The organism is Magnetovibrio sp. PR-2 (assembly GCF_036689815.1).
Classification (GTDB): Bacteria; Pseudomonadota; Alphaproteobacteria; order Rhodospirillales; family Magnetovibrionaceae; genus Magnetovibrio.
Genome location: NZ_JBAHUR010000001.1, coordinates 1 through 56,026, shown reverse-complemented (window position 1 = coordinate 56,026; position 56,026 = coordinate 1). Strand labels below are relative to the sequence as shown.

The 56,026-nt window shown below is 55.1% G+C and carries 59 protein-coding genes and 2 tRNA genes (1 of these 61 cut by a window edge); 36 read left to right on the top strand and 25 right to left on the bottom strand.

Going from position 1 to position 56,026, the window contains the following annotated elements; genetic code table 11:
* Both V5T82_RS00300 and V5T82_RS00295 read right to left on the bottom strand, forming a co-directional pair.
* On the bottom strand, window positions 1–2,334 hold the 5' portion of the coding sequence (locus V5T82_RS00300; protein ID WP_332893576.1) for an ABC transporter permease. Its footprint begins 216 nt before the window's first position; only the first 2,334 of its 2,550 coding nucleotides appear in the window; its start codon is at window positions 2,332–2,334; the stop codon falls past the left edge of the window.
* Between the two features lie 4 nt (window positions 2,335–2,338).
* A complete protein-coding gene (locus tag V5T82_RS00295; RefSeq protein ID WP_332893575.1) occupies window positions 2,339–3,052 on the bottom strand; it encodes an ABC transporter ATP-binding protein in 714 nt (237 codons plus the stop codon).
* A gap of 110 nt (window positions 3,053–3,162) precedes the next feature.
* Between V5T82_RS00295 and V5T82_RS00290 the strand changes: the two genes are divergently transcribed.
* Genes V5T82_RS00290 through thpR form a run of 3 tightly spaced genes read left to right on the top strand, consistent with a single transcriptional unit; the run spans window position 3,163 to window position 5,426 of the window.
* The gene (locus V5T82_RS00290) at window positions 3,163–3,750 is read left to right on the top strand and encodes an arylesterase (RefSeq protein ID WP_332893574.1); all 588 of its coding nucleotides are present in this window, start codon (window positions 3,163–3,165) and stop codon (window positions 3,748–3,750) included.
* 50 nt (window positions 3,751–3,800) lie between these two features.
* On the top strand, window positions 3,801–4,859 hold the full coding sequence (locus tag V5T82_RS00285; RefSeq protein ID WP_442917023.1) for an NADP(H)-dependent aldo-keto reductase: 1,059 nt from the start codon (window positions 3,801–3,803) through the stop codon (window positions 4,857–4,859).
* Window positions 4,860–4,886: 27 nt separating this feature from the next.
* Window positions 4,887–5,426 (top strand): RNA 2',3'-cyclic phosphodiesterase, encoded by a 540-nt coding sequence (thpR, locus tag V5T82_RS00280; protein WP_332893573.1) that lies wholly within the window; start codon window positions 4,887–4,889, stop codon window positions 5,424–5,426.
* A gap of 197 nt (window positions 5,427–5,623) precedes the next feature.
* Here the strand turns inward: thpR and V5T82_RS00275 are convergent, their stop codons facing one another.
* The 4 genes from V5T82_RS00275 to V5T82_RS00260 form a co-directional block, all read right to left on the bottom strand.
* On the bottom strand, window positions 5,624–6,283 hold the full coding sequence (locus V5T82_RS00275) for an HAD family hydrolase (RefSeq protein WP_332893572.1): 660 nt from the start codon (window positions 6,281–6,283) through the stop codon (window positions 5,624–5,626).
* Window positions 6,283–7,152, bottom strand: coding sequence for a fructosamine kinase family protein (locus V5T82_RS00270; RefSeq protein ID WP_332893571.1), 870 nt, complete (start codon window positions 7,150–7,152; stop codon window positions 6,283–6,285). Before V5T82_RS00270 ends, V5T82_RS00275 begins: the two co-directional genes overlap by 1 nt.
* 23 nt (window positions 7,153–7,175) lie before the next feature.
* Complete coding sequence (locus V5T82_RS00265) at window positions 7,176–7,646, bottom strand: low molecular weight protein-tyrosine-phosphatase (RefSeq protein ID WP_332893570.1); 471 nt, start codon at window positions 7,644–7,646, stop codon at window positions 7,176–7,178.
* Between the two features lie 101 nt (window positions 7,647–7,747).
* Window positions 7,748–8,569, bottom strand: coding sequence for a glucosaminidase domain-containing protein (locus V5T82_RS00260; RefSeq protein WP_332893569.1), 822 nt, complete (start codon window positions 8,567–8,569; stop codon window positions 7,748–7,750).
* Between V5T82_RS00260 and V5T82_RS00255 the strand changes: the two genes are divergently transcribed.
* The 3 genes from V5T82_RS00255 to V5T82_RS00250 all read left to right on the top strand — a co-directional run bounded on the left by V5T82_RS00255 (window position 8,568) and on the right by V5T82_RS00250 (window position 10,762).
* A complete protein-coding gene (locus V5T82_RS00255) occupies window positions 8,568–9,137 on the top strand; it encodes a uracil-DNA glycosylase family protein (protein ID WP_503629695.1) in 570 nt (189 codons plus the stop codon). The two genes, V5T82_RS00260 and V5T82_RS00255, sit on opposite strands and share 2 nt — an antisense overlap.
* A complete protein-coding gene (locus V5T82_RS18180; protein ID WP_442917125.1) occupies window positions 9,092–9,214 on the top strand; it encodes a uracil-DNA glycosylase family protein in 123 nt (40 codons plus the stop codon). The genes V5T82_RS00255 and V5T82_RS18180 overlap by 46 nt, the downstream gene beginning before the upstream one ends.
* Window positions 9,215–9,340: 126 nt before the next feature.
* Entirely contained in the window at window positions 9,341–10,762 is a 1,422-nt protein-coding gene (locus tag V5T82_RS00250) for an ATP-binding protein (protein ID WP_332893567.1), read from the top strand.
* Window positions 10,763–10,895: 133 nt separating this feature from the next.
* On the opposite strand, the gene V5T82_RS00245 is transcribed toward V5T82_RS00250, so the two are convergent.
* From V5T82_RS00245 to V5T82_RS00220, 6 genes are all read right to left on the bottom strand, one after another.
* On the bottom strand, window positions 10,896–12,107 hold the full coding sequence (locus V5T82_RS00245; RefSeq protein ID WP_332893566.1) for an argininosuccinate synthase: 1,212 nt from the start codon (window positions 12,105–12,107) through the stop codon (window positions 10,896–10,898).
* A gap of 86 nt (window positions 12,108–12,193) precedes the next feature.
* A complete protein-coding gene (locus V5T82_RS00240) occupies window positions 12,194–12,883 on the bottom strand; it encodes a DsbA family protein (RefSeq protein WP_332893565.1) in 690 nt (229 codons plus the stop codon).
* 117 nt (window positions 12,884–13,000) lie between these two features.
* Window positions 13,001–13,567: a carboxymuconolactone decarboxylase family protein gene (locus V5T82_RS00235; RefSeq protein ID WP_332893564.1), complete on the bottom strand. Its 567-nt coding sequence runs from the start codon at window positions 13,565–13,567 to the stop codon at window positions 13,001–13,003.
* 176 nt (window positions 13,568–13,743) lie between these two features.
* A complete protein-coding gene (locus tag V5T82_RS00230; RefSeq protein WP_332893563.1) occupies window positions 13,744–14,409 on the bottom strand; it encodes a TetR/AcrR family transcriptional regulator in 666 nt (221 codons plus the stop codon).
* A gap of 78 nt (window positions 14,410–14,487) precedes the next feature.
* Window positions 14,488–15,621: a dual-specificity RNA methyltransferase RlmN gene (gene rlmN / locus V5T82_RS00225; RefSeq protein ID WP_332893562.1), complete on the bottom strand. Its 1,134-nt coding sequence runs from the start codon at window positions 15,619–15,621 to the stop codon at window positions 14,488–14,490.
* Between the two features lie 44 nt (window positions 15,622–15,665).
* A complete protein-coding gene (locus V5T82_RS00220; RefSeq protein ID WP_332893561.1) occupies window positions 15,666–16,175 on the bottom strand; it encodes an invasion associated locus B family protein in 510 nt (169 codons plus the stop codon).
* A gap of 60 nt (window positions 16,176–16,235) precedes the next feature.
* On the opposite strand from V5T82_RS00220, the gene V5T82_RS00215 reads away from it, so the two are divergent.
* Window positions 16,236–17,255, top strand: coding sequence for an asparaginase (locus V5T82_RS00215; protein ID WP_332893560.1), 1,020 nt, complete (start codon window positions 16,236–16,238; stop codon window positions 17,253–17,255).
* Here the strand turns inward: V5T82_RS00215 and V5T82_RS00210 are convergent.
* On the bottom strand, window positions 17,245–17,832 hold the full coding sequence (locus V5T82_RS00210) for an RNA methyltransferase (protein ID WP_332893559.1): 588 nt from the start codon (window positions 17,830–17,832) through the stop codon (window positions 17,245–17,247). The genes V5T82_RS00215 and V5T82_RS00210 overlap by 11 nt on opposite strands.
* Before the next feature lie 135 nt (window positions 17,833–17,967).
* Here V5T82_RS00210 and V5T82_RS00205 point away from each other — a divergent pair, with 135 nt between their 5' ends.
* Complete coding sequence (locus V5T82_RS00205; RefSeq protein WP_332893558.1) at window positions 17,968–18,231, top strand: hypothetical protein; 264 nt, start codon at window positions 17,968–17,970, stop codon at window positions 18,229–18,231.
* A gap of 8 nt (window positions 18,232–18,239) precedes the next feature.
* Window positions 18,240–19,172, top strand: a complete 933-nt coding sequence (locus V5T82_RS00200) for a DMT family transporter (RefSeq protein WP_332893557.1) — start codon at window positions 18,240–18,242, stop codon at window positions 19,170–19,172.
* A gap of 4 nt (window positions 19,173–19,176) precedes the next feature.
* Here the strand turns inward: V5T82_RS00200 and V5T82_RS00195 are convergent, their stop codons facing one another.
* A complete protein-coding gene (locus V5T82_RS00195; RefSeq protein WP_332893556.1) occupies window positions 19,177–19,470 on the bottom strand; it encodes a 4a-hydroxytetrahydrobiopterin dehydratase in 294 nt (97 codons plus the stop codon).
* Between the two features lie 75 nt (window positions 19,471–19,545).
* On the opposite strand from V5T82_RS00195, the gene V5T82_RS00190 reads away from it, so the two are divergent.
* Complete coding sequence (locus V5T82_RS00190; RefSeq protein ID WP_332893555.1) at window positions 19,546–19,944, top strand: metallopeptidase family protein; 399 nt, start codon at window positions 19,546–19,548, stop codon at window positions 19,942–19,944.
* Between the two features lie 12 nt (window positions 19,945–19,956).
* On the opposite strand, the gene V5T82_RS00185 is transcribed toward V5T82_RS00190, so the two are convergent.
* Window positions 19,957–20,148, bottom strand: coding sequence for a hypothetical protein (locus tag V5T82_RS00185; RefSeq protein ID WP_332893554.1), 192 nt, complete (start codon window positions 20,146–20,148; stop codon window positions 19,957–19,959).
* A gap of 259 nt (window positions 20,149–20,407) precedes the next feature.
* Here V5T82_RS00185 and V5T82_RS00180 point away from each other — a divergent pair, with 259 nt between their 5' ends.
* From V5T82_RS00180 to lepA, 11 genes are all read left to right on the top strand, one after another.
* Window positions 20,408–21,649 (top strand): methyl-accepting chemotaxis protein, encoded by a 1,242-nt coding sequence (locus V5T82_RS00180; protein WP_332893553.1) that lies wholly within the window; start codon window positions 20,408–20,410, stop codon window positions 21,647–21,649.
* A 62-nt stretch (window positions 21,650–21,711) separates the two neighbouring features.
* A complete protein-coding gene (locus V5T82_RS00175) occupies window positions 21,712–23,178 on the top strand; it encodes a diguanylate cyclase (protein WP_332893552.1) in 1,467 nt (488 codons plus the stop codon).
* Between the two features lie 146 nt (window positions 23,179–23,324).
* Window positions 23,325–23,627: a YggT family protein gene (locus V5T82_RS00170; protein WP_332893551.1), complete on the top strand. Its 303-nt coding sequence runs from the start codon at window positions 23,325–23,327 to the stop codon at window positions 23,625–23,627.
* A 2-nt stretch (window positions 23,628–23,629) separates the two neighbouring features.
* A complete protein-coding gene (locus V5T82_RS00165; RefSeq protein ID WP_332893550.1) occupies window positions 23,630–23,953 on the top strand; it encodes a DUF167 domain-containing protein in 324 nt (107 codons plus the stop codon).
* 15 nt (window positions 23,954–23,968) lie between these two features.
* Window positions 23,969–24,883 (top strand): bifunctional methylenetetrahydrofolate dehydrogenase/methenyltetrahydrofolate cyclohydrolase FolD, encoded by a 915-nt coding sequence (gene folD, locus V5T82_RS00160; protein ID WP_332893549.1) that lies wholly within the window; start codon window positions 23,969–23,971, stop codon window positions 24,881–24,883.
* Window positions 24,884–25,369 carry a GNAT family N-acetyltransferase gene (locus tag V5T82_RS00155; RefSeq protein WP_332893548.1) on the top strand — a complete coding sequence of 162 codons (486 nt, stop codon included), beginning with the start codon at window positions 24,884–24,886 and terminating at the stop codon, window positions 25,367–25,369.
* A gap of 287 nt (window positions 25,370–25,656) precedes the next feature.
* A complete protein-coding gene (locus V5T82_RS00150; protein WP_332893547.1) occupies window positions 25,657–25,935 on the top strand; it encodes a FeoA domain-containing protein in 279 nt (92 codons plus the stop codon).
* Window positions 25,874–26,017 (top strand): FeoB small GTPase domain-containing protein, encoded by a 144-nt coding sequence (locus V5T82_RS00145; RefSeq protein WP_332893546.1) that lies wholly within the window; start codon window positions 25,874–25,876, stop codon window positions 26,015–26,017. The genes V5T82_RS00150 and V5T82_RS00145 overlap by 62 nt, the downstream gene beginning before the upstream one ends.
* Window positions 26,018–26,032: 15 nt before the next feature.
* Window positions 26,033–27,652 carry a ferrous iron transport protein B gene (gene feoB, locus V5T82_RS00140; RefSeq protein ID WP_332893545.1) on the top strand — a complete coding sequence of 540 codons (1,620 nt, stop codon included), beginning with the start codon at window positions 26,033–26,035 and terminating at the stop codon, window positions 27,650–27,652.
* A gap of 17 nt (window positions 27,653–27,669) precedes the next feature.
* Window positions 27,670–27,885 carry a FeoC-like transcriptional regulator gene (locus V5T82_RS00135; RefSeq protein WP_332893544.1) on the top strand — a complete coding sequence of 72 codons (216 nt, stop codon included), beginning with the start codon at window positions 27,670–27,672 and terminating at the stop codon, window positions 27,883–27,885.
* 46 nt (window positions 27,886–27,931) lie between these two features.
* Window positions 27,932–29,737, top strand: a complete 1,806-nt coding sequence (gene lepA / locus V5T82_RS00130; RefSeq protein WP_332893543.1) for a translation elongation factor 4 — start codon at window positions 27,932–27,934, stop codon at window positions 29,735–29,737.
* A 59-nt stretch (window positions 29,738–29,796) separates the two neighbouring features.
* Here the strand turns inward: lepA and V5T82_RS00125 are convergent, their stop codons facing one another.
* Window positions 29,797–30,219 carry a response regulator gene (locus tag V5T82_RS00125; RefSeq protein WP_332893542.1) on the bottom strand — a complete coding sequence of 141 codons (423 nt, stop codon included), beginning with the start codon at window positions 30,217–30,219 and terminating at the stop codon, window positions 29,797–29,799.
* Between the two features lie 205 nt (window positions 30,220–30,424).
* The gene (locus V5T82_RS00120) at window positions 30,425–30,919 is read right to left on the bottom strand and encodes a hypothetical protein (protein ID WP_332893541.1); all 495 of its coding nucleotides are present in this window, start codon (window positions 30,917–30,919) and stop codon (window positions 30,425–30,427) included.
* Window positions 30,920–31,080: 161 nt separating this feature from the next.
* Between V5T82_RS00120 and V5T82_RS00115 the strand changes: the two genes are divergently transcribed.
* The 3 genes from V5T82_RS00115 (at window position 31,081) to V5T82_RS00105 (ending at window position 33,206) form a co-directional block, all read left to right on the top strand.
* Window positions 31,081–31,170 (top strand) — tRNA-Ser (locus V5T82_RS00115).
* Between the two features lie 173 nt (window positions 31,171–31,343).
* Window positions 31,344–32,753, top strand: a complete 1,410-nt coding sequence (locus V5T82_RS00110) for a leucyl aminopeptidase family protein (protein WP_332893540.1) — start codon at window positions 31,344–31,346, stop codon at window positions 32,751–32,753.
* Window positions 32,754–32,834: 81 nt separating this feature from the next.
* The gene (locus tag V5T82_RS00105) at window positions 32,835–33,206 is read left to right on the top strand and encodes a MarR family transcriptional regulator (protein ID WP_332893539.1); all 372 of its coding nucleotides are present in this window, start codon (window positions 32,835–32,837) and stop codon (window positions 33,204–33,206) included.
* A 14-nt stretch (window positions 33,207–33,220) separates the two neighbouring features.
* Here V5T82_RS00105 and V5T82_RS00100 read toward each other — a convergent pair whose 3' ends face one another.
* A complete protein-coding gene (locus tag V5T82_RS00100; RefSeq protein WP_332893538.1) occupies window positions 33,221–33,436 on the bottom strand; it encodes a GDCCVxC domain-containing (seleno)protein in 216 nt (71 codons plus the stop codon).
* Window positions 33,437–33,443: 7 nt separating this feature from the next.
* Window positions 33,444–34,475 (bottom strand): complex I NDUFA9 subunit family protein, encoded by a 1,032-nt coding sequence (locus tag V5T82_RS00095; protein WP_332893537.1) that lies wholly within the window; start codon window positions 34,473–34,475, stop codon window positions 33,444–33,446.
* A 295-nt stretch (window positions 34,476–34,770) separates the two neighbouring features.
* Here V5T82_RS00095 and V5T82_RS00090 point away from each other — a divergent pair.
* The 9 genes from V5T82_RS00090 to ptsN all read left to right on the top strand — a co-directional run bounded on the left by V5T82_RS00090 (window position 34,771) and on the right by ptsN (window position 42,223).
* Window positions 34,771–34,857, top strand: a tRNA-Leu gene (locus V5T82_RS00090).
* 176 nt (window positions 34,858–35,033) lie between these two features.
* Window positions 35,034–35,672 (top strand): ribonuclease D, encoded by a 639-nt coding sequence (locus tag V5T82_RS00085; RefSeq protein ID WP_332893536.1) that lies wholly within the window; start codon window positions 35,034–35,036, stop codon window positions 35,670–35,672.
* Window positions 35,673–35,729: 57 nt separating this feature from the next.
* The gene (locus tag V5T82_RS00080; protein ID WP_332893535.1) at window positions 35,730–36,710 is read left to right on the top strand and encodes a KpsF/GutQ family sugar-phosphate isomerase; all 981 of its coding nucleotides are present in this window, start codon (window positions 35,730–35,732) and stop codon (window positions 36,708–36,710) included.
* Complete coding sequence (gene lptC, locus V5T82_RS00075; RefSeq protein WP_332893534.1) at window positions 36,710–37,477, top strand: LPS export ABC transporter periplasmic protein LptC; 768 nt, start codon at window positions 36,710–36,712, stop codon at window positions 37,475–37,477. The genes V5T82_RS00080 and lptC overlap by 1 nt, the downstream gene beginning before the upstream one ends.
* On the top strand, window positions 37,474–38,340 hold the full coding sequence (locus tag V5T82_RS00070) for an LptA/OstA family protein (RefSeq protein ID WP_332893533.1): 867 nt from the start codon (window positions 37,474–37,476) through the stop codon (window positions 38,338–38,340). The genes lptC and V5T82_RS00070 overlap by 4 nt, the downstream gene beginning before the upstream one ends.
* Window positions 38,341–38,445: 105 nt before the next feature.
* Window positions 38,446–39,249, top strand: coding sequence for an LPS export ABC transporter ATP-binding protein (gene lptB, locus V5T82_RS00065; RefSeq protein ID WP_332893532.1), 804 nt, complete (start codon window positions 38,446–38,448; stop codon window positions 39,247–39,249).
* Between the two features lie 60 nt (window positions 39,250–39,309).
* Window positions 39,310–40,878, top strand: a complete 1,569-nt coding sequence (gene rpoN / locus V5T82_RS00060; RefSeq protein WP_332893531.1) for an RNA polymerase factor sigma-54 — start codon at window positions 39,310–39,312, stop codon at window positions 40,876–40,878.
* Window positions 40,879–41,147: 269 nt separating this feature from the next.
* Window positions 41,148–41,720 (top strand): ribosome hibernation-promoting factor, HPF/YfiA family, encoded by a 573-nt coding sequence (hpf, locus tag V5T82_RS00055; RefSeq protein WP_332893530.1) that lies wholly within the window; start codon window positions 41,148–41,150, stop codon window positions 41,718–41,720.
* A gap of 38 nt (window positions 41,721–41,758) precedes the next feature.
* Window positions 41,759–42,223: a PTS IIA-like nitrogen regulatory protein PtsN gene (gene ptsN, locus V5T82_RS00050; RefSeq protein ID WP_332893529.1), complete on the top strand. Its 465-nt coding sequence runs from the start codon at window positions 41,759–41,761 to the stop codon at window positions 42,221–42,223.
* Between the two features lie 142 nt (window positions 42,224–42,365).
* Here ptsN and V5T82_RS00045 read toward each other — a convergent pair whose 3' ends face one another.
* On the bottom strand, window positions 42,366–42,617 hold the full coding sequence (locus V5T82_RS00045) for a DUF1150 family protein (protein ID WP_332893528.1): 252 nt from the start codon (window positions 42,615–42,617) through the stop codon (window positions 42,366–42,368).
* Window positions 42,618–42,708: 91 nt separating this feature from the next.
* The gene (locus V5T82_RS00040; RefSeq protein ID WP_332893527.1) at window positions 42,709–43,176 is read right to left on the bottom strand and encodes an Hsp20 family protein; all 468 of its coding nucleotides are present in this window, start codon (window positions 43,174–43,176) and stop codon (window positions 42,709–42,711) included.
* A 303-nt stretch (window positions 43,177–43,479) separates the two neighbouring features.
* Here V5T82_RS00040 and V5T82_RS00035 point away from each other — a divergent pair, with 303 nt between their 5' ends.
* Both V5T82_RS00035 and V5T82_RS00030 read left to right on the top strand, forming a co-directional pair.
* Window positions 43,480–44,268: a substrate-binding periplasmic protein gene (locus tag V5T82_RS00035; protein WP_332893526.1), complete on the top strand. Its 789-nt coding sequence runs from the start codon at window positions 43,480–43,482 to the stop codon at window positions 44,266–44,268.
* A gap of 10 nt (window positions 44,269–44,278) precedes the next feature.
* Complete coding sequence (locus tag V5T82_RS00030) at window positions 44,279–46,690, top strand: PAS domain S-box protein (protein ID WP_332893525.1); 2,412 nt, start codon at window positions 44,279–44,281, stop codon at window positions 46,688–46,690.
* A gap of 98 nt (window positions 46,691–46,788) precedes the next feature.
* Here V5T82_RS00030 and V5T82_RS00025 read toward each other — a convergent pair whose 3' ends face one another.
* Window positions 46,789–47,277, bottom strand: coding sequence for a sulfurtransferase TusA family protein (locus V5T82_RS00025; protein WP_332893524.1), 489 nt, complete (start codon window positions 47,275–47,277; stop codon window positions 46,789–46,791).
* A 240-nt stretch (window positions 47,278–47,517) separates the two neighbouring features.
* Window positions 47,518–48,912: a B12-binding domain-containing radical SAM protein gene (locus tag V5T82_RS00020; protein ID WP_332893523.1), complete on the bottom strand. Its 1,395-nt coding sequence runs from the start codon at window positions 48,910–48,912 to the stop codon at window positions 47,518–47,520.
* A 32-nt stretch (window positions 48,913–48,944) separates the two neighbouring features.
* On the opposite strand from V5T82_RS00020, the gene V5T82_RS00015 reads away from it, so the two are divergent.
* Complete coding sequence (locus V5T82_RS00015) at window positions 48,945–50,114, top strand: glycosyltransferase family 9 protein (RefSeq protein WP_332893522.1); 1,170 nt, start codon at window positions 48,945–48,947, stop codon at window positions 50,112–50,114.
* Between the two features lie 4 nt (window positions 50,115–50,118).
* On the opposite strand, the gene V5T82_RS00010 is transcribed toward V5T82_RS00015, so the two are convergent.
* Window positions 50,119–51,219 carry an acyltransferase family protein gene (locus V5T82_RS00010; RefSeq protein ID WP_332893521.1) on the bottom strand — a complete coding sequence of 367 codons (1,101 nt, stop codon included), beginning with the start codon at window positions 51,217–51,219 and terminating at the stop codon, window positions 50,119–50,121.
* Between the two features lie 456 nt (window positions 51,220–51,675).
* A partial coding sequence (locus tag V5T82_RS00005; protein ID WP_332893520.1) for a beta strand repeat-containing protein occupies window positions 51,676–56,026 on the bottom strand: 4,351 nt, incomplete at its 5' end.

Genomic DNA, 56,026 nt, shown 5'->3' with positions numbered 1-56,026 from the left:
ACCATATTCCAACAAAAAAGCGCCCATGATCTGGCGTCGTGTGGCGCCTAAGACTTTAAAAACGACGCTGTCGTAGATTCTGCGCGTGCGTGCTGCGGCGATGGTGCCGCCTAAAACAATGATGCCGGCCAAGACCGTGACCGATGCCGTGCCGGTAACCGCCGTGCCGATGCCGGCAATCAAACGGTTGGCGGCGGCTAAGGCGTCGCGCACACGAATGGCGGAGATGTTGGCGAAGTTGTCGGCGACGACGCGTTCGATGTCGGGCTCAGCGGCTTCGGTGGCTTTAATCGCAGCAATATGGGTGTGAGGCGCGCCTTCGAGTGTTCCGGGAGCAAAGATAATGGCAAAGTCAAACCGCAGTGTGCGCCAATCGATCTTGCGCAGTGATGTGATCTCGGCCGTGATTTCTCGGCCCAAGACATTGACGCTTAAGGTGTCCCCAACGCCGACACCGAAGCCCTTGGCGACATTTGCGTCCATGGAAATGAGTGGAGGGCCTTGGTAATCTTGTGGCCACCATTCACCGGCCACGAACGCGGTGCCTTCAGTGGGGGTTTGCGCATAAGACAGGGCGCGGTCGCCGCGCACGGCCCAGCGCACATTTTGCGCCACGTCCACTTGATCCACAGGAACGCCGTCGATTTTGACGATGCGCCCCCGCAAAGACGGTTTGCGCAACAAATCGTGGGTGCCGTCAAGGTCCGTTAGCACTTGATCGAAGTCAGCGACTTGGTGAGGTTGAATGTCGATGAAAAAATAGGCGGGGGCCTGATCGGGGATGGAGTCTTGAACTTGTTTGGAGATGTTGCTTTGGATTAACGCCACGCCGACCAGAACTGACAGTCCAACGCCCAAGGCTTGCACCACGGACGGTGTCGACGTGCCTGGGCGATGCAGGTTGGCAAGCACCAGGCGTATGACGGCACTGTTTGAGGCCGGGATTTTGCGCGCGAGTTGCATCACGAACAAGGCCCCTAAGTGCAGCAAAAACACCGTTGCCATGCTGACGGCGACGAACCAGTAGGCAAAGTTTTGTTCTTGGGACCAAAAGACCACCAGCGCGCCAAGTCCCAGTGCGCCTAGGGCAACAGCCAGGGCATAGCGCAACTGTGGGCGTTGGGTCAGCGGTGCGACATTAGTGCGAAACAAATTGGCCGCCGGTGTTTCTTGGGCTTGGGCCAAGGGCCACAGCGTAAAGGTTAGCGACACCAGCAGACCGAACACAGCGGCCTTTAAGAGAGCTTCGGGGTACAGACCAACTTGTGGAGCGACGGGGAGGTGGTCTTTGACCAGCTCAATTCCCGCGATGGGCAGGAGCGCCCCCAGACTCAACCCCAAACCTATGGCGATCAGGGTAATGGCGGAGATCTGAAGAAGATAAGCTTGGAACACCAATGCGCTGGGCGCGCCGAGACATTTGAGCGTGGCGATGGTGGTGGTTTTGGTGTCGAGGTAGCTTTTGACGGCACTTAAAACCCCGATGCCGCCAACCAACAACGCGGTCAGGCCTGCAAAGGTTAAAAACAAGGTCAGCCGATCGATGAACCTCTGTAGCCCGGGTGCCGCGTTGCCCGGGCCATGGATGCGCCAGCTGGCATCTGGATAAGCAGCTTTTAGTTCTGCAGTGAAGCCCTCTGCGGTTTGGCCCGGTTGCACCATAATGCGCTGGCGATAGCGGATTTGACTGCCCGGTTGGATCAGGCCGGTTTCTTCCAGTGAAGCACTGGAGACCATAAACCGAGGGCCAAAATTGACGATAGACGCAACCCGATCGGGCTCGCGGGTGATGGTACCGCGCAGTTCATACGTGGTTTGGCCGACACGGATCGTATCGCCCAATTGGACGTCCAATTTGATCAACAAACCGCGATCGATCACCGCGCCCCAAAGCCCACCCCGTTGTGCCAGCTGGTCTTGTAAGGGGTGGGGGGGCTCTAAGCCGACCTGGTCAACCAAAGGGTACGCGCTGTCAACGCCTTTGAGTTCCACAAGTGCGCGTGTGCCCGACGCCCCGCTTCCGGTTTGCGCCATGGCCTTCATTTCAATGGTCGATGATTGCGCCGAACTGTTCTGTGTGAGGTAGTCCAGTTCATCCGGTGATAGTTTCACATGGCGCTGAGAGATGTCGATATCGCCGCCCAACAAAATCCGGGCGTCTTTATAAAGGCCCGAGGTGACCGCTTGGGAAAGGGAACCGACAGCCGCAATGGCGCCGACGCCCAAGGTGAGGCAGATCAAAAAAACCCGAAAGCCCGTCAATCCCGTTCGCATCTCTCGTTGGGCGATGCGCCAAGCTAGGGCGAAGTTGGATTTTGGTGAATGTGCTCCCATGGATTTAAGACGAGACCCCCGCTTGAGCATCGTTGACGATCTCGCCGTCCAACATGGTGAGGATGCGCGAGCATTGTTCCGCCAAAACCGGGGCATGGGTGATCAATACCAACGTGGTATTTTTGCGTTTGTGCAAATCGAACAACAGCTCCATCACGGTTTCGCCAGTTTTGCCGTCCAGGTTTCCCGTTGGTTCGTCCGCCAACAACAAGGTCGGTTCCGTGACAAAAGCACGGGCCAAAGCGACCCGTTGCTGTTCACCACCCGACAATTGGCCGGGGTAGTGTTCAAGGCGATGGGACAGACCCACAGCGTCCAGCTGATCCCGCGCCGCTTCAAAGGCGTGCTTGCGCCCCGCGAATTCGAGGGGCAGGGCGACGTTTTCCAACGCCGTCATGGTTGGCACCAGATGGAAGTTTTGAAAGACAATACCCGTGTGTTCGCGCCGAAACAGCGCCAATTGGTCTTCGCTGAGATTGGTGATGTCGTTCCCAGCGACTTGGATTTGGCCCGCGCTGGCGCGTTCCAGTCCGGCGATCACCATCAGCAAGGATGTTTTTCCGGACCCGCTAGGCCCGACTAAACCGATGGTTTCACCGCGTGCGATGTCGAGATTTATTCCACGCAAGATATTGACCTCGCCCGCATCACTGTTAAGTCTCAAGTGAACGTCATTTAAATGAATGGCAGATGACGATGTGGTTTGCATATCGGGCATAGGACAGCCTTGTGATGAATTTGAGTACTATTTTGCGCGGTTTCTTTAGCTTTAGGGGATATGGCCCGCTGAGCAAGCTTGTCAATATATGTCTCGTGTGTGCGGCTATTGTGTTAACACCGCACGGTGTACAGGCCGGTGAAGCGGAAAAAGCCAAGGTGGTCTTGGCATTGGGCGACAGTCTCACCGCAGGTTATGGATTAGATCAAAAAGACGCGTTTCCGGTGCAATTGCAAGCGGCTTTGCAGGCTGACGGTCATAATGTCGTGGTGATCAACGGTGGCGTTTCCGGTGACACCTCCGCAGGTGGGCGTTCGCGGCTGGAATGGTTGTTAGCAACACCGGTTGACGGCGTGATTGTGGAACTGGGCGCGAACGATGGACTGAGAGGCCTAGATCCTGCGCAAACGCGGGAAAACCTTGACTGGATCGTCGCCACGCTGAAAACACGTAACATCCCGGTTCTGTTGACGGGTATGGTGGCACCCCCAAACTTAGGGGAAGATTATGGCCGTGAGTTTAATTCCATCTATCCAGATCTGGCGCAAAAGCATGGCGTCGCCCTCGATGCGTTTTTTCTGGAAAATGTTGCCGCTCTGCCCCAATTGAACCAAAAAGACGGGATTCACCCCAATGCGAAGGGTGTGGAAATAATTGTTAAACGCATAAAAAATAAAATCATATCTGTTATCAAGTAACTCTTTGTGCTTGATAATTAGTATTTCTATATTTGAATATATAAGGATTTATGATGAAGTACAGTGCATTGGGAAAAACCGGCCTCGATGTGAGCCGTATTTGTTTGGGAACCATGACGTGGGGGCGTCAAAACACCCAAGATGACGCTTTCGAGCAAATGGATTACGCCCTAGCCCAAGGGGTGAATTTCTTTGATACGGCGGAGCTGTACAGTGTTCCACCCACCGCTGAAACCTATGGGGCGACGGAAACCATCATTGGCAACTGGCTCAAAGCCCGTGGCGGTCGGGACAAGGTGGTTTTGGCGACAAAAATCGCGTGTAAAAATGCGAACGGTCAAAACCCGCCGGTCGATTATATGCGTCCGGGTTCTATGAGACTGGATAAAGCCAATATTTCCAAAGCAATAGACGAAAGCTTGCGCCGTCTACAAACGGATTACATCGATCTTTATCAAATCCACTGGCCGGAACGTCCCGCCAACTTTTTTGGGCGTTTGAACTACGAGCACAGCGATCAGGCCGATTGGACGCCGCTGGAAGAAACGTTGTCAGCGCTCTCCGACGCGCACAAAGCCGGGAAAATTCGCGCCGTCGGCGTGTCGAACGAGACCCCTTGGGGCGTGATGAAATACGTTGAGCTGTCTGAACGCCTCGGGTTGCCCCGGGTGGCTTCGGTACAAAATCCATACAATCTGCTTAACCGGACTTATGAAGTCGGGCTGGCTGAAGTGTCAGTCCGCGAACAATGCGGTCTGTTGGCGTACTCACCTTTGGCGTTTGGCGTGCTCAGCGGTAAATACTTGCGCGGCGCGCGGCCTGAAGGTGCTCGGCTAACCTTATTTCCTTATTTTGACCGTTATTTAAGAGACTTATGTGCATCTGCAGTTGAGTCTTACGCTGCTGTTAGCCAGAAGTTTGATCTTAATTTAGCGACCATGGCATTGGCTTTCATCAACCGTCAGCCGTTCTTGACCTCAAACATCGTTGGCGCGACGACGATGGAGCAGCTGAAAGAAAACATCGCTTCAATCGACGTTGAGTTGAGTGATGAGATCCTGGCGGAAATTGAAGTCGTTCATACGGCCATCCCCAACCCAGCACCGTAAGCGCTTTTGTGAAAGGGAGCGGCGCACATGATACGGCTCTTTGTCGGGATTCAAATACCCGAGAACGCATCTAATCAGTTGATTTTAATACAAAATGGTCTGCCTGAGGCCCGTTGGGTCGCGCCAGATAACATGCACATCACTTTGCGATTTATTGGCGAAGTCGATGAAAATGTGGCTGAAGACCTTGCTAAAGCTCTGGAGGTCGTGCGTGTCCAGCCCTATGCATTGTCCCTTGTGGGCGTTGGGACCTTTGGCCGTCCGCCGCATTCCCTTTGGGCGGGAGTGAAGGATCACCCCCAGGGGACGTTGACAGACCTTCACCGCACCATTGACGGTGTATTGATTCGGGCAGGATTAGAGCCGGAACACCGAAAATATCAGCCACATGTCACCTTGGCGCGGTTTCGCCGCGGTGCTGTATCGCAATTTCGCTTCGCGGACTATCTAGAGGCGCATGCTGATCTAAAGGTAGAAACCTTTGAAGGGCTGGGTTTTACCTTGTTTGAGAGTGTCATTACACATCGTGGACCTATGTATAACCCGTTGATTAAATATCATAATTAAGTTTACTAAATAAGAACAGTGCGGTTTCTAAATAGCTTTAAATGGTTGTGTGATAAGTGTGTTGAAGAGTTCAAAAAGAAGTACCTACTTATAAGTCAATATATGGTTTTTCACTCGAAGTTGAAAATTCCAATAATAAATATTTTATTTGAATTTAATCATAAGCAATTGATATATTTGTAAAATTAAGAGACTTATTAAAAGTAGGTGCGTAATTCGTTCATTGTTGCAAATACGTCCTCAGCTCCGGCGCTGATCAAGGCCTCGCGACTTTCTTGAGTGCAATGACTGCCGCCCGTAAATCCCAAAACAGTCATTCCGGCAGCCACACCACCTTGAACGCCTGGCGCTGCGTCTTCAATAACGACGGATTGCGCGGGCGTCGCCCCCATTTTGGAGGCAGCAAGTTCAAACAAATCAGGAGCGGGCTTGCCATGGGTGACTTGCGTTGCGCTAAAGAGCTTGTCGTCGAAGAGGTCGAGCAATTGCGTGATGGTCAGTGAGTGGCGTATTTTTTCCGGCGTGCCGCTGGAGGCCACACAGATGGGGATCTGCTGGGATTTTAGGGTCTCTATGACGTCGCGGACGCCGGCGATGGGCAGCAGTTCACGGGTGAAGGCGTCGATGTCGCGCAGGCGGAGCTGTTCAACAAAGTCCTCAGGTAAAGTCATGTCCCAATCCCGGCGGACATGTTCGCCGACGGATTTGATCGACATACCGGTAAACGTCGCACGGCACTCGGCCGCCGACGTGTCTCTTCCCAGTTCGGTGAGGTAAGCGGCCAGTTGACGCGATGCGATCATCTCGCTGTCGACCAAGACGCCGTCACAGTCAAAAATCACCAATTGGGGAGGCATCAAAATCCAAACTTTCGCAGAGTACGTTCAACCGAGCCGACATAAGAGCCGCCAAACAAGCGGACATGAACCAATAGCGGATAGAGGTTGTAAATGTCCAAACGTTCTTCGAAAAATCCCGGCTCGATAGCGCGTAGCTTTTGATATTCATCGAAAAAAGGCCGCCCAAACGTAGAAAATAGGGTGGTAAAGGCAAGCTCGATTTCTGCATGCCCGAAATAAATGGCCGGGTCGATAAAACCGGTGATGCGGTGTTGTGCGCTCAACACATTTCCTGACCACATATCGCCGTGGAGCAAGCTGGGGCTCGGCGGCTCAAGAATCCAACGATCCAAGTTTTCACAAAATTGGCTTAAGCGGTTTAGCAGTAGCGTCGGCATACGCCCGACGCGCTCTGCGTCGCGCCCCATAGACATGAGGCGCTGATCGCGGAAAAAATCGACCCATGATGGGGTCCAAGGGTTGGGTTGGTGCAGTCCGCCAATGACCGTGTCAAAATCAAAGCCAAAGCCGTCGTCAGTCGAAATATCGTGGAGCTTGGCGACATGGTGCGCTGCGTCGTCTTGAACGCGCGCGCTAAGCCCGCCCCCGGTGTTGAGATATTCCATCACCAGAGCCCCGTCCGTTCTGGCGAGGACGTCGGGGACCGGCAAGTGAGAATGCGTACGCAAATAAATCAGCATGTCCCCTTCGACATGAATGCCTTGGGCTTCGTCTGTGCCTTCGGGGGCGGATTTGATCACCACAGTGCGCCCGTCTGACAACTCCGCCCGGTTGACATCGCCGACACACCCGCCAGAAAGGGGCTGAAGCTCGTCAATTTCGGCCCCCACCAAATGGGACAATCGGGCGTGTCGGTTGGCGCTCACCGGGGCTCCTCTTTTGCGGAGTGTTAGGAGAGGTGATTGGTCCGAATATCGGCAAGTAAACCCTGTGCGGCTTTCTCAATCATGTCATATACTTTGTTGAAACCACCGTCATAATAAGGATCAGGGACTTCGCGACGATCCACGTTCGGCGCAAAGTCTAAGAACATGGCGAGACGCTCTTCACTGCCCAAAGGACAGATGGACATGAGGTTGTCGTGGTTGGAGCGGTCCATGGCCAAGACATAGTCGAAGGTTTGAAAATCCTGTGGCCGCGCTTGGCGGCCGCGCAGGGCACTGATGTCAATGCCGCGCCGTTGGGCTTCGGCTTGTGCGCGGCGGTCGGGTTGTTCGCCGACGTGATAGGCGTGTGTTCCCGCACTGTCGATGGTGATCTGATCGGCCAAACCTTCGCGTTCAACCAGATCGCGAAAAACGCCTTCGGCGGTGGGGGATCGGCAAATGTTGCCAAGACATACAAAAAGGACGTTGACCACGTTTGTTCTCCTGGGGACGGGCTCTGACGGCAGGAATTATCCGGGTGCGCCAGGGCACTCACAACCCTCGAAGGTGTAGGTGCAGGTTGATTATTTTGAGGTCAATGCGTGGATAACAAAAGCTGATCAAAGGCGTACAGATCATTACCCGAAATTGTGCGTTCGATTAAGAGTATGTAATTGTTACCAATTTCAGAATAATCTTTGAGATATTGGGCCAGATCCGGGCCCAGCACGGGTGCGTTTCCAGCGCGCAGGTGTGCGCGGCGTTGACGCAAGGCTGAATAGGCGCGGTGCGTATTTAGAGTGCGCATATAGGAGCGCACAGACAGCTGAGCCGTGTCGAAACTCTTGACCTTAAATCCACTCGCGCGCTTCGGCGTCAGCCCAGGTGCGTCTGGGTCAAATGTGCGTTCGCCAAAATAGGCATTGCCGTCTTGAGCAAACCGCGACGTGCCCCAAGCCGATTCAATGGCGGCTTGCGCCAAAACCAAAGAAACCGGCAGCGTGTCAACTCTGGAAAGCAAACTATCCTTAGATGTAGTTTTCGGCTTTAGGCCATAGGCGAGCCCCAGCGCATTGAGTTGTGCCGGGGCAATCGTGGTCGTCAAAAGCTGCCGGCGTTGTGTGGATATGCGGTCGTTTTCGGCGACAATGAGCGGCAAAAGCTTGGCCATGAAAAGAGTCTTGCGCTCATCTGTTGTGACTCCATCACCCTTTGGGATTTGAACCGCGTAGGGCAGGGGGTGAATGCGCCCCTGTGCGCGTGCGTGATCCAAAACAGACCGTGCATCTGCGATTTGCATCGCCAATTGCGGCGGAGCGGGCGGGGCTAAGACCGTCCACACAAGACCAGCTATGACCAACAGAGCCGCAACTGCGGCGAGGGCTAAGACATAGGGATTGTGCAGGGCCAAACGCATGATGTGTTCCGGGACGGTGGACGAGTGTTGGAAGAGCGCGCATCATGGCGCAATCATGGATGATCTCAAAGCCCTTCTTGGAGAAATTCGCGCGTGTCGGACCTGTGCCAAGGACCTGCCTTTAGGGGCAAATCCCGTTGTGCGTGCAGGGGTTGGCGCAAAGGTCTTGATCATCGGTCAAGCACCGGGAACCAAAGTGCACAAAACGTCCATACCGTGGAATGATGCCTCCGGTGATCGGTTGCGGGATTGGTTGAATGTCGATCGAGAATCCTTTTACGATTCAAACAAGTTCGCCATTATGCCCATGGGTTTTTGTTATCCCGGCCGCGTACCAAACGGCGGCGATAACCCGCCGCGCCCGGAATGCGCGCCGCTATGGCATGACCGCTTAAAAGCCGTCTTGCCCAATATTGAATTGACCTTGCTGATCGGGATGTATGCGCAAAAAGTATACCTGGGAGATGCGCGGAAAAGAACCATGACGCAAACGGTGCGTGTGGCCAAGAGTACGCCCCATCGATTTTCCCCCTGCCACACCCCAGTTGGCGAAATACGTCTTGGATGAAAAAGAATGTGTGGTTTGAGCGCGAGAGACTACCCAAATTACGTCAAACAATTAAAGAATTAAAAAACAAAAGATAAGACAAAAGAAGGTTTAAATTCAGTAATTTAGTATTGAAAAATAAGATAAAATCATATAGTTTGCCTTATTATTGGGTTGAAAAAGACAGCCGTTTTGCGCTGGCGGTTTTGTCGTTGGGGATTTAAATGCTTGATGTTGATTATAAAAATCGGCTGATCCTGGACAATGCGTGGTGGACAACTGGCGCCATAGACATTGCTGTGAAGCGTGTGGCGCGCCGGGCTTTTGTTCAGCCATTTACCCAACGTGTGCGCGCTGGCGGTGGATTGGCTGCCGTTTTGGCTGGACCGGGCCGGTCTGGTAAATCCGTCTTAATCAAGCAGGTGATCAATCTGCTGATGGATCTTGGGGTTCCCCCCGAACAACTCATATATCTCCGTTTGGACAATCCGGCTTTTGCGAACCATCCTTTGATCGAATTGTTGGACCAGGCTTTCGAAGCCGCGGGCGTCGGCGAAGGCGGTGCAGGCGCCTATGTCTTCTTGGACGACATGCACAATGTGCCCGAATGGGAAAAACGATTAGACGAACTGGCGCGCGCCCGTCCGACTTGCCGCATCACTGCGGTCAGCGCATTGATGCCGGCCGAAGACACGCTCATCCCGACGCCAGAGGGTAAAAAACGCAAAGCGCCCGGACCGTTCAGCCATGCGGTGCTGCCGCCCGTGTTGTTTGTCGAATATCTGCACATCAAACGTATCCGGGACAAACTCTTTGATGCTCAAGGCCGTTTGACGGATCTGGATGCTTTGAACAATCACTTTGTCGATTACGTCAATGCGGGCGGTTTTCCGGAGGTCGCGTTTGCGGTTGGCGATCAGCGCACCAATTCGGTGGATGTGGCGTCGAAGATTTTGCACTGCGACTTGGCCGGGCTCAGCGGCATTGCCGACCAACGCGAGGTGGCAAAACTGATGACCCGCTTGGCGCTGGAATCGGGCATTGAAACCAGCATCGAAAATCTCTCACGCGATATGAGCGTTGCCAAAAACACACTGCGAAAGTATTTAGAGTTTTTGGAAGATTCCTATCTGATCAAACGCATCTGGCGGGTTGATGGGGAATCCAAGCGGTTTCAACGTCAAACGCGGTTCAAGGTGTATCTGACCTCACCGGCGTTACGTGCAGGCTTAGCCGGCCCCGTCGCCATCGGTGATGAGGCCATGGCACGTCTGGCGGAAACGGCGGTGATTTCTCAATTTATGCACTCGCCGACATTCCAGCGTTTGTTCTATGCCTTTTGGAAAAAAGGGCGCAAACACAAACACGTGGCTTTGGTCGAGATGCCGGCGAAGGGTAATACGCCTGTCAAATGTCTAGAGATCGACTGGAGCAACAAAGCGATGTCCAAGCCGAGCAAAGTTTTGGGCGACATGTTGGAATTTTTGGATGAAAACCAACCCACAACACCGTCAAAGGCGCTCACGCGCAACATGTCGGGCAAGCGCGTCATCGGCGACCATGAAATTGGCTTTATGCCTGTGTCCCTGTGGTGTTACGCGGTGGGCCAAGTCTTGCTCACGGGATCGGTCAACCCAAAAAAGTAATTTTATCAAATATATAAAACACTTCAGAACATAGAATAATCTTATTCTAACATTGACGAATTAAGATCAACTGATGTGCGGATATAAAAAAAGGGGCTCTGATGAACCCCTTTTTGATGTTTTCTGGCAAGGTCTAAATGCCCAACTTAGAGCCTAGACGCAAACGCAAGGCATTGAGGCGAATAAAGCCCTCAGCATCACGTTGATCATAAACCGTGTCTTCTTCGAAGGTCACAATATCTTCGTCGTAGAGGGAATAGGGCGATTTGCGACCGGTGATGATGGTGTTGCCTTTATAGAGCTTCATGCGCACCGAGCCGCTCACGCGTTCGTTGGCTTTGTCGATGGCGACTTGCAGCATTTCACGCTCGGCGGCGAACCAGAAGCCGTTATAGATAAGCTCGGCATAACGCGGCATCAGCTCGTCTTTCAAGTGAGCCGCACCGCGGTCCATTGTCAGGCTTTCCATGGCGCGGCGCGCATGCAACAGAACCGTGCCGCCCGGGGTTTCGTAGACACCACGTGATTTCATGCCGACAAAGCGGTTTTCGACAATATCGATGGCGCCGATACCGTTGGCACCACCCAGCTCATTGAGTTTGGTGAGCAAGGTAGCCGGGCTCATTTTTTCGCCGTTGATGGCCACCGGATCGCCTTTTTCAAAATCGATGGTGATTTCGGTGGGCTGATCCGGTGCGTCCATGGGCGTGACCATGCGGGTCAAGATCAGGTCATAGTCTGGTTCTTGCCATGGGTCTTCGAGGATTTTGCCTTCGGACGAAATGTGCAAAAGGTTGGCGTCTTGAGAAAATGGGCTTTCGCCGCGTTTGTCTTTGGGCACCGGAATTTGATGGGCTTCGGCGTAGTTGATCAAATCGGTGCGCGAGGCTAGGTCCCATTCGCGCCAGGGCGCAATGATTTTGATGTCGGGTTTGCACGCGTAATAACCCAACTCAAAGCGGACTTGGTCGTTGCCTTTGCCCGTCGCACCGTGGGACACGGCATCGGCACCAACTTCGTTTGCGATTTCGATTTGGCGTTTGGCGATCAGTGGGCGGGCGATCGATGTGCCCAGCAAATAGGTGCCTTCGTACAAGGCATTGCCGCGGAACATGGGGAAGACATAATCACGCACAAATTCTTCGCGCAGATCTTCGATATAGATCTCTTTGATTCCCATCATTTCGGCTTTTTCGCGCGCGGGTTCCAGTTCTTCGCCTTGACCTAAGTCGGCGGTGAACGTCACGACTTCGCAGTTATAGGTTTCTTGCAGCCAGCGCAGAATGATGGAGGTATCCAAACCGCCGCTGTAAGCCAAAACGACCTTTTTGATATCGCCCGACATGATGGGTGTCCTCTGTATTAAGTTTGGGGAGGGGAACGGTGTGTCCCTTTAGGCGCACTATACGCATATCTAAGCGGTGGGCAAGATCAAGCGTCAAGCCAGGCTTCAAAATCCGATTGCATGGCGCTGTAAGGGCGATAGCCCAATGTCAGGACGGCATACTGACCGTCTTCAGCGCAAACCACGGCAGGGAAGCCTTGGATGCCAAATTCGCGCGTGCGTCGATAGTCGTTGAGCACGGTTTGGCGCATGTCAGGGGTGTCAAAGTCTTGAAGAAAGAGAGATTTGTCCATGCCACAGGCTTCAGCCAGACGCGCAAGCACGGTTGCATCTGTGATGTCTAGGTTGTCGGCATAAAAGGCGCGTTGCAGGGCTTCGTACATGACGAGAGCACAACCGGGCGCGTGTGTGCGCACCGTGACCAAGGCCCGTGCACTCGGTTCTGTGTCGTAGACGAAGGTCTCGTCGTCAAAGCGGGCAAAATCGAACGGTTGGCCTGTGCGCGATTGCACGTCTTGCCAATGCTGTCGGATGTAGGCCCGCATCTGTGCATCCCAGGGCTGGGTCGTGCCGGGCCGCAATCCGCCCATGAAGGTGTGAAGGGTGGCACGGCCTTGAGTTTGTTCGGCGAGCTGGTTCAGTTCTGGAGCAAAGCCCCAACACCACGAACACATGGGGTCGCCAAAAAACAGGACGTGTTTGCCTTGTGCGAAGTCATCACCTTGAGCAGTGTGGGTTTCGGGGGCTTGGGTGTCGATCGAGCAACTGTCCGTCATGTGTCGTCCTTACAAGAGCGCCTCTTCTCAAAACGTCGACGAAGGCCTAGGGCCCCGGGTGGTGCGCAAACGTTTGAGAAGAGGGCCGGGGGGACCGGCGTCTGCTCATGGAAACTTTTACGCTGCCGAACTGACGCGCGGCTCCCACGCATCTTTAGCGAATTGTGGGTCAAGTGGCGTTTCGGCGATGTGGTTCATATAATTGGATATGGTCTTTGTGGCGACGCCAAGCAACACATCTAGAATTTGGGCTTGCGTATAGCCTGCAGCCAGAAAATCATGCACGTCGTCGTGGTTGAGTTGGCCGCGTTTGTTGACCACTTTAACCGCGAAGTCGGAAAGGGCTGCCAGTTTGGGGTCCAATAGGGGTTGGCTGTTACGAACGGCGTTGAGGCTATCTTCGTCCAGTCCCGCCATGCGGCCCGCCATGGTATGGGCCGCAACGCAATACTGACAGCCGTTTTCACGCGAAACAGTTAAAAACAAAAGTTGTTGTTCAGCCAGACTAAACGCCGTTTCACCCAACAGCCCGTAGGTCTGGGCATAACCCTGGGTCGCCGCCGGAGAACTGGACAAAATGCCGATGAGATTGGGGACAAACCCAAATCGTTCGACATAAGCGTCCATAACGGCGTGAGAGCCCTGGGGCGCGGTTTCTCTGGTGTTGAGGGGGAATAGGGACATCAGTGCCGCTCCGTTTTTGAATGTTTGTTCAAATATTAAAAGCATCATGCCGCGCTAAAGTCATGTGGGTCAAGCTATTTTTAAACGCTCGTTCAAAATGAAGGGAGGCAAAAGGGCTTAAGGCTACATTTTAAGGGCAAATTAGGGGGGTTGAAGATTGGTTGTTGACTGAATGTTCAATAAAGGGATGGGGGATCACTGGGAAAAGCCAGCCCATCCGTGTCCGTTTGGGGGTTTGTAGGCTTTTCAATGGCGCTGGGATCGCCCAAGACAGACAGCGCATGGCTGACGACGTCTTGCAGCATAGCCGTATCGCACTGCGCACTGGCCATGACGTTCATGCCATTGGCGGTCGTCACGAAAAAACGCGCTAAGCTTTCGGCGGATGTGGCGGCAGAAATGTGGCCGCTCGCTTGCCCCCGCCGGATAACGGTGGAAAACATGTTTTCTAAGTCTTTTAAGGTCTGATCAACCAAAGATGTCATGGTGGGATCACAGCCATAAAGCCCAGCAGCTGTGTTGGTGAGCAGGCAACCTTTGTGATCTGGATCGGACTTGGCGCGATCGACCAAAGCCATCAAAAAATCTTCAATCCATTGGCGCGGCGGGGCCGTGTCCACCTTCGTCGCCAGCTGTGCGGCGGGGGATTGGTTGCGATAGCGTTTAAGGACTTCGGCAAACAGATCGGCCTTGTCACCGAATGAATTGTAGAGGCTGCCGCGATTGAGACCCGTGGCATCGACCAAGTCTTGCACAGACGTGTTGTCGTAGCCCTTTTGCCAAAACACATCCATGGCTTGGTCCAAAACGTCGTTCGTATTGAATTTTTGTGGTCGGGCCATGGGGCACCTAGTCAGTATGTTCTCTGAAAACAGAATACGCCATTTTAAAACGAACGTACAAAAATAATCTCATAAGCGTTAGGCCGTCGCCGTGGCGCGTTTGGCTTGTAAGTCTTTAAGCTTTTGATTTTCGCTGGCCGATTTGAGCTGACCACAGGCCGCCATGATGTCGCGCCCGCGGGGTTGGCGGATCGGTGCGGAGTAGCCTAAGTCATTCAAAATCCGAGAAAACTTGTGACAGGCATTGTTGGACGACGTTTCGTACTTGCTGCCCGGCCAAGGGTTAAACGGGATCAGGTTAAACTTCGCAGGGATTTTATATGTATTCATCAACTGGGCCAGGAGGCGGGCATCGTCTTCGGAATCGTTGACGTCTTTGAGCATCACATATTCCATGGTGATGCGGCGCGAATTGCGTGCACCGGGATAAGCGGCGCAGGCCTTCAACAGGGTGTCTAGGGGATACTTTTTGTTAATCGGCACCAATGTATTGCGCAGCTCATCGCGGGCCGCATGTAGGCTGATGGCGAGGTCCACATCGATCTCATCACCGCAGCGCTTGATTTCCGGCACAATACCAGACGTCGACAACGTGATGCGGCGGCGTGAAATGGATAGGCCTTCGTTGTCTTTGATAATGTCCAAGGCATCACGCACGTTGTCGAAGTTCATCAACGGCTCACCCATGCCCATCATCACAATGTTGGTGATTTTGCGCCGGTCATTGTCGGACGGCCATTCGTCGTTGCTGTCGCGTGCTACCATCAACTGCCCAACAATTTCAGCCGCGGTGAGATTGCGCACCATGCGCTGCGTGCCTGTATTGCAGAAATCACAATTGAGCGTGCAGCCCACCTGGGAGGAGACACAAAGGGCCCCACGGCCCTCTTCGGGGATAAAGACGGCTTCGACTTCATTGCCATCACTGAGCCGAAAGAGCCATTTTTGTGTGGTGTCTGTGCTGACCAAGTGCTCAACGATTTCGGGGCGGATGAGGCAATACGCCTGTTCAAGCTTGTCGCGCATGGCCTTGGACAGATTGCTCATGGAAGCAAAATCTTTCGCCCCACGGATGTAGAGCCAGTTCCACACCTGTTTGGAGCGAAACGGTTTTTCGCCGATGGCAACCATGGCCTGGGCCAGCTGATCGCGGGTCATGCCGATCAAATTGGGCTTGGTGTCAGATAAGAATGGTGTGTGCGTGTCTGTCATGATGGCCCTCATATAAGGGCTTTTGCGCAAAACCGCAAAGATTCTTAGCGCACGCCGCAGGCTTTGTTGAGCGCGTTATTAACAGCCGTGAAGCCCTTCAGCGAATAGGTGTCTGTGGTTTGCGTGCCACGCGAAGACGTGCCTTTGACCACCAATGAATTTCCGCCGCGCATGGCTTTGATGATGGCCTTGTCCGCCGCACTGTCGTAAGACCAAGCGTATTCACCTTGGCCAAACAGCTTAAACGTGGTTTTGCCGTCGATGATTGCGCTGGCTTGGCTGCCGTCTTTGAGGGGGTAGCCCTGTTGAAAGCCAACTTCACCAATGCGCTTTTCACTGGGGCGGTGGGTGATAATGGCTAAGATGGTGCCGCGTTTTTTGTACTTGCCCTTATCGGTGTGGGGCGAAGCCGACATAACACACACGGGTTTGCCATTTTCCATTTCTTGAATGGCTTGCCAATCCCCACGTTCCAAGAGGACCTCAGCGCTGGCAAGGGCCGGTGCGAGGCACAGGGAACAGAAAACCGTTAGTGGAATGTGTTTGCGAATCATGGTGATAGTGTACGCGCTCAGGCTCGATGGGCAAGTCTTGACGCGAAAAGGAACGGAAAAATGACGACCCCCAATCCCGTATTGATCGAAGCCACGCGCGGCGGTTTTGTCGAATGCCGGTATCGCGGTGCTTGTGCCGTCGTGAATGTTAAAGGCGAAATTTTGCAGTCGTGGGGGGATGTGGGCCAAAATGTCTTTCCGCGGTCTTCATTAAAGCCCTTGCAAGCCATACCGCTGATCGAAACCGGCGCGGCGGATGCCTTTAACGTGAGCGCGCAAGAAATTGCTCTGGCTTGTGCCTCTCATAATTCAGAACACGATCATGTTCGCCATGTGCAGGCGTGGTTGGCGCGGGTGGGGCTTGGTGTGGACGATCTTGAATGTGGACACTGTGAAGCGATTACGCTGGATGTCACCAAGTCCATGGCGCGCGATGGCGAAGATTTCACCCGGGCGCACAACAATTGTTCGGGTAAACATGCAGGGTTCTTGACCACGGCGCTTCATTTGGGTGAAGACACCAAAAATTACATCAAGCCCGATCACCCGGTGCAACAACGCATCACAAGGACGGTTGAAGAAATGACCGGTTCGGACCTGTCCAGGGTTCCGCAGAGCGCGGATGGCTGCGGTATCCCTGTCTTTGCGTTTCCTCTGTCGGCCTTAGCACAGGGTATGGCGTCTATGATCGCCCCATCGGTTGGCGGGGCGGAGCGCATGGCGAGCACGCATCGTGTGTTGTCCGCCATGGCCGCCCATCCGCATTTGGTGGCGGGAACCGGGCGGTTCGATACCCGCGTGATGGAAACGACAAAAGGTGAAATCTTGGTCAAAGGCGGTGCGGACGGTGTGCACATCGCCATGGTGCCTGGTGCAGGGCTCGCCATTGCCTTGAAAATTGACGACGGCACCATTCGGGCTTCTGAGCAAGCGATGGGTTTTGTGCTGGATCAGTTGGGGCTGTTGAGCGGAGAGGCGCGTGACGGCGTGGCCGATCTGATCGAAAAGCCTATTCTCAACACCATTGACGAACGCGTCGGCGAGCTGCGCGGGAGCGAAGCGTTTATGCTTAAGCGCTAAAGCCTTTGGGATCGAAGCCGGGACCGACGGGGGGGTCGGTTTTAAACTTGTCCATTTGTCGCAAAACGGGCCCGCCATGTTGATGGTCCGATTTGGGCTGTACAGGACCGCCTGCGCGCACGGGACGTTCGGCAAATTTGCCCATGGACAGCGAACGGTCGTACATCACCAAAGCGGCGGCAACGGATACGTTAATGCAAAAGCTGGTGGGGATTTTGACGATGAATTCGCACTTTTCCACCATTTCCGGTGACAAAGAGCCGCGTTCGGGGCCCAAAACATAGGCGCATTTGCTGGGGTGGCGAAAGCTGGGCAATTCAACCGAATCTTCGGTCAGCTCCACACCGACTAAGCGGCAGTCTTGGGGCAGCAGCATGTCGTCAAGCTTAGGAAAACCGTAAAACGGCAGATGCTCAAGAGAATTCGAAGTGTCTGCCAAACTGCCTTCGCCGCGTTCATAGTTGGCGTTGACGGTGAACACAAAACTGGCGCCAAAGGCATGGGCGGTACGAAAAATCGCCCCTGCGTTCATGGATTTGGAAATACCTTCAACGCCGACGCCGAAGTAGCCTCTCATGGTGATGCCTCAACTCAATGTTTGATTTGGGCGGCACAATGACAAAATGAGCGGGGTGTGGCAAGTCCAAGGCGTTTGACGCGACGGCACAATGGGCATAGCTTACGCTCAACTTTTGACGTCTCTAGGTATCCCATGCTCAATCGTATTCTCGATTCTCTTCCTCCCGGACCGGTCATGATTTTTGGCGGTCTGTATTTTTTCATGCCGATCTTGCCCGAACCGCACCTGGTGCAGAAGTTCTTGATGGTCAAAAACGGCATTCCTTTGGCCCCCATCGACATGTTTGACGTATTTGTGCATACGCTGGGCGGTGTCGTGGCCGTACTGATGTTTCGCCGCCAACGTCAACTTCAAAATCAAGAGCCGCCCGCTTCAGACCCGTCTTCTGAAGAATAGGCGCAGCTGTGTCTGCGTCATCTCCCATGGCGACTAATGCACAAGGTGCGTTGTGGGCGAGCGTGGCGGCGTGTTTGATCGGCGTTTTGAGTTTGCTGGTGCGCAAAATCGCCGGAGAGCTCCATCCCTTTGAAATTGCGTTCTTTCGCAACCTCGGTCAATTGGTTCTTATGGTGCCGTGGGTTCTGTATGCGGGGATTTCTGTCCTGCACACGAAGCGGCCCTGGGCGCACGTGCGTCGGTCCGTTTTTGGGATTATGGCGATGTTATCGTGGTTTTGGGTGATCACACAAATGCCCTTAGCCGAAGCCACGGCCATCAGTTTTTCGGCCCCGTTGTTTACCACCTTTGGGGCGGCCTTGTTCTTAGGTGAAAAGGTCGGCCTGCGCCGCTGGGTGGCGACGGGAGTTGGCTTTTGTGGTGTCTTGTTGATTATCCGCCCTGGCTTTCAAGATGTGGACACGCCGCACGTGGTGGCGTTGGTGACCGCTGCGCTGATTGCGGGCGCGATGCTGTCCAACAAGTCCTTAACCCGGACGGAACAGCCCAACGCCATGGTTGTGTGGATGGGCGTGTTTATGAGCCTGTTCTCGTTGCCTCCGGCGCTCGGATACTGGCAATGGCCGTCCACGAACGCCTGGCTTTGGTTAGGGATTGCGGCTGTGGTGGCGACGGCGGCGCATCTGGCTTTGAACCGAAGCTATAAGGCGGCCGATGCGTCGTTTGTAGCACCGTTCGGATACGTGCAAATTCCGTTCGTTGCCGTCTTGGGCTTTTGGGCCTATGGGGAAATCCCTGATGTTTGGTCTTGGACCGGTGCCGTGGTCATTGGGGCATCGGGCATATATATCGCGCGCCGCGAAAGCTATTTGGCTAAGGTCAAACACAAGTCGCTTTGCACCGACCCCGAAGATGGCGCCGCGATTGTGGAAAAGCATTGAGCCATTAATCGCCTAAGATCCGTTCGATGGCTTGGGCGAGGGTGATGTCACGCTCGGTCACACCGCCCGCGTCATGGGTGGACAGTTTCACACAAACGGTGTTGTAGACATTTGACCAGTCGGGATGGTGGTCCATGGTTTCTGCCACCATCGCGACGTGGGTCATGAAGGCAAAAGCCGCCTTGAAGTCGGCAAATTGCAGCTCTTTAGACAGGGTCTTTCCATCTGAACTGAGCCGCCAACCCTGAAGTGTCTGTAGCTTGGTGGCAATATCGTCGGGGGATAAAAGCGCGGCCATATAAAGCTCCTTTTCACAATCCCTACAGACGTGGCGATGCTTGGCGCCAAGGTCAAGGCGCGCTAGACTTCAGATATGTCTTCAAAAGCCGATCCACCACCCAGTGCACAGGCGTTGCTCAGCATCGCTCAAGACGCCTACGCCAACCTGCCGGATAATCTGTTGCAAGCGGCGCAGGGCGTGGTGATCTTGGTCAAAGAGTTTCCCGACGAAGAGATCCAGCGCGAGCTGGGTTTGGACAGCCCGTATGATTTGTTGGGGCTTTATGAGGGCGTGTCCATGCTGGACAAAAGCGTGCTGGACACGCCGATCTCACCCGACACGGTCACCTTGTACCGCCAGCCGATCTTGGACTATTGGCAAGAAGGTACAGACAGCCTGGATCATCTGGTTCGCCATGTTTTGATCCATGAAATTGGCCATCACTTTGGGTTGAGCGACGACGACATGGCACGCGTCGAAGAGACGGACTGAAGCCTTCAACACTTAAGTGCCGCTGGAAGTGGACTGGGGCGGCTTCAAACATTTCAGCAAGGCTTCTAAAAACGCGTAGGCTTCAGGGTGGGCGCGCAAAAGCTCGATCAGATTGGCCGCAGCCATGGCGGTTTGGACAAAAGGCGTCCCTTCGTCCGCAGGTGTTGTCGGCGGGACCGTTGCGGCTGTGTCTGTATCGGTCATGGAGTGTTCCTTTGTCGACTTCACACGCTGAGCCAACCGGGAGAAGAGCGACATATGCAGTGCGACCTTTGCAGCACGCATTATAAGCTCCGATTGACATCGACTGCTTTTTTGACGAGCGGGAAAGAAATTTGTGACGCTGAGGGGGATAACTTTCGGCTTTGGGGCACGTTCTTCGATTGATTTTCCCGTACCGAAAGGGGTAAACCTAAGGCACAGAGTGTGGTTATCGTCTGAAAACAGTGGGATGCGCCTGATCATGAGTGGACGTGACGAGTTTGGCCGGTTGGGGTTAATGCTGGTGACCTTGGGCCTTGGCGCGGGGGCGCTGTTTCCCACCTTGCTGATCATTTTGGGCATGGATACTTCCGTGGTGCTCAGCGGCCGCTTTATCGGCTCCGCCATGGCGGTGGGCTTGGTGGCGGGTCTGGTCAACGCCATGATTGTGCGCAAACGCATGACCACGCGTTTGGACGACATACACCACATTGTTGATGACGTGGCCGCCGGGGTTTCACCGAACTCTTCTTTAACGGACAATCAAGACGCTTTTGGCGAATTGGCGCGCGCGATTGTCACGTTGGAGCAACACCTCGCAGCCCTGCAAGCCGAAGCTGTTGAAACGGTTGAAACACCCTCCACAGACGATGATGAACACAACGCCTTGCTGCAGAACTTCGAGCTGGGTGTGCAGGGCACCATGTCTGATGTGCGCAAGGATACACAATCGATCCAAGACGCCGCACGTGCGATGGGGGAAAGTGCCGAGTCCAGCCTGGGCCAAGCGCATTCCGCCATAGCATTGTCCGACGCCGCCGCCCAAGGTGTGGCCGCCGTTGCTCAGTCGGCTGAGACCATGTCCAGCAACGTGCAGCAACTGGTCGAGCGCATGCACAGTTCCAACAACATGTCTCTAGAAGCTGTCGAACGCGTCAATCAAGCCGACACTTTGGTGGGCGAGCTGGGCGAAGCCACGTCTAAAATCGAAAACGTGGCCGAGCTGATCATCGACATTGCCGACCAAACCAATATGCTGGCCTTGAACGCCACCATCGAAGCCGCCCGCGCGGGCGACGCCGGTAAGGGTTTTGCCGTGGTGGCTGGTGAGGTCAAAAGCTTGGCGACGCAAACAGCCAAAGCAACAGATGAAATTTCGGCGCACATCGGTTCCATCCGTAAGGCCGGTGAACGGGCGCGTTCGGCTATGGAAGAGGTCATCAAGGCCATCGGTGCGATCAGCGATATTTCCAATGAAGTGACACAAGCTGCCGACGATCAACGGGATTCGGTTTCGGAAATCTCGGTCAACGCGCGGGAGACGGCGGATGCCACCGGCCAGTCTTTGAGCTATATTCGTGAAGTCGGCGATGCTATCGAAGAAACCGGTTTTGCCGCCCATGAAATGCTGGCAACGGTTGACGATTTGGCGCGCCAGTTGGGCAAACTGTCCGAACAATCCGACACATTCGTCGACCAAATTCGCAAAAACAACACACAATAACTCATACATTCTAATACCTTCGAACGTTTCAGTCCGCAGGCCTGATCTGCTAAAATTAGTGCATGGAACCTCGGTTTGATGTCAGGCGTCGAAACGACGGGTTGGGGCTGGTGCTTAGATGCGCCATAGCCTTTGCCTTTGTTTGCTTTGGATTTCTGTCCCAGGCCTGGGCCTTGGAACTGACGGATGCGGAGCAAAAGCATCTGGCGAACCTTGGCCGCCTCACCATGTGTGTTGATCCCAGCTGGATGCCCTATGAAAAAATTGACGAGCACGGGGCGCATATTGGCATTGCCGCCGATTTTATGGCCTTAGCCTCGGCAAAGCTGGGCGTCCCTATTGAACTCGTGCCAACGACGTCTTGGCAAGAAAGTTTGGATTTCGCTCAATCGCATAAGTGCGACATCTTGTCTTTGCTCAACAAAACGGATGAGCGTGCCGCCTATTTGAATTTCACCGATCCATACATCGATGCTGCCGTTGTTTTGGTTGCGCGCGATGAGGTTCTTTACCTCAACGGCTTTGAGGATTTGGCCAATCACACCTTAGGCGTCATCGAAGGCTACGTCTACGAAAGCTATATTCGCCAAAATTATCCAGAAGTGCGTCTTGTGTATGTCGACAATTTGCAGGATGCGCTTTTGCGTGTGTCCAAAGGTGAAATTTTTGCCGCCGTGGATTCTCTGTTTATTGTCTCTCATCACATGCAGAAGCTTGGGCTCAGCAATTTAAAGATTGCCGGCCAAACCGATTTCACCCATGCCCTTCGGGTCGGGGTGCGCGACGACGACTTGTTGATGTTGACGGCCATGCAAAAGGCCATGGACGACATTGGGCCCGATGAACGCAATGAGATCATGCGCAAGTGGTTCTCCTTCCGCTTTGAACTGGGCACCGATTATTCTCGGGTTTGGCAGGTTGTGATTGTTGCGCTCTTGGGCTTTGCATTTGTCATCTACCGCTATCAAGTGCAAAAACGCTTCAACCGCCAGCTCCAGGAAAAGAACCGGGATCTGGAACGGCTCTCTGAGATAGACCGCCTCACAGGTGTTTTTAACCGCATGAAGCTTGACGACGTTCTGGAAGCGGAATTCGAGCGGTCTCGCCGGTATCAACGCAGTTTGTCGGTGGTGATGTTCGATTTGGACCGGTTTAAGCAAGTCAACGACACGTTTGGTCACCAAGAAGGCGACGCTGTGCTGGTGGCGTGTGCACAGGCGGTGCGGGACAATATCCGCCAACACGATGTTTTTGGCCGCTGGGGCGGTGAAGAGTTTTTGATTCTCTGCCCGGAAACCACCGTCGACGGGGCGGAGCAACTGGCCGAGCACCTGCGCAAAGCGTTCGAAGGCATGTATGTGGGCGAAGTCGGGCGGTTTACGGCCAGCTTTGGCGTGGCTGAGCTTTCCAACACCGACGACATCAGACGATTGGTGCGCCACGTGGACGAAGCCTTGTATGCCGCAAAAGAAGCGGGACGCAACACAGTGCGCGTCCACACCGCTGCGTTGGACCAGCAACCAAGCTAGGGCCAGGCCCTATTCATCTGCTGAATGTCCCCAATTGTCTCGAAATGCTGTTCGACAGCGATCAATAAGTGTCGTTGCCCCTTGCTAGGGGCCTGTTCACGGCTTAGATTTGGCTCAGGTCAATTCTGCTTTTGTGGTGGGTACTTATGGACATACTTCTGGTCAATGTATTGAAGGTCATCAACGCTGCGTTGGGGATCTACTGGTTTGTCATCATCGCCAACGTGGTGATGAGCTGGCTGATCGCTTTTCAGGTGCTCAACACATCCAATCGCTTTGTGTATGCGGTTGTGGACATCACTTACCGGTTAACCGAACCGCTGTACCGTCGTATCCGTCCGATCTTGCCGGATCTGGGGGCGATCGACATCGCCCCGATCTTGGTCTTGCTGGGTATCATGCTGTTGCAGGGCTTGATCGGCGACACGATTATGACGCTCAGGATGTGATCTTGGCGTTTTTTGCCGCGAGCAAACAGGGCCTGAAGTTGCGCGTGCGTCTCACCCCATCGGCGCGGCGTGACGCCATTGACGGCATTATGCAAAATGTGGACGGGGAGGACGTGCTCAAGGCCTCCGTCACCCAAGTTCCCGAAGGCGGAAAAGCCAACACAGCGCTGATCAAGTTGCTCGCCAAACAATGGAAGCTTGCGAAGTCCCAGCTGGATGTCGTACAAGGCCAGACAAGCCGCAACAAGGTGCTGATGGTTGAGGGTGATGCGGTGGAGCTGCAAGAATTGATCGGCGATTGGGCCCGCACCCAGGGCCTCGCCTAGAGGAGATCTCCCCCCATGTCTGATACCAATAAAATCGACGGCAAAGCCTTTGCCCAAAGCCTGCGCGAACGCGTTGGGGCCAAAGTCGCCAAACTCAAAGAGCAACACGACATTACGCCGGGATTGGCCGTGGTGCTGGTGGGCGAGGATCCGGCAAGCCAAGTCTATGTGCGCAACAAAGGTGAACAGACCAAAACGGCGGGCATGAACTCGTTTGAATTCCGCCTGGATGCGGACGCGCTGGAAAGCGATCTGTTGGAAGTGGTCGAAGAGCTCAACGCCGACCCCAATGTTCACGGTATTTTGGTTCAGCTGCCGCTGCCCGACCACATGGACGAAGCCAAGGTCATCAACGCCATCAATCCCGACAAAGACGTGGACGGTTTTCACGTGATCAACTCGGGTCGCTTGGCGACGGGCCAAGAAGCCATGATCCCATGCACGCCGTACGGTTGCTTGATGCTGATTAAAGACGCCCTGGGCGACGACCTGTCGGGCAAGCGCGCGATCATCGTTGGGCGCTCCAACATCGTCGGCAAGCCCATGGCGCAGTTGCTCTTGGACGCCAACTGCACCGTGACCATTTCCCATTCGCGCACCCAGGACCTGCCCGGTGAAGTCAAACGCGCCGACATCGTCGTCGCCGCCGTGGGCCGCCCGCAAATGGTCAAGGGCGATTGGATCAAAGAGGGGGCTTGTGTCATCGATGTGGGTATCAACCGCATCCCGGCCCCGGAACGCGGCCTGAACGACAAAGGCGAGCCCAAAACCCGCTTGGTGGGCGATGTGGACTATGAAAGTGCGTCCCAAGTCGCAGGTGCTATCACGCCCGTGCCGGGGGGCGTTGGGCCCATGACCATTGGGGTCTTGCTGGCGAACACGGTCACGGCGTGTTGCCGCATCAATGGCGTGGACGAGCCGGAAGCCTAAATGATGGTGGATGTGCTGGGCTATATTCCGGCGTTTTCCAAAGGGGTGCGGGACTTGATCGTCCCCATCCAACAAGCCGAGTTCGGCATCGACATCACTTACGATGACCAGCCGGATCTGCAAGACATTCCGGGCTTTTACCAAAACGGAACCGGAAACTTCTGGGTCGTGGTGGACGGCGTCGAAGTGGTCGGCACCATTGCCTTGAAAGACATCGGCAACGGACAAGCGGCCCTGCGCAAAATGTTCGTCGCCGAAAGCCATCGCGGCCGCGACAAAGGCGTCGCGGCAGAGCTTCTGCAAACGCTCTTGGGCCATGCGCGTATGACAAGGCTGCAAACTATCTACCTCGGCACCACCCCCCAATTCAAAGCCGCGCACCGCTTTTACGAAAAGCACGGGTTCGAGCAGATCGCGCCCGAAACCCTCCCCGAAGCCTTCCCCCGCATGGCCGTGGACACGCGGTTTTATCGCCTAACGCTCTAACCCGCCCCAAGCCAGCGTTGCCTTCTCCCTCGGGGAAAGGGGTGAACCAACACCCCCCGTCATTCCCGCAAAAGCGGGAATCCAGGGCCACACGAAGACTGTGCACAATCGCCCCTGGGCTCCCGTTTTTACGGGAGCGACGAAGGCTTAGAATGGCGTGCTTTGGATGCGCCGCACAATCAGCAGAACCTAATGTAGCGTTGACTTGCGTTCCAAATCCCTGTTAGCTGTAAGGAATTGTTGCGAATAATTCGCAAAATTCAGTCTGACGAATTGGAGGGCGTACCGTGTCCCCAGCTGATCACAAAGGTTTTCCTTTAGCCCTGGCTCAAGAAGATGAGCTTGTGCGCATTTTGGCGTACCGGGCCGACAAGGGGATTGAGCGCAAGATGCGCGATATGGGCATGCCCATTGGCGCCGAAGTGCGCATCGTGCAGCACAAGGGGGCTGCACGGCGGAACGCTGCGCCGCCATGGGCAAAACGCCGGGCATGGGAATTGGATCGTGGATCAAATCACCATTGCGGTAATCGGCAATCCCAACAGCGGCAAGACCTCACTTTTTAATGCTCTGACCGGAGCCCGCCAGCGGGTTGGTAACTGGCCGGGCGTGACGGTGGACCGCAAAGTCGGTGAGTTCGAGCACTAATCCAGCACCGTTGAAGTGGTGGATCTGCCGGGGCGCTACACCTTCGCCCACCATCTGGCGCAAATCTGCACCAGCAAAGGCCAACTGGCGGCATCGCGCAAAGCCTCGGAGGCCTTGGACCGCATGGTCTTGAGCCGCCTGTTCGGCATCCCAATCTTTTTGGGCCTGATGTATCTGATGTTTACCTTCACCATCAACATCGGCGGTGCGTTCATCGACTTTTTCGACATTGCGGCGGGGACCATCTTTGTCGACGGGGTCGGCACCGTGTTGGAAAGCGTTGGTGCGCCCCTGTGGATCAAAGTGTTGCTGGCCGACGGTTTGGGTGGGGGCATTCAGGTGGTGGCGACGTTTATTCCCATTATCGGCTTTTTGTATCTGTTCCTCTCGGTCTTGGAAGATTCCGGCTATATGGCGCGCGCGGCGTACTTGATGGACCGCTCCATGCGCGCCATCGGCTTGCCAGGCAAAGCGTTTGTGCCCTTGATCGTGGGTTTTGGCTGCAACGTGCCGTCCATTATGGTGGCGCACACGTTGGAACAAGAACGCGATCGCATCATCACCGCGATGATGGCACCGTTCATGTCCTGCGGTGCGCGGCTGGCGGTCTATGCCTTGTTCGCCGCTGCGTTTTTCCCGGTGGGCGGACAGAACATTGTGTTTGGGCTGTATTTGATCGGCATCGCCATCGCAATTTTGACCGGGTTTATTTTGAAAAAGACCCTGCTGATGGGCACGTCGACCCCGTTTATTATGGAGCTTCCGCCCTATCACGTGCCGCAAGTGCGCGGTGTGTTGATCCACGCGTGGACGCGTCTGAAAAGCTTCGTATTCGGCGCAGGGCAAATCATTGTCATGGTGGTGATGGTGTTGAGCTTCCTCAATTCCATCGGCACCGACGGTTCGTTCGGCAATGAAGATAGCGAGCAATCCGTGCTCAGCGCCATTGGCCGCACCATTGTCCCCGTGTTCGCGCCCAGGGGCATCCGTGAGGACAATTGGCCCGCCACCGTTGGGATTTTTACAGGCATTTTTGCAAAGGAAGCCGTGGTCGGCACACTGGACGCTCTTTATTCCAGCATTGACGCGCCAGGGGCCGAAACGGGCGCACAAGACGCCGCAGGCTTCGATCTTTTGGGGGGGCTGGGCGAAGCCGTTCAGACCATCCCGCAAAATTTTAGCGCCTTGGGCTCACTGTTGACCGATCCGCTGGATTTGGGCTCGGTCGAGACCGAAAGCGTTGAAGCGGCGGCCCAAGCGCAAGAGGTCTTGTTGCAGACCTTCGGCGCAATGGTGGACCGCTTCGACGGGCAAGCGGGCGCGTTTGCGTATTTGTTGCTGATTTTGCTCTACACCCCGTGTGTCGCGGTGATGGGGGCGATCAACCGTGAGCTTGGGCGCAAATGGTCGAGCTTCGCAGCCCTTTGGACCACCGCCATGGCCTACGGTGTGGCCGTGGGCTATTATCAATTGGCGACGTTTGGCCGTCATCCGTGGCCCTCGACGTTGTGGTTGAGTGCACTGACCGTTGCATTTGCCCTGGTGATTTGGCTGATGCGCCAACAAGGCCAGCGCGACCACGTGCCCAGTGTTTCTGGGGCGATGGCGGGCTCATCCAGCTCCATTCATGAATAAGATAGAGGAAGCAGACCATGCTGCTTTCAGAGCTCAGAGACTATGTTCAAGAGCACGAGCGCGCGGCGCTGAGCGACCTGATGGTGCGCTTTGAGGCCAGCCCAGATGTGCTGCGCGATATCCTCGCCCACCTGATCCGCAAGGGGCGGGTTCAGGCCGTTGATGGGCCCAAGTGCGACAGCTGTTGCAAATGCGCCGCCGAAACTTTGGAAATTTATGAATGGATCGGCTGATTTACCAGCTTCTCAAGGCCCCGGAAGGGTGCTAAAAGCCGGGTCCATGAGCACAGACCTTTCCCACATCCGGAATTTTTCCATCATCGCGCACATCGACCATGGCAAGTCGACGTTGGCGGACCGTTTGATTCAGCATTGCGGCGGGCTCGAAGACCGTGAAATGCAAGAACAAGTCCTCGACAACATGGATATCGAGCGCGAACGCGGCATCACCATTAAGGCCCAAACCGTGCGTCTGAGCTATACGGCCAAAAATGGCGAAACCTATCAGATCAACCTGATGGACACGCCCGGCCACGTGGACTTCGCCTATGAAGTCTCGCGTTCTTTGGCTGCGTGTGAGGGGGCATTGCTTGTGGTGGACGCCTCCCAAGGGGTTGAGGCACAGACATTGGCCAACGTTTATCTGGCGCTGGACAACGATTTGGAAATCGTGCCGGTGTTGAACAAAATCGATTTGCCGGCCGCCGAGCCCGAGCGTGTGCGCCAACAAATCGAAGACGTTATCGGCCTGGATGCGTCTGACGCCATCGAAGCCTCGGCCAAGTCCGGCATCGGCATCGAAGATACTTTGGAAGCCATTGTCGAGCGTTTGGATAGTCCCGAAGGCGAACGCGATGCACCGCTGAAAGCTTTGCTGGTGGACAGCTGGTACGATCCCTACCTGGGCGTGATGATTTTGGTGCGTGTGAAAGACGGTGTGCTGAAAAAAGGCCTCAAGATTCGCATGATGTCCAACGGCGCCACCCATCAAGTCGATCAAGTGGGCATCTTTTCGCCGAAGATCACCAAGATGGATGAACTGGGCCCTGGCGAAATGGGCTACATCACCGCGTCCATCAAAACCGTGTCCGAAACCAACGTGGGCGACACGATTACGGAAGACCGCAACCCGGCCGGGGAGCCCTTGCCGGGCTTCCAACCGTCGGTTCCTGTGGTGTTTTGTTCTTTATTCCCGCTGGACGCTGCCGACTACAACGATTTGCGCGACAGCATGGGCAAGCTGCGTCTGAACGATGCCAGCTTTGAGTTCGAACCCGAAACCTCCATCGCCTTGGGCCAAGGTTTCCGCTGCGGCTTCTTGGGGCTTTTACACTTGGAAATTATCCAAGAACGCTTAGAGCGCGAGTTCGATCTCGACCTGATCACCACCGCGCCCTCTGTGGCCTATAAGGTCCACCAAATGGACGGCTCGGTGCTGGATTTGCACAACCCTGCCGACATGCCGGAACCGACCCTCATCACGTCCATCGAAGAGCCCTGGATCAAAGCCACCATTATGGTGCCAGATGAATATCTGGGCTCGGTCTTGTCCTTGTGCACGGATCGCCGTGGCGAGCAGATTGAGCTCACCTACGTTGGCAACCGCGCCATGGCCGTTTACCGTCTGCCGTTGAACGAAGTGGTGTTTGATTTTTATGACCGCTTGAAGTCCATCACGCGCGGCTACGCGTCGTTCGATTATGAAATGGACGGCTATAGCGAAAACGATTTGGTGAAGATCCAAATTTTGGTCAACGCCGAGCCCGTAGACGCGTTGGCGTTTATCGCCCACCGTTCCCAGTCTGAAAACCGTGGGCGTCAGGTTTGTGAACGCTTGAAAGACCTGATCCCGCGCCAGCTGTTCAAGATCCCCATCCAAGCCGCCATTGGCGGTAAAGTGATTGCGCGCGAAACCATTTCAGCCATGCGCAAAGACGTGACGGCCAAGTGTTACGGTGGCGATATTTCGCGCAAACGCAAGCTTTTGGAAAAGCAAAAGAAGGGCAAGAAGAAGATGCGTCAATTCGGCAGGGTCGAAATTCCGCAGTCTGCCTTCATCAACGCCCTAAAAATGGGCGACGACTAGGCCTGAACCTAGTTTGTCACCCGCGCTGTTCCTTCTCTCTCTCAAGAAGAAACTGGATCTTAAAACGAATTGGCCCGCACCGGCATCAGGCTAAACGCGCGGTTGATTTGCGCGGTGGCTTGATTGTGGTCGATGGGTTTGGCCAGCGTCGCCACGGCGCCGGACGCGAGGCTCGCCAAACGAACTTGTTCCGACCCTCTGTGCACCAGGGCCACCAAAGTCAACTCTGCCTTGCGGATGGCGTGACCCAGTTGGTCAACGACCTTCAGACCGTCAAGGGTTTCGTTCTGCATGTCCAAAAACAGCATGTCGAAGGGCCAGCATTCGTGCATGGCGAGGACCTCGCGCATGTCCGTGGTGATGCGCGTCTCGCAATTGCGCTCAATCCGCAAGAGGCTTTCCAACGCCATGGCTTCCAACGGGTCTTCGTTGGCGATTAGCACGCGGGTGCCGGGGTTCGTGCGCAAGCGGGAAATGTTCATGGGGCAGGTCCTCAGAGCATGTGTCTTGTTTGTTTCGTCATATGTATGCGAAGGCTGTGCCAGGGTTTGCGATTTGGCACAGTGTGCTCAAGACTTTGAAATCATGACATTTTTATGAAAGGTGTTGATGTGCGTTTTGCACACGCGCGCATGGATTGGCGTTGTGCATTGCAAAATGCAAATGCATTGTGCATCTGAAAACGGCTCAGGGCTTTTGATTGGGGCCCAACAAGTAGTCCCTGTCCGGCAGCAGATCGTCTTCCACCGGATTTTGAGCGTAGTGGTCTTCGGCGGGCACAACGTCGTCCGGATCCGTGAAGGTCAGGTCGTCGGGCATATGGGACAGGTCTTCTTTTTCGGCTGCGGCGGCCAACTTATCGATCAAATAGAGGGATTCCTCGTGTTCCTTGAATTCTTCATCGGACAGGCTGTTGGGGTCGGTTTTGCGAAACAGGGCGACCAGGACAAGGCCGGGCACGCCGAACAAAATCCACCCGGGGAGGAGGGTGAGGGTGCGGATCAGCGTGATTTGGGCATGGTCTTGGATGGCGGCGAAGCTTTGCGGTGCGACGGTTTGCCAGACCAGCCAAGTGGAAACCAAGAATTTCCGCCCTTCAGGTGTTTCGGCGAGCGTCACGCGCGTGGCCATTTCCGCCCCCGTGATCAAGAACGCGACGCTCAGCAGCACGATGCCCAACATGAAAAGAATCCGCTTCATAAGGCCCAGTGTAGGGCTTCGCAGGGCAGGGGTCATTGACAAAGCTCACAGCTGGGCGGGCGCGGGTAAAAAAATGTTCAAAGAAAACTGCAGAAGCGCTTGATCTTCCAAGCTGCCTTGGTTAGTTTGCGCGCGCACCTTATGGAGAGGTGGCCGAGTGGCTTAAGGCGCACGCTTGGAAAGCGTGTGTGCGTTAACGCGTACCGCGGGTTCGAATCCCGCCCTCTCCGCCATAAAACCCAAGACCCCAAACCGGGGTCTTGGGTTTTATCGTTGGTGGGGTCCGGGATGAAACCCGTGTTCGGCGAAACGCCGAAGGGATTATTTCAGCGAACCCCACCCTTTGCGCACACCCTCAGACACGCTAGATTCTCTCTAAAGATTCGCAACACGAGGACTTAACGCCATGCCCAACTGCCTAACCGATCCCGATGAGAACGCCCGCCCTGTCGAAGCTGTTCGCGAGGACGCCTACGCCGCTTGGCTGGAGGGGCAAGACGACAGCGTCAAAGCGTGGCTTGGTGACAGTGGCTTTTCAGGCAAGGGCGGTCAGACGGCTTTGTTGCCCAACGCCGATGGTCTGGGCGGCGCAGTGTATGTCATTGGCGGCAATGACGGGCGCGGTGGGCCTTGGGCTTGGGCGTCTTTGTTCAAGGGTTTGAGCAACGGCGCGTGGGAGGTCTCGACCGAGTTGGGGCCCCAAGATGCCTACGATGTGGCGCTGGGCTTTGCCTTAGCGTCCTACAAATATGATCGCTACTTTTCCAAATCCGACGAAGACGACGGCGAGGATGAGCCGAAACGCACATTGGTCTGGCCCGAAGCCTGCGACCGCGATGCGGTGCGCGGCGCGTTCGGAGCGACCAAGCTGGTGCGTGATTTGATCAATACCCCGGCGTCCGACTTGGGCCCGGCAGAACTTACCCAAGCCGCGCAGGAATTGGCGGAAGCTTCGGGCGCTGAGTTCGCCGAAGTGGTTGGCGTCGATTTGATCCGCGAAGGTTTCCCCGCCGTTTACGCTGTGGGCCGCGGGGCAGAAGAAAATCGCGCGCCGCGCTTGGCGGAGTTCATGTGGGGGCCAGAAGACGCGCCCAAGGTCACTCTGGTGGGCAAGGGTGTGACGTTCGATACCGGCGGGCTCGACATCAAACCGGCGTCGGCCATGAAATTGATGAAAAAAGACATGGGCGGCGCGGCACACGCGCTGGGCCTGGCGTCGATGATTATGGCCGCCGAGCTCAACGTGCGTTTGCGGGTGATCATTGCAGCCGTGGAAAATTCGGTGTCCGGTGCCGCCATGCGTCCCCAAGACGTGATTGCCACGCGCAAGGGCTTAAGTGTCGAAATCGGCCACACGGACGCGGAAGGCCGGGTGATCTTGGCCGACGCTTTGGCTTTGGCGTCTGAAGACCAGCCGGACTTGATTTTGGATTTTGCCACGCTCACGGGGGCGGCAAGGGTCGCACTGGGTACCGATTTGCCGGCGTTGTTTTGCAACGACAACCAGTTGGCCGAAGACATCTTACACGGCGGCACCCGTGCCGCCGATCCGGTGTGGCCGTTGCCGCTGCACCAGCCCTATAAAAAAGCGACAAAGAGCAAAGTGGCGGATCTCAAAAACGACACGGACGGCCCTTACGGCGGCGCAATTATGGCGGCGCTGTTTCTGGAAGCCTTTGTGGGGGAGGGTATTTCATGGGCACACGTGGATTTGATGGGCTGGAATCTCTCAACCAGTCCCGGCAAACCCGAAGGTGGGGAAGCCATGTCCATGCGCGCCATGTTCGAGGCCCTAAAACATCGTTACGGAGCCTGAACGGGCTTGCCCCCAAGCGAACCCTCAGGTACTAATAAAACGCTTTCGTAACGATTCGCACGCAGAGGGGGCCATTGGCCGATGTCCATCGAACTGACTGAACTGGATGCCTTGGATCTGTGGCGTCGTGCCATCGTCAACAGTGTGCGTCTCGATGCACCGGATTTGACCGCGCGCCAAATGGCTCTGTTGTTGACAGTTTATCTGACCCCGCCGCCGCACACCGTGCGCGGTTTGGCCGATACCCTGAAAGTTTCCAAACCCGCCATCACCCGCGCCATTGATCGCTTGGGCGATATGGAACTGGTGCGCCGCAAAGTCGATGAGCAAGATCGGCGTTCGGTCCTGATCCAGCGCACCGTGCGCGGCTCTGTGTTCTTGCGCGAATACGGCGAGCTAATCGTGGCCGCAGCCCGGGGGCTGAAGACCGACGGCAGTGGCGCAAGCAACTAGTTCCTAAGCATCCTTCATTTTCCGGGACAGCAGCTCGAACCCTCTTGGATGGGTGGGCAGGGTGTGTCTGCGTAAGAACAATAGACGCAGCAATCTCCATGCTTGGGCTTTAAGACCGCACCGCAGCCTTTGCAGTCATAAAAATACTGACACGCGTTCGTGGGCATGGTTTCTGTTTCCACATGTCCGCATTCGGGACACGTGATGGCACTGGTCAGCTTGATCGCCATGATCGGCTTAAAATTCGTTGGTGCGCAGACGGCGGCCGGACGGCGGCTTGTAGGTGCTGAGATAGCCCGGCAGGACCGATTCGATGTCCACCGGCTCAACGCCCAACGCTTGTGCACCGGGGTTTTCGCCACTCAAGACATTGTTGGATTTCAACAGCGTGACTTGATCGCGGGTCAGCGGCTTGCCGGGAATGAATTCGGCAAAAAAGCCGACGATGGACGCGATGGGCAGCGGGAACGGCACCAACATGCGCGAACGCTGTGTGATTTTGAGCATGATGCGCATCAAACGTCGCGAGCTCAGCACGCGCGGTCCCGCCAATTCGAAGACTTTGCCGGGTGCGTTGGTGTCGCTGAGGGCATTGACGGCGGCTTGGGCCACATCACCGACATAGATCGGCTGGAACTTGGTGCCGCCAAAGGCGGAGAAACTGAAGTTCGGGAAGCGCCAGTGGGTGTCTTCACCGGGCTCCATGGACAGCTTCGGCAACAGTGGTGTGCCCAGGATCGGAATGATCGGGCTCCAACGCGACAGGGCGGCGAACAGGTTCAAGAACCCGTCTTCTGGGCCGACGATGATGGACGGGCGCAAAATCACGGCTTCGGGGAAGGCGTCCAAGACGGCGGCTTCGCCAGCGGCTTTGGTTTTTGCGTAGCTAGACGGGCTGTCTAAGTCTGCGCCGAGGGCAGAGATTTGCACAAAGCCCAAAGCACCCGCAGCTTTGGCGGCCTTGGCGACGTTGCCCGCACCCGCCACGTGGGCGTTTTCAAATGTGTTGCGCCCAGCCGGGGCCAGCAAACCAACGCAGTTGATGACGGCGTCGGCACCCGCCACGGCGGCTTCGACTTCTGCTGCGTTGGTGATGTTGGCTTTGATCGGCAGGATTTGGCCGGGTTCACCCAGGGGCTTTAAGCCGATGGCGGCTTCGGGGTCGCGACAGGCAATGCGTACACGGTCGCCTTGCTGGGCCAGACGTTGCACAATGTGCCGTCCAACAAAACCGTTTCCACCAAAAACTGTGACCAAGCGACCTGCCATGATGTCCTCCCGAGGTGTGCCAACTGGGGTAAAAATTCTGGGGAGATATTCGTCTTTCAGGGCGCAAAGCTCAAGTGCCAATTCAGCAAAAATGGTACTTTTCACAGGATTTGGACAAAGTCTGCGTGAATTAGCGTTTTCCACGCACTGAGTTCGTCCTTTGGCTGATGAAAAACCGATTAATTTCAGAAAAATGAACCCGGCGTGCACATCGGAGTTGACAACCCCCGCCCAGCCCTTTAGTTCATGCGCCACCGATCCAAAGGGCCCTCATGTTTGGTCCCCATCGACAAATGCCCAGGTGGCGGAATTGGTAGACGCGCAGGTTTCAGGTACCTGTGGCCGCAAGGCCGTGGAAGTTCGAGTCTTCTCCTGGGCACCATCTCTTCAATTTAAAAAGTTGCCCAGGCTGTGTTTAGGCCGGCTTCGCCTTGGGTCATCATTTCTTCTCAGTGCTTTACACTTTGCTCATATAATTTACCATATAGGCCCACTTCGGGGGCCTGCGTGTTTTGACATTTTGTGGCCCGCCGCTTCGAAACGAGAAAGGCCCTACCCATGCAAAACCCGGTCATGACCAACCCGGAAATTCATTTTTATAAGAACGATTTACCCGAAGGTCTCGAATTCAAAGACGCTATTGCCGTGGACTGCGAAGCCATGGGGCTGCAGGTGGGCCGCGATCGCTTGTGTTTGGTTCAACTGTCGGGCGGTGACGGGGTTTGTCATTTGGTGCAGATTGCGCTGGGCCAAACCGAAGCGCCGAACCTCAAAAAACTGTTCGAAGATGAAAGCATCGTCAAAATCTTTCACTTCGCGCGTTTTGACGTGATGTCGCTGAAGGCCAATTTGGGCATTCGTGTGAATCCCGTATTTTGCACCAAGATTGCGTCTAAAATCGCACGCACCTATACCGACCGCCATGGCTATAAAGATGTTTGCCGCGAGTTGGTGGGCATCGACATTTCCAAAGAACAGCAGTCGTCCGACTGGGGCAAAGAGGACTTGAGCAAAGAGCAATTGGTTTACGCGGCGACGGATGTTCTGTATTTACACAAAGTCCGCGAAAAATTGATGGAGATGTTGGCGCGCGAAGGCCGTTTTGAAATGGCGCAAAGTTGCTTCGATTTTCTCCACACGCGCACCGATTTGGATATTCTGGGCTGGGCCGAATACGACATTTTCGCCCACAAGTAAGGCCCGTTTCATGCCGCTTTGACAGCGGCTCTGGCAAGATGTGGGAGCACGCCGCAAATGGCGCAAACCAACACCAAGACCCAAGCGCCGAACGATTTGCAAGCGGCGCGGGATGTTCTGAAGACTGAGGCCGTAGCCCTTGAAGCTTTGGCCGATAGCTTAGACGGTCCGTTCATTGCCGCGTTGGATTTGATTGATCAAGCCACCGGGCGCGTGGTCGTTACCGGCATGGGCAAAAGCGGCCATGTGGGCAACAAAATCGCGGCGACTATGGCGTCCACAGGACAGCCTGCTTTTTTTGTCCACCCCGGCGAAGCCAGCCACGGTGATCTTGGCATGATTCAGACCGACGATGTGGTTATTGCCTTGTCCAATTCCGGTGAAACGTCAGAGCTCAGTGACATCATCGCCTTTACCCGCCGCCATCGCATCGGTCTGATCGGCATGACCCGGGGCGCCGGCTCGACTTTGGCCGAAGCGTCCGATGTGGCTTTGGTGCCGCCCAACAGCCCCGAAGCGTGCTCCATTGGTTTGGCACCGACGACCTCGACCACCCAGATGTTGGCTTTGGGGGATGCGTTGGCGGTGTGTTTGTTGGATCGCAAAGGCTTTACGGCTCAAGACTTTCAAAAATACCATCCCGGTGGAAAACTGGGTCAACGCCTGCTCAAAGTCGCTGATTTGATGCACGCGGGCGACCAAGTGCCCTTGATCGATATGGCGACGCCCATGTCGGATGCTTTGATTGTTATGACACAAAAAAGTTTTGGTGTTGTCGGTGTGAAAAACGCCGACGGCGGCTTGGCCGGGATTATCACGGATGGCGACTTGCGCCGTCATATGAGCTCGGATTTGATCAACCAGACCGCCCAGGACGTGATGACCGAAGGCTGCGTCACGGTTCAGCCGTCCCAAATCGCCAGTGAAGCGCTGGCGATTATGAACGAACGTAAGATCACGGCCCTGTTTTGCGTGGAAGACGGCAAGCCCGCAGGCATTTTGCACATTCACGATTGTTTGCGTGCAGGTGTAGCCTAATGGTGAACGGCCCCGGCACTCAGGATAAATCGCCCGCCACCGCCTATGGTGCGGGGGGCAAGGCGGCGCCTTTGGCGTCCAATTTGGTCGGCGGCGATGACGATGCCTACCGTGCGGCGCAAGAACATCGCCGGCGTATGGGGGGCAGCGGGGGGTATTCCCGTTTCGTGCGCCTGATGAAACTGCTGTTGCCGTTTTTGGCACTGGGTCTGGTTGCGTTGATCGTGGTGTGGCCGCAGCTTAAGGGTGAAGATACCTTCCGCATCGGTTTTTCGTCGGTGCGCTTGTCCGGCACAACGGAGCCGGGCGTGGACAACGCGCGCTTTATGGGCACGGACGATAACCGCCAACCCTATTCCATCACAGCGGATTTGGCCCGCATCGATACGTCCCTGGATGGTTTGGTCCGCATGGAAATGCCCAAAGCCGATCTGACCCTGGACGATGGCACTTGGTTGGTACTGACAGCTGATAACGGTCGCTTTTTCGAAAATCGCCAGCGGCTTGAATTGGAAGGCACGGTGAACCTGTTTCACGACACCGGCTATGAAATATCCACCCAAGAGCTGAACGTCGACTTGCGAAAATCCACGGCGCTCAGTGAAACGCCTGTGGCGGGTCACGGCCCGTTCGGGGAATTGACGTCCCGGGGTCTTCAACTTTTAGAAAAGGGCAATGTGATCCACTTTACGGGTCCGGCCCAATTGGTTTTGTATCCGTCCCAAGCCAAACGGGGCGGTGATCGAGATAGTGGAGCATCAAAATGATGCGTGTGTTCACACGGATTTTAGCTTTGGCCTGCATCAGTGGGGCCTTGTTCACCGACCAAGTTTCAGCCCAGGGCCTGAACTTGTCGAACGGTTCAAACGATCAACCCATCAGCATCGATGCCTCGGGCGGCATCGAATGGCGCCAAGAGCAACAGCTGTTCATCGCCTCAGGTCCGGCGAAAGCGACCCAAGGCAATATGACCATCGATGCCGATGAAATGCGGGCTTACTATCGCGAAGGCGGTGACAACGGCAGCGAGATTATTCGCTTGGACGCGATCGGCAATGTGCAGATCCGCTCGCCCGGACGCATCGCAACGGGTGGGCACGCGGTGTATGATGTGGATCGCGCGGTGGTGGTGCTCAAAGACGGCAACCCGGTGAAGCTGATTTCCGGCGGCGATGTGATCATTGCCAAGGGCCAGTTGGAGTTTTGGGACCAGCGCAATTTGGCCGTGGCGCGCGGTGGCGCACAAGCGGCACGCACCGACAAACGTATCCGTGCAGACGTCTTAACGGCACACTTTGAAAAGGGCAAAGACGGCAAGACCCAGGTTCAACTTATTGAAGCTTTTGATAACGTGCGCATTGACACGGCACGCGAACAGGTATTTTCTGATCGCGGTGCATATAATGTGCCAACTGGTCTTGCTCGCTTGACGGGATCGGTTAGAATTAAGCGCGGCAGCTCTCAAGTGAACGGGTGCAGCGCCGATATTGATCTCAACACCGGGATCAGCCGCCTGAACAGTTGTGAAGGGGCTGCGGTGAAGGGGACAACCCAAAGGCAACCCGGCGGGGCCACAAAATCCGCACCGGGCCGCATCCATGGTGTTCTGTCACCGAAGGATAAAAAATAAACCACACACTGCGTTTAGGCTGACTTGAACACATGGGCCGTGACGACAGTGTCAACGGCGAAAAACGCCACCCTGTTGAGGGTACAAAAGGACGCAAGAGTGAGCATGGACCAATCCCGTCCCACCAAAACAGCGCAAAAGGCCAAGTCTGGCCTGAAGGTGGTTTCCGACGCCGCCGATACGCCTCAGCGCGGTCTTGTGGCGCAAACCTTGGGCAAGCGTTATAAAAAGCGCCCCGTGGTCAACGATGTGTCCATGACCATTCAGCGCGGTGAAGCGGTGGGTCTGTTGGGCCCCAACGGTGCGGGCAAAACCACATGTTTTTACATGATCACCGGTCTGGTGCAGCCCGATTACGGCCGCATTGTGTTGGATGGCGAAGAAATCACCAACCTGCCCATGTATCGCCGTGCGCGCATGGGCATCGGCTACTTGCCGCAAGAAGCGTCGATCTTTCGCGGTCTGAGCGTTGAAGAAAACATCCGCGCCGTCTTGGAGGTGGTGGAACCCAAACGCGATGCCCGCGAAGCCATGCTGGACAGTTTGTTGGCTGAATTTTCCATTACGCACCTGCGCCGCACGCCGTCTTTGGCGTTGTCGGGTGGTGAGCGCCGCCGCGTCGAAATTGCGCGTTGTCTGGCGTCCAACCCGCACTTCGTGCTGCTGGATGAGCCATTTGCCGGGATTGATCCCATTGCGGTCGGCGACATTCGCGACCTGGTTGGTCACCTGAAGGATCGCGGCATTGGCGTGCTGATTACGGATCACAATGTGCGTGAGACCTTGGACGTTATCGACCGGGCCTACATCATCCACAACGGCTTGATGCTGATGGAAGGCAAACCCGACGATATTGTCGGCAACGCCGATGTGCGCCGGGTTTACCTGGGCGACAGCTTTAGTTTGTAAGCTCTGGGCTGATATGACCTGTCTTTCCCCCCACATACAATGCGTTGAGGAGCTTTGAACATGGTTCTGAGCCCCCGCCTTGATCTTCGTCAATCTCAGTCTTTGGTGATGACGCCGCAGCTTCAGCAGGCGATTAAGCTGCTGCAGCTGACCAACATCGAGTTGACCGCGTATGTGGAACAAGAATTGGAACAAAACCCCCTGCTGGAGCGGGCCGAACCGGGCCAGGGTGAGGCTGGCGAAGTGCGTGACGAAGGGGTCAACGAAGTGGCGTCTGACGCACTACCGGACAATGAAGTCGTTCAACAGCAAACTGCGGACACTGCCGAAACTCTGACACGTAGTAGCGAGACGGGGGAAAACATTGACGGCGGCCAGTCCATGGATACCGAAGTCGACAATGACTGGAGCTCCGATACGCCCGGTGATGCAGCTATCCAGCCTGCTCCGGATGCAGGGGGGGACAGTTATACCTCTTCCAACTCGGGCGGCAGCACGTCTTATGGCGAAGACCTGCCGGGGATCGAGCAGACTTTGGCGGACGAAGAGTCCATGCGCGAGCACTTGCTGGGCGAGCTGGGGTTTCTGGTGGTCACGCCCATGGACAAGCTCATCGGCGCGCACCTGATCGACATGTTGGATGAGGCCGGTTATGTGCAGGGATCGCTAGATGAGCTGTGCGATCGCTTAGGCTGTGAAATCGAAGACGTCGATGCGGTCTTGGGCGTTTTGCAAACGGTCGAGCCCGCCGGCATGTTCGCGCGCGACTTGGCCGAATGTTTGGCCCTGCAGCTGAAAGAACAAGGCCGTTTGGACCCCATTATGCAAACGTTTTTGGACAACTTGGATCTGTTGGCCAAGCGCGACCTCAAAGGTTTGATGAAGGTCTGCTCCGTTGATGAAGAAGACATCCAAGACATGGTTGTTGAAATCCGCGCCTTGGATCCGCGCCCGGGCCGCGCGTTTAATCACGACGTGGCCCAGCCTGTGATCCCCGATGTGTTGATGCGCCCGGGGCCGGATGGCGGCTGGATCGTCGAATTGAACACCGAAACCTTGCCGCGCGTGTTGGTCAACAACACGTACTACGCCGAAATCACCAAAAACACCAAGTCCGCTGACGATAAGCGCTACATCCAAGACTGCTTGCAAACCGCGAATTGGCTGGTGAAGTCCTTGCACCAGCGCGCCACAACCATCATGAAGGTGGCCTCCGAGTTGGTGCGCCAGCAAGACGGCTTTTTCCGCCACGGTGTGTCGGCCTTGAAGCCTTTGGTGCTGCGCGACATTGCGGACGTGATCGAAATGCACGAAAGCACGGTGTCGCGTGTGACGTCGAACAAGTACATTGCGACGCCCCGGGGTATCTTCGAACTCAAATACTTCTTTACCTCTTCGGTCGGCGGTTCGGGCGGGGGCGACGGCCATTCATCCGAAGCGGTGCGCCAACGCATCAAGGATTTGGTTGATGCTGAGGATCCGAAAAAAGTCCTGTCAGACGATAAAATTGTGACCCTGTTGAAGGCAGAAGGCATGGAAGTGGCCCGCCGCACTGTTGCTAAGTACCGAGATTCGTTGGGAATTCCTTCATCCGTGCAGCGCCGTCGGGAAAAATCATCCCGCCTTTAGCCGGGCTTAAGGCCGGGGCATGATTTGCTCGGTTTTGCGGGCGAACAGGTGCGGGCCCACTCCACCCTTGACTTCCCCGGACGAGAGAACTAATTTCCGGACCTCTTCGGGAATTTGCAGCAATGTAAGCCCGGGCCGATTACGGTCACCTGTTTCAAGCCACCGGGCTTGGATCTGCGGAAGAATTAAACGAATTGGTCGTGGGCGGGTGCGTTGAATACGGCGCTTGCCCATACCCCGAAAAAGAAGCTTTAAGGATCTGCTTTTCAATGGACATCACCGTTAAGGGGAAACAGATGGACGTGGGCGATGCACTTCGCACCCACACCGAAGATGCCCTCTCCACCGCCGTTAGCAAATATTTCGACCGGGCCCTGGATGCCACGGTTGTTTTCTCCAAAGTCAACTCAGGCTTTCACGCCGACATCACGGTGCACGCCGGTCGCGGTGTGAACGTGCATGGTCAGGGCGAAGCTGGCGATGCGTATCCCGCTTTGGATACGGCGTTGGAGCGTATTTCCAAGCAATTGCGCCGCTACCATCGCAAGCTGGTGAACCACCATGCCACGCCGACGCAAGACGTCACCACGGCGGCTTATTCCATCCTGGGTCAAACCGAGGAAGAAGAAGTCCACGAAGAGCATCATCCGATGATCGTTGCGGAAATGCCGCACGAAATCACCACCATGAGCGTCAGCGAAGCTGTCATGCGCCTGGACTTGGGCAACCTGCCGGTTGTTATGTTCAAAAACGGCGGGCACGGCGGTCTGAACATTGTTTATCGTCGCAAGGACGGCAACGTGGGCTGGATCGACCCGCAAACGGGCGAAGCCGCAGGCTAAGCGTCTGATTGACGCTCACGGGCTTGAAGGAATCGAGTATGGAAATCAGTGACCTGATCACGCTGGAAGGCTTGGACGCCAATTTGAAGGTGTCCAGCAAGAAACAAGCGCTCCAGGAACTGTCCAAACGTGCAGCCGATGTTACCGGTCAACACGAACGCGCGATCTTCGATGTTTTGATGGAGCGCGAACGTTTGGGCACCACGGGCGTGGGCAATGGCATCGCCATCCCCCACGGCAAGTTGGCGACCTTGGACCGTCTCTATGGTTTGTTCGCGCGTTTGGAAACGCCAATTGATTTTCATGCCATTGACGAACAGCCGGTGGACTTGGTGTTCTTATTGTTGGCCCCGGAAACGGCTGGCGCGGATCACTTAAAAGCACTCGCCCGCGTATCGCGGTTGTTGCGCGACGCTGGCGTTTGTGAAAAGTTACGCGGGACAGAAGACGCCGAAGCGTTGTATGCTTTACTGACGCAGTCCAGTGCATCGCAGGCGGCGTAGAGAATTTGACCCTTTCGGGGGAGGCTCTCGCTTAAGCGGGGGCCCCAAAAACTAAGGCATGTGCTTTCGGGCACATGCCTTTTTTCTGTGTGCGTTTTGGGCACACATCATGGATGGACGTCTCAAAGCGCGCGTGAGCACTCTAATGAACGCTCATGGCTTCCAATTCGTTTTGGCGCACCGTCACGATGGCTTCATCGCGGTTGTCCACCGTTGTCAGTTCTGTACCGTCAGCGGCAAAAATGCCGTAAACGTCTTCGCCTTCGTCGTCGAGCACAGGTTTGACGTAAGCAACGTCTTCGATGCCCCAAGAGGCCAGATCAAACTGTGTGGACCAGTTTTGGCCCCAATCGATTTCTTGTGCAGAGTAGGTTTGGCTCGGATTGCGGTTCATTTGTCCATGCTCCGTAGTTGCCCAGGTTTAACCAGTAGACGCTCTTTTCCCTAAGTAACGGTTAAGAGCCGAAAATCGATTTCCCGGGCGTTTACGCGGGGTCGGAGTCAACCTCGATGGTCTTGGCATTGTCAGCCGCGTCTTTAGTGCCGCCGTCGATTTTGATGGTGCGCACTTCGGGTTCATGGATGGGGCGTTCCAAATCTACATGCAACAAGCCGTTGTCCAACTGTGCACCGTTGATTTCGATGCCTTCGGCCAAAACGAAACTGCGTTGGAATTGGCGTTTGCCGATGCCGCGGTGCAGATAGATCCGCTCTTTGTCGTCTTCACAAGGGCGTCCGCGCACAACCAGTTGATTGTCTTCCACAGTAACAGCCAGATCGTTCATGGTGAAACCTGCGACCGCCAGCGTGATGCGCAGTTTGTTTTCAGCCATTTGTTCGATGTTGTAAGGCGGATAGCCTTCGTTGGACGCTTTGGCGGCGCGATCGAGCATCTGTTCCAAGTGCTCAAACCCCAATAAAAACGGGCTGTTGAAGGCAATGTTACGGGACATGGTCGCAAACTCCTCTGATCTTAAGCGAGTGCGCGCGCGGGTTGGTGTTTGATACGGATCAAGACCCCCGACGGCTGCTGGCCCCCAGTGGGCGCCCTGGTTTCGGCCCAAACGGCACCGTTTCCAGTGGGAATAATGTGGGCTTGTGAACAAGACCTGTCAACGCTCACAATTGTGAAACGCTTTGCAAGGTGTACGGTTAAGTTATCGCGCATCCCAGTCCGATTGAAATCGTTCCAATTTAGTGAGATAGTGACCTGTGTGTGAAGGCCTGTATTGGGCCGTAATCGGGGGATTATGTGAGTGAATAACATCGCGAAGGTGCGTCTACGCCGTGTACGTATAATGGTTTTGAGTGTGGTCTTTTGGGCCGCAGGTGCGGCTTTTGCGCCGGGTTACAGTCAAGACAAGGTCTACATCCTCAACACCAGTACGGCGGAACCCTACACCACGGCTGAACGGACTGGTTTTCAAGACCGGATCGTCGCCGAGGTCTTTAAACGGCTTGGCCTCAAAGGTCGGGTGGAACATTACAAAGCCTCTGCGCGGGCCTTGATCAATGCAAACGAGGGCATTGACGATGGCGTAGCCATGCGCATTCGCGACATCGGCAAACGATTTCCCAATTTAGTCCGGGTCGACGAAGTGTTGATTGATAATGACTTTGTCGCTTACTCGCGGGGTCTGGATCCGAAATTCGACGTGAAAACTTGGGCTGATCTCAAGGGCCTGACCGTGGGTTACATCAACGGCTGGGTGGTTTTTGAAAACAACGTTCCCGACAACATCGAAGAACACAAGGTCAGCACGCCCCACCAACTGTTTGAAATGCTCGATAAACGTCGCGTAGATGTTGCCCTCTACGAACGCTGGCAAGGCCTGCAAACGGCGCATGATACGCGTTTGAAGGTGACAGCGCACGAACCACCTTTGGCCGCCGTGCCGATGTACATGCATGTCCATAAAAAACATGCGGATCTGGCGGTAAAAATGGCCAACGCCTTGAAAGAGATGAAACAAGACGGCACTTATGAAAGAATAGTCCAAGAAAGTCTGATGCCGCTTGTGCCTACAAAAGGCACGTCGAAATGATGCGTGAGTGATGTACGACCTGTTGCACCCAAACCGGATTGCCTGGAAGCTGATCAAAGCCTTGGTTTTGTTCAGTTCCTTGATCACGTTGATCACAACGGGGGTGCAGCTGTGGTCGGAATATGGTCGGGACACACACGCCATTCAAGACCGCTTTTTGCAAGTGGAGCGCGGCTATCTGGACAGTGTCGCCGAAAACGTTTGGGAATCGGACACCGGGCGTTTGGATTTGCTGGTCAAAGGCATCATTGAATTTCCCGACTTCCGCTACGCCGCCGTGCGCGACGACGGGTCGAGCGTTTTGGCCCAGGCCGGCCAGCCCATTGACAAACAATTCATTCGCAAGGTCTATCCGCTGCACTACAGCTTTCGCGGAACCAATTTGAAAATCGGCGAATTGGAAGCGGTCGCCAGTCTGGAAGGCGTCTATGAGCGCGCTTGGGACCGGGTGTGGCTGATTTTGGCGTCAAATTTCATCAAAACGTTCTTGGTCGCGGTGTTTATGTTCACCTTGGTCTACTGGATGCTGACGCGCCATTTGGACGTCATGGCCGCGTTTGCCCGGCGGGTCGATTTCACCTTGCCGGAACAAAAGCTCGTGCTTGACCGCCACAGTTCCGACACCAGTCAAGACGAGCTGGATCAGCTGGCAGCGTCGCTCAACGATATGCAAGGTAAGCTATTTAAATCCTACGAAGACCTGCGCCTGCTCAACAACGAACTGGAAGACCGGGTGTTGGAACGCACCAAAGCCATTGCCAACCAGATCGAAGTGCGCAAAGCGGCTGAGCAAAAGTTGGCCGAAAGCGAACACCGCTTGCGCGACTTTGCCGAAGCGGGTGCGGACTGGATGTGGGAAATGGGTCCGGACTTCAAATTCACCTACATCACCCGTGGTGAAGATCGTGCGGGCCGTGAGCCAGCGATCGAAATGATGGGTCGCACCCGGCGCGACTGTGCGGCGGATGCGGACGATAAGGAAAAATGGGCGGCCCACGAAGACGATTTGAACAACCGCCGCGCGTTTCGTGAATTTGAATATGTGCGCACGGTGGTCGATGGTCGGCGTTCCGTCTTGCGGGTCAGTGGTAAGCCGGTATTCGACGAAACCGGTGCATTCAAAGGGTATCGCGGGGTCACCACGGATGTGACCGAAGTCATCGAAGCGCGTGAAAAAATTGCCGAAGCCGAAAGCCAATTGCGCATTTTGTCGTCGGCTATGGAACAAAGCCCGTCCATGGTCTTTATCACCAACGAACAGGGTGTCATAGAATACGTCAACGACAAGTTCATTGAGATCACAGGCTTTAACCGGGCGGACGCGATCGGCGAAAATCCACGCCTTTTGAAGGCTCCCGACACGCCGCGCAGTGTGCACAAATCGATCTGGAATACCGTGACGGCGGGCCGGGAATGGCGGGGTGAAATCAAAGACGTCCGTAAAGATGGCTCGGAATTTTGGGCCTATGCCACCATCGCGCCTGTAAAAGGTCAAGACGGTGAAATCTCACACTATGTGGCGACCCACGAAGACATCACCATGCGCAAAAGCGCTGAAATTCAGTTGCGTGAAGCCACCCGTCAAGCTCAACTTGCCAGCCGCGCGAAGTCTGAGCTGATGGCCAACATGTCCCACGAGCTGCGCACGCCGTTGAACGCGATCATCGGATTTTCCGATTCCATGCTGGCTGGTGTGTTTGGTCCGTTGGGTAATGAGCGATACGTCGATTACATGCGCGACATACATGCCAGTGGCCAACATTTGCTGGAGCTGATCAACGACATTTTGGATGTCTCCGCCATTGAGGCCGGCAAGCTCACCTTGCGCCCCGAGGTTTTGGAAGCCAAGCAAATCGCCGTGTCTTGCATCAAACTGATTCAGCACCGCGCCAACAAAAACCGGGTGAAGTTGGACTACCACGTGGAAAAGGATATCCCCAACCTTCTCGGCGACGAACGGCGCATTAAGCAGGTCTTGTTGAATTTGTTGTCCAACGCGGTGAAGTTCACGCCGGAAGGCGGGCGTGTCAGCCTCAACATCTTACAAGGTCCCGATCAGGGCCTGCGTTTCGAGGTTGAAGACACCGGGATCGGTATGGATGAAAAAGGTATAGAGACGGCATTGCTGCAATTCGGACAAGTCGATAGCAAGCTGTCTAGGAAGTACGAAGGCACCGGTCTGGGTCTGCCCTTGTCCAGAAGTTTGATTGAATCCCACGGCGGTGATTTGGACATTCGCTCGCGCATCGGTCATGGGACCACGGTGGTGGTGCGCTTCCCGCCGGAACGCACGGTCTTGCCGTCCGGTGAAGCGGTGGCGCCAGATGCCTCAAAAACGCAATCCCCGGACACGGGTGCGAAGGGGGAAATTGCACCCACGCCCGGCGATCACGCAGACAAGAAAACCCCGACGGTGCACTGATCAAAAGGACCTAAAACGGGTCACATGTGACGTGCAGCGGCGCTTGATCGGAGGAGGGCGCCCGGGACATCTTGTCAAAAGCCTCAAACAAGAGCTTCTTATTCCGCCGCTTCGAAACGGATGGTGACGTTGCTGCGCTTAAGGGCGCGCTTAGCCACTTTAAACAGATTGATGGACACCGGCGCAATTGCGGCCAGGGCTCCGGCAAACATAAACAGAACTAATCCGGACGGATTGTGCAACAACACTTGCGGCGCGGTATAGGTCAACACGCCCACTACGGCAATACCCATGGTCACGGCGCGAATGTTGGAACACCTGCTGCATTCCACCGTGCGCTTTTGCACATAATAGACATCGTGATCGGCGTAGCGTTCAACGCCGATGAAGACGTTGCCGGTGCCTTGGCAGAAATCACGGAAATTGGGCTCCGCGTCTTTGTCTGAGACCTGGACCGCGAACACGTCATTGTCCGAAGCGCGGTTGAGCGCTTTATTGAGTTCGAAAATGGGAACTGGAAGCATCGCACCTTTGACGTCGATCAAGGTGGAAACGTCCGTTGCAGTTTGAAGAGTTTCAGCATTCATGGGGGAGGTCCGCTTTCTCTCGTTCTCTGTCCTTCGCGAAGGGCACTGTGTACAACTCACGTGCGGCTTAGCAGCTCGTTTTGTTGCAGCGCACCATAATCAAAACAGGGGCATTTGTCTACACTTTAGTGTGGGTCTGTAGAGCTGGGCGTTCTGGACTCGTTTTTCAACGTATTCTGGCCTTTGGGTGCGTTCAACTTTTCGATACCACACAAAAAGGTAGGATTTTCGGGTGTTCTTTTACGTGTTGCGCGCAATTAAGGTCCAGCCTTGGCGGGCGTGTTCGATCAACCGGCGCGGCTGTGTGAGATTGCGCCATGCGGTGCGGGCCAAAAATTTGGGGCGCAAATAAAACCGCAGATTAAAGCGCTTGCGCAGGCGCAAGATATCTTCGGCGCTGAGGGTGTCGCTGGACAAAACGGTGGTTTCGCCGCTTTGATCCATGTTGGCGAGTTCCGCGCTGACCAATCCGTCCTTGACCATTTGTTGGCGCAATGTGGTTCCCGCACGGGGAATGGCGGTGTGCACGGAGACATAATCCGGGTCCAGATACAGCACGAAGTCGATGGTGGCATTGATGTCGGCTTGTGTTTCGCCGGGCAGGCCGACGATGGCCGTGGCGACGGTTTCCAGACCGGCCTTGCGGCACGCGGAAAAAGCGGCCTTCATTTCCAGGGTCGAAAAGTCCTTTTTGATGGCCTCCAAGGTTTCGGCCTTGGCGGTTTCCACGCCCATCATGACCGTATGACACCCTTTGTCCGCCATGGTCTGGGCAAGTGCGTCATCAATGCAGTCGGGTCGGGTAAAGCAGGTCCAGCCCATCTTGTCTTTGCCACCCGGCAAAAATTGGAGAAACTCTTGTGCGCGCGGCTTGGAAACCGCAAAGGTTTGGTCCCAAAGCGCGAATTCCCGAATGCCCAAATCTTGCAAGTTTTGGATTTCCTGGGCGACCTCATCTAAAGGCCGGGCGTGATAGTGCAGTTGCGCCATCACGCAAAAGGAACAGCGGTAGGGGCAACCATAATCCGTGAGCACACTGGCAAACGGCGTTTGACTGGCGAACGGAAAGCGGTACGGCAGCGCTTTGAAGAGTTCATGCGGCGGTTGGCCAATGGCGAAGGATTTCCCGGAACTGGTGGGGGCTGTGATGATATTGTCTCCATCCCTGTAGACAATGTCTTCAAGCCCGTCCAGCTGTCCTTCGGCGAATTGAACGGTGGATGGGCTGGAAAAATCCTGCGCGGCAGCGTCGACAAAGCCCGCTTCGATCCATTGGCGCGCGTGTTCGCGCAACACGTCGCCGCTGCCGATGAGGGTAACGTTCTCAAAGTCTTGGCGCAAAAGCTTGAGAAACTGAGCATCCTCGTCCACGCTGACCGCGCCCACCAGGATGAATATGACGTCAGGTTTCACGGCTTTGGCGGCGCTCAGCGTTTGTTCGACAGACAGCTTTTCAACAATGGCGTCAACAGCGTCCACGTGCCAGCCCGCAGACTTAAACTGGGCGCCCGCGTGCAATAAATCCACAGGCGGGAAGGTGTAGCCCGTACGAGACAGTTTGCTACAGTAATAATCCCGGATATAAGTCTCTTGTCCCGGCGGATTGAGGAGCAAAACGCGGCGTGTCGAATTCATCTAATCAACCTCGAAAGAGGACAAGCGTAAGCTTGGCGTCGCTGCAGCATGTGGAAAAACTGTTCGGCACCCTGGTGTGTGGTCTGCTGCACGGACCGGCCAAACTGATCCCGAAACCGCGGGACATGGACCCCGATCATGTCAAAAAGGTGCTCGTCGTCAAGTTTTTCGGCATCGGCAGCTTGGTCATTGCGACTCCGTTCTTTGCCGAGGCCCGCAAACGCTTTCCAAATGCCCAAATTCATTTGCTGACGCTTTCGTCCAATCGCCCGGTCATGGGCATGATCGAAGACGTCGATCAGGTGCATTATGTGGACTTGGGCAACAATTTATTTTCAGCCGTACTGGCTTATGTGGGCACGTTGTGGCGCACGTATTGGGGACGATTTGATGTTTTGATCGACATGGAATTTTACACCCGGGCATCGGCTGTGGTGTCTTTGGCAAGCTGGTCCCCGGTACGCATCGGCTATCATGCCGCCGGGATTTATCGCGGCGGATTACAAAACCACCGGGTGACGTTTAACAGCTATTGGCATGTGACAAAAAACTTTATGAGCTTGCTGGAACCTTATGGATACGATCACAGCGACGATGATGTCTTGCCACATCTCACGATTCCCGACGGGCTGAGTGAACAGGCGCAGGCTGTCATCGATAACGTTGGGCCGCGTTACATCGTTGTCAACGTTAACGCCGGTGAACTGGCGTTTGAACGGCGCTGGTATCCAAAACGTTTTGCCGAGCTGGGCCAGAAGCTGAGCCAGCATTATGAATTGCCCTGTGTTTTCATCGGCGCCCCCTCCGAACGCGCGTATGTCGACGCCGTGGTCGCGCAAGTTCTGGAGTTAGGGGGCCGCGCCGTCAATACGGCGGGGGAGTTGGATCTTTGTTCCATGGCGCAAATCTGTCGGGAGGCCCGGTTGGTGATCAGCAACGATTCGGGCCCGCTGCATGTTGCCGCGGCCACAGGCACGCCGGTTGTGGGCTTTTTTGGTCCAGAAACTCCAACGCTGTATGGCCCGTCCGGGAGCGGGCATTTGGTGTTTCACGAAAATCTCAGCTGTTCGCCGTGTATCAACATCGAACAGGGCAAGCGTTTGAAATGCATCCATGAAACGACCCTGTGCCAAGAGGCCACCACCGCCGACTTTGCGTTCAAAGCCATTCAAGCCAAATATGAGACGCTGTTGAAGGTCTAGCCGGTTATTTCTTGAGCGGCCACTTAAACGGCAGTTGCACAGAGGGCAAGAGCTTAACGGTCTTCAACCGCAACGCATGCTTTTCAACGCCATGCCATGACAAGGCCCCGCACAGCAAGACAAGCGGTGTGGCGGCCATGACAAGTCCCCAACCCGTGAGACTGGGATAGGCCCAAACCAAGGTTTGTTGCACGGGAAAAGCATACAGATAAACACCATACGACCAGTCGCCGATGGGGCGCAGGTTGATGGCGCGCAAGGGTTTGAACAGGGCCAAGCCCAAGACGGCGTAGCTGATGGTGATAACGTACAACAAATGCGCGCCCGGCATCTCGGCAGGCCAAAAAACCAGCGTGGTGAAGAGCACTGCAAATAGAGCCAACCCCAAGCGACCGAGGGGGATAAAGTCGCGATTGGCATAAATCGCAGCACCCGCGATAAAGAAGCTGTAAACCCGCATTTTATCCGGTGCGCCGACGATCCAGTTTGACCAGCCCGGAACCGCGATGCTGACCGCGACCACACCGACCAAAATGTTCATAACCCAGCGGTGGCGTAATGCACCCACCAGTCCAAGAATAGCGACGTACAGATAGCATTTGACTTCAAGCGGCAAGGTCCAAAGGGACCCATTGATGACCCGGCTCACCCGAACCTCTTCGAACACACCGGGCAAGTGATAACGGGTCTTGCGCATGGTGCTGTTATCAATCCAAAACTCGCGCGTCATGTCAGAGAAAAAATAATCCTGGAATGGCACAGCCGATGTGAAATAGAGCAAAACCACGCACAAGGTGATGGACACAACGGCGGCCGGATAAATCCGGATGATGCGCTTTTTCAGAAAACTGAAGAAGTTCTGGCTCTGAAGATAAGACGCCGTAATCAAGAATCCGCTGATGACAAAAAAGATATTTACGGCCAGGTCTTCCCAATCGTCTTTCCACGGGGAGAGCGCATTCATCAAGTCACTGAAGGGGGCAGGGTAGGCGTTATACTTGACCATGATGAAGCTGTGCCCATACAGCACCAAAAGTGCCGCTATGAGGCGAAGCAGATCGAAGTTGTTCTCTTTGCTGAAAGCGTCTTCTAAGGTTCTGTACACAACGAGGGACTTTCAGACAGGTTTATGAAGAATGGCCAGGATGACAGTTGTGCAGACAGAACGCGTTTTGTTCAAGACCATTTTGCCCCTGCCTGTTGTTCAGTCCAGGTTTTGATTAGGCGATGACATAAGAGAAAGAAAAAAAGGCCCCGCCGCTAACACGACGTGGCCTTTTAATATGGTGGAGCCGATCAGGATCGAACTGACGACCTCTACAATGCCATTGGGTGATTTTGAACCAGAAACTTAGTAAAATCAATGCATTGTTCGGGCGCTGTTGTGCCATTTTACGGATAACAGGGATTGAAGAGGGCTGAAACAGATTGGTTGCGGCACAGTTTTGGCACAGTCGCTTCTACATATGTCAGCTTTTTTGCTGTTTAACGGACCTATGAAGAATTGAGCTTTGAAGCCCACTTGTGGCCCAGAGTGGATCAGTTGTAGTTCAAAATATTATTACAAGAACGTGAAGTCCGTCGCATCCAAGTCTGCACTGGAAACACCTGTCAGCGTAATATCCATATCGGCGGTTCCATCGCCATTGGCATCGACTTGTACCAACTTGGACGTATCGTTAAAGGCAATTTGCGTGTTGCCGGTGTTAGTGAATGTAGCTCCGGCCCCCGTGTAGCTGGAGATATTTCCATCCCATTCTCCGGTCATCATCAGCTTAAGTTGGATGATGTCTTCGTCTTGGGCGTTGAAGTCAGTGATGGTGTCTCCTGTACCCACCTGGGAATTGAATGACGAATCATAGAGAAAGATATCTACGCCAGTGCCACCCGTTAAGGTGTCAGCGCCGTTCTTGCCAAACAGGATGTCTATAATACCGTTAGTTCCGCTGAGTGAGTCCACACCCGCCGAGCCACTGATTTCATTACCCTGCAAAGCGGTGAGGGAAAAGTTGGTTCCGCTCGCGTTTGATGTGATAACCCAATCAGTGCCAAGGTTATGGCTGATACCTTTAATCACACCCGAGGTCACAGTCGTGGCCGTTAAGACGGTATAGGTATCCCCACTGGAAACGGAATGGCCGGTAACATAGTTCAACTCGATTGTGCCCGCCACATGCGCATCACCCGTGACGGTGATGGTGTCGTGCGAACCCGTATTGGAAATGTCGAGTTTTGTTGTGCTGCCAGCTAAGTTGTGCAACTCAACTTGACTGGAATGAGATCCGGTCACGCTCATGGTGGCGATGGTGTCGGCACCGCCGACGCTGATAGTCCCGGAGTTTGATATGTAGTTGTTGGCACCTAAGTTAATTGTGCCGTCAATATCAATTGTACCCGTGCTTTGGTTGTTGATGGCCGATGATGTGTTGCCATAGAGGTTGTAACTTTTCCCTGCAGCTAAGTCGATCAGGCCAGAGTTGTTCATCGTGCCGTTCAGCAAGAACTGAGTGTTCACTTGGAAATCAAAAGTGCCCTGGTTGCTGACCGTGCTCGTGGTTTCGATGTAGCGCCAGCCGTTGCCACCGTTGGTGTCCTGCGTGCGCAAGGTCGCGCCCGATTGGTTGGTGAGCGTCCCGCCAATGGTCAGGTTGGTCCAATGGCTAGCCGTGCCGACTTCGTCCAACACCACCGTGCCGGAGTTGTCATAGTTTCCGGTGACCTTGAATTGGCGATAGCCATTGGTGGCCGTGTCCACACCGTAGTTGATGGTGCCGGTGTTGGTCAGGTTGCCGGTCACGGTTGAGACGGTGTATGGACTGGATGAACTGTAGCCGCTCCAGTTGATGGTGCCAGAGTTCGTCATCGTGCCTGTGAAGTTGGCGATGGTGTTGGTGCCGGTGATGTTGATGGTGCCCGCGTTGGAAATGGTCGTCGCTGAAAGGGTATTGGTGTTGGCGTTGATGTTGAGTGTGCCGCCACTGACCACCGAGATCGTGTCCGCACCGCTGATCGTCCCACCTCCGAAGGTGTTCGACGTTCCGCCGAGGCTGAGTGATGTTCCGGTGGCAAAATTCACGGTGGCCTGCGAGGTCGACAGCCCGACGGTCGAACTTGTGAGGGTCAGGCTTTCGGCGAAGTTGACCGTGGCGTTGTAGAGGCTCAGCGTGCCGGTTCCGGTAAATGTGGTGCCCGCGTTCAAGTTGACCACGCCGCCGGTGGTGGCGGTGTCACCGTTATAGCCGTTCAACTGCAGGGTCACACCGTTGGCGACGTTGATGGTACCGGTGTTGGTGAAGGTCTTAGAGCCGCCCAAACGAATGTCGGTTCCGTAAGATTGAGCATCAAGGGTGCCCGCGTTGGTGAGGTTGCCATCGATGTAGCGCCAGCCGTTGCCACCGTTGGTGTCCTGGGTGCGCAGGGTCGCGCCGACTTGGTTGGTGAACGTCCCGCCCGTGACCAGGTAGGTAAAATGACCGCCCGCGCCGACTTCGTCCAGAACCACCGTGCCGGAGTTGTCATAGTTTCCGGTGACCTTGAATTGGCGATAGCCATTGGTGGCCGTGTCCACACCGTAGTTGATGGTGCCGGTGTTGGTCAGGTTGCCGGTCACGGTTGAGACGGTGTATGGACTGGATGAACTGTAGCCGCTCCAGTTGATGGTGCCAGAGTTCGTCATCGTGCCTGTGAAGTTGGCGATGGTGCCGGTGATGTTGATGGTGCCTGCGTTGGAAATGGTCGTCGCGGAAATGGTGGACGAACCAGCGGTGAAGTTCACGGTTCCGGTACCCGTAACGGTGTAGTTATCCGCGCCCGAGAACGAAGAGGTGGACCATGATGCCGTGTTGCCGATGCTTAAACTGGTGCCCGAATCAAAATTGATGGTGGTGCTGGACACGGTCCATGTGTGTGTGGATGCGGTTAGCGTTTGGCTTTCTGCAAAGTTCGCCGTCACTTGGGAAAAATTAAGTGTGCCCGTGCCAGTGAACGTGGTGCCCGCATTGAAATTCGCCGTGCCGGTACCTCCACCTGTAAAATACAGCGTGTTTCCCGATGCGACATCAATATCGCCTGTGTTGGTGAAGGTCTGTCCATACGTCGCGTTTTGAAGCCGGATATAGGAATTTGTGTCGACATCAATGGTCCCGGCATTGGTCAGGTTTCCATAAATGTAAAACCCGGCGCCGCCTCCATTGGTGTTTTGAAACTGGAGTGTTGCCCCTGAATAGTTTTCGAATCCAGTGCTGGTATACAAGGTGGATGTGTAAGTTGTTGACGAAGGCTCATCAATCACGAACGTGCCGGAGTTATAAAGTGTCCCTGTGACGTGCAATGTGCGGTGAGCGCCAGTACTTGCACTGCCGGAACCATCATTACCAAAGTAAATGCTTTGTCCGGATGTGTTGGTCAGATCCCCGTTGATTGTCACGGTTGAAAATTGTCCAGAACTTCCCTGATAGAAGTAGATCGAGCCGGTATTGGTCACATCCCCTGTGATGCTGGACGAGCTCGTCGATCCTGAGTAAGTGATTGTCCCTGCATTGCTGATCGTTGGTGCTGTGATGGATGAATTGCCTGTCACTGACATCGTGCCGGCAGAATCGATGGAGATACTTGCGGCACTCGTTGTAACAGCGGATAAAAGAGGTCCAGCAGAAGAAATCGTCACGGATGAGGTGGTTGTGGGGACGGAACTGGTGCTCCAGTTCGCAGCTGTACCCCAGCTTCCGTTCGCAGAACCAGTCCATGAAACCGGGTCTGTAATCGTAAAGCTAAACGTTTGGGTGGTTGAAGTATAAGTACCATCCGTCAAGGTAAACTGGAACGAGTCCGATGTGTTGTTGGTGCCGTCATGGGTATAGACCAAAAGATCACTGATCACGTCGGCGTATGTAAATGTTTTATTGGTTGATGTATCCAGGTTCACGCCGTTGAGCTTCATAGTGCCATGAGTTACGACGGCGGAAAGCGTAAAGATCAATGTCGTGTAGTCGATGCTATCCGTTGTTGACACAGGGATGTCTACATCCGAAACGTCGAAATCGGATTGTGCCAAGGTCGATGATGCGCCCACGGCCAAGCTATCCGTCAGACTGCCGGAGATGACAGGGTCATCATTGACGTTGGTGATGGGAATGGTCACTGTCGCTGGCGGTGATGTGTTGTTGCCGTCATCCGCGGTGAAATCGAACGACGCCGTACCAAAATAATTGGCATTGGGTGTGAAGGTATAGTGACCCTCGGATGTCATGGAAACGGTTCCACCCGTTGCCGTGCCAGCCGTATAGGTCAATGATGCTCCTTCGGGGTCTGTGCCAGACACGATGCCGTTAAAGGCGCCGGAATCCTCCAACACAGCGGCTAACGTTTCGCTATTCACCGTCGGCGCTTGGTTCGGTGCATCACCATCGTCATCGTCGGTTCCGCCACCGTCGTCATCACCACCTGTGTCGGTGTCGGTGTCAGTACCCGTGTCTGTCCCAGTATCCGTGCCGGTTCCTGTGTCCGGACCGTAATCTGTGTCCGTGCCAAATCCTGTGTCAAATTCGAAATCACCATCGCCTTGGCCATCTCCGGGGCCATCACCGAGGCCATCACCGGGGCCGTCGCCCTGGCCATCTCCGAGGCCGTCGCCCTGACCATCTCCGAGGCCGTCTCCTAAGCCGTCGCCCTGGCCGTCACCTTGTCCATCGCCCTGGTTATCGCCCTGGCCGTCGTCTTGACCGTCGCCTTGCCCCTCATCTGTCGTATCGGCTGTATCTGCCGTATCGGCATTATCGGCGTTGTCAGCGTTGCCGGATTGTTGTTGGACCTCTTGAAAAGTCTGCTCTTGCGCAACAGCGGCTGTGTTTGCAAGCGAACTGAACTGTTGAGCTTGTTGCGCTTGTTGCACCGCCGTTTGCGCTTCGGCTTGA

Excerpts from the sequence above, each read along its gene's own strand:
- V5T82_RS00025 (WP_332893524.1), bottom strand. The coding sequence starts at position 47,277 with ATGAATGCTGAAACTCTTCAAACTGCAACGGACGTTTCCACCTTGATC.
- V5T82_RS00195 (WP_332893556.1), bottom strand. The coding sequence starts at position 19,470 with ATGGCCGCGCTTTTATCCCCCGACGATATTGCCACCAAGCTACAGACA.
- ptsN (WP_332893529.1), top strand. The coding sequence starts at position 41,759 with ATGGAAATCAGTGACCTGATCACGCTGGAAGGCTTGGACGCCAATTTG.
- V5T82_RS00170 (WP_332893551.1), top strand. The coding sequence starts at position 23,325 with ATGGACATACTTCTGGTCAATGTATTGAAGGTCATCAACGCTGCGTTG.
- V5T82_RS00120 (WP_332893541.1), bottom strand. The coding sequence starts at position 30,919 with ATGTTGGGCATCGTGCTGCTGAGCGTCGCGTTCTTGATCACGGGGGCG.
- V5T82_RS00155 (WP_332893548.1), top strand. The coding sequence starts at position 24,884 with ATGATGGTGGATGTGCTGGGCTATATTCCGGCGTTTTCCAAAGGGGTG.
- V5T82_RS00070 (WP_332893533.1), top strand. The coding sequence starts at position 37,474 with ATGATGCGTGTGTTCACACGGATTTTAGCTTTGGCCTGCATCAGTGGG.
- rlmN (WP_332893562.1), bottom strand. The coding sequence starts at position 15,621 with ATGACAGACACGCACACACCATTCTTATCTGACACCAAGCCCAATTTG.
- V5T82_RS00285 (WP_442917023.1), top strand. The coding sequence starts at position 3,801 with ATGATGAAGTACAGTGCATTGGGAAAAACCGGCCTCGATGTGAGCCGT.
- lptC (WP_332893534.1), top strand. The coding sequence starts at position 36,710 with ATGGTGAACGGCCCCGGCACTCAGGATAAATCGCCCGCCACCGCCTAT.
- hpf (WP_332893530.1), top strand. The coding sequence starts at position 41,148 with ATGGACATCACCGTTAAGGGGAAACAGATGGACGTGGGCGATGCACTT.
- V5T82_RS00185 (WP_332893554.1), bottom strand. The coding sequence starts at position 20,148 with ATGACCGATACAGACACAGCCGCAACGGTCCCGCCGACAACACCTGCG.
- V5T82_RS00190 (WP_332893555.1), top strand. The coding sequence starts at position 19,546 with ATGTCTTCAAAAGCCGATCCACCACCCAGTGCACAGGCGTTGCTCAGC.
- V5T82_RS00020 (WP_332893523.1), bottom strand. The coding sequence starts at position 48,912 with ATGAATTCGACACGCCGCGTTTTGCTCCTCAATCCGCCGGGACAAGAG.
- V5T82_RS00215 (WP_332893560.1), top strand. The coding sequence starts at position 16,236 with ATGACGACCCCCAATCCCGTATTGATCGAAGCCACGCGCGGCGGTTTT.
- V5T82_RS00110 (WP_332893540.1), top strand. The coding sequence starts at position 31,344 with ATGCCCAACTGCCTAACCGATCCCGATGAGAACGCCCGCCCTGTCGAA.
- V5T82_RS00275 (WP_332893572.1), bottom strand. The coding sequence starts at position 6,283 with ATGCCTCCCCAATTGGTGATTTTTGACTGTGACGGCGTCTTGGTCGAC.
- V5T82_RS00235 (WP_332893564.1), bottom strand. The coding sequence starts at position 13,567 with ATGTCCCTATTCCCCCTCAACACCAGAGAAACCGCGCCCCAGGGCTCT.
- lptB (WP_332893532.1), top strand. The coding sequence starts at position 38,446 with ATGGACCAATCCCGTCCCACCAAAACAGCGCAAAAGGCCAAGTCTGGC.
- V5T82_RS00175 (WP_332893552.1), top strand. The coding sequence starts at position 21,712 with ATGGAACCTCGGTTTGATGTCAGGCGTCGAAACGACGGGTTGGGGCTG.
- thpR (WP_332893573.1), top strand. The coding sequence starts at position 4,887 with ATGATACGGCTCTTTGTCGGGATTCAAATACCCGAGAACGCATCTAAT.
- V5T82_RS00100 (WP_332893538.1), bottom strand. The coding sequence starts at position 33,436 with ATGGCGATCAAGCTGACCAGTGCCATCACGTGTCCCGAATGCGGACAT.
- V5T82_RS00040 (WP_332893527.1), bottom strand. The coding sequence starts at position 43,176 with ATGTCCCGTAACATTGCCTTCAACAGCCCGTTTTTATTGGGGTTTGAG.
- V5T82_RS00080 (WP_332893535.1), top strand. The coding sequence starts at position 35,730 with ATGGCGCAAACCAACACCAAGACCCAAGCGCCGAACGATTTGCAAGCG.
- V5T82_RS00210 (WP_332893559.1), bottom strand. The coding sequence starts at position 17,832 with ATGAGAGGCTACTTCGGCGTCGGCGTTGAAGGTATTTCCAAATCCATG.
- V5T82_RS00180 (WP_332893553.1), top strand. The coding sequence starts at position 20,408 with ATGAGTGGACGTGACGAGTTTGGCCGGTTGGGGTTAATGCTGGTGACC.
- V5T82_RS00105 (WP_332893539.1), top strand. The coding sequence starts at position 32,835 with ATGTCCATCGAACTGACTGAACTGGATGCCTTGGATCTGTGGCGTCGT.
- lepA (WP_332893543.1), top strand. The coding sequence starts at position 27,932 with ATGAGCACAGACCTTTCCCACATCCGGAATTTTTCCATCATCGCGCAC.
- V5T82_RS00135 (WP_332893544.1), top strand. The coding sequence starts at position 27,670 with ATGCTGCTTTCAGAGCTCAGAGACTATGTTCAAGAGCACGAGCGCGCG.
- V5T82_RS00295 (WP_332893575.1), bottom strand. The coding sequence starts at position 3,052 with ATGCCCGATATGCAAACCACATCGTCATCTGCCATTCATTTAAATGAC.
- V5T82_RS00205 (WP_332893558.1), top strand. The coding sequence starts at position 17,968 with ATGCTCAATCGTATTCTCGATTCTCTTCCTCCCGGACCGGTCATGATT.
- V5T82_RS00230 (WP_332893563.1), bottom strand. The coding sequence starts at position 14,409 with ATGGCCCGACCACAAAAATTCAATACGAACGACGTTTTGGACCAAGCC.
- V5T82_RS00095 (WP_332893537.1), bottom strand. The coding sequence starts at position 34,475 with ATGGCAGGTCGCTTGGTCACAGTTTTTGGTGGAAACGGTTTTGTTGGA.
- V5T82_RS00240 (WP_332893565.1), bottom strand. The coding sequence starts at position 12,883 with ATGACGGACAGTTGCTCGATCGACACCCAAGCCCCCGAAACCCACACT.
- V5T82_RS00260 (WP_332893569.1), bottom strand. The coding sequence starts at position 8,569 with ATGCGTTTGGCCCTGCACAATCCCTATGTCTTAGCCCTCGCCGCAGTT.
- V5T82_RS00085 (WP_332893536.1), top strand. The coding sequence starts at position 35,034 with ATGCAAAACCCGGTCATGACCAACCCGGAAATTCATTTTTATAAGAAC.
- V5T82_RS00125 (WP_332893542.1), bottom strand. The coding sequence starts at position 30,219 with ATGAACATTTCCCGCTTGCGCACGAACCCCGGCACCCGCGTGCTAATC.
- V5T82_RS00250 (WP_332893567.1), top strand. The coding sequence starts at position 9,341 with ATGCTTGATGTTGATTATAAAAATCGGCTGATCCTGGACAATGCGTGG.
- rpoN (WP_332893531.1), top strand. The coding sequence starts at position 39,310 with ATGGTTCTGAGCCCCCGCCTTGATCTTCGTCAATCTCAGTCTTTGGTG.
- V5T82_RS00245 (WP_332893566.1), bottom strand. The coding sequence starts at position 12,107 with ATGTCGGGCGATATCAAAAAGGTCGTTTTGGCTTACAGCGGCGGTTTG.
- V5T82_RS00220 (WP_332893561.1), bottom strand. The coding sequence starts at position 16,175 with ATGATTCGCAAACACATTCCACTAACGGTTTTCTGTTCCCTGTGCCTC.
- folD (WP_332893549.1), top strand. The coding sequence starts at position 23,969 with ATGTCTGATACCAATAAAATCGACGGCAAAGCCTTTGCCCAAAGCCTG.
- V5T82_RS00255 (WP_503629695.1), top strand. The coding sequence starts at position 8,568 with ATGATGTGTTCCGGGACGGTGGACGAGTGTTGGAAGAGCGCGCATCAT.
- V5T82_RS00030 (WP_332893525.1), top strand. The coding sequence starts at position 44,279 with ATGTACGACCTGTTGCACCCAAACCGGATTGCCTGGAAGCTGATCAAA.
- V5T82_RS00045 (WP_332893528.1), bottom strand. The coding sequence starts at position 42,617 with ATGAACCGCAATCCGAGCCAAACCTACTCTGCACAAGAAATCGATTGG.